The organism is Streptococcus sp. 2018037 (assembly GCF_019754195.1).
Taxonomy (GTDB): Bacteria; Bacillota; Bacilli; order Lactobacillales; family Streptococcaceae; genus Streptococcus; species Streptococcus hashimotonensis.
The window spans coordinates 1-49,136 of the sequence record NZ_JAIJZQ010000016.1 but is presented as its reverse complement, the minus strand read 5'-3'; the positions used below and the strand labels follow the sequence as shown (position 1 = coordinate 49,136).

At 40.5% G+C, this 49,136-nt stretch carries 47 protein-coding genes and 3 pseudogenes; 35 read left to right on the top strand and 15 right to left on the bottom strand.

From position 1 onward, the window contains the following. Positions 1-164: pseudogene (locus K5Q29_RS07050) on the top strand (IS4 family transposase); the annotation flags it as partial. Between the two features lie 157 nt (positions 165-321). Here the strand turns inward: K5Q29_RS07050 and K5Q29_RS07045 are convergent. Further along, a complete protein-coding gene (locus K5Q29_RS07045; RefSeq protein WP_105139318.1) occupies positions 322-2,463 on the bottom strand; it encodes a GH92 family glycosyl hydrolase in 2,142 nt (713 codons plus the stop codon). Positions 2,464-2,974: 511 nt separating this feature from the next. Between K5Q29_RS07045 and K5Q29_RS07040 the strand changes: the two genes are divergently transcribed. The 12 genes from K5Q29_RS07040 to K5Q29_RS06985 all read left to right on the top strand — a co-directional run bounded on the left by K5Q29_RS07040 (position 2,975) and on the right by K5Q29_RS06985 (position 19,191). Next, a complete protein-coding gene (locus K5Q29_RS07040) occupies positions 2,975-4,261 on the top strand; it encodes a glycoside hydrolase family 125 protein (RefSeq protein WP_105139319.1) in 1,287 nt (428 codons plus the stop codon). Position 4,262: 1 nt separating this feature from the next. Continuing rightward, positions 4,263-6,935 carry an alpha-mannosidase gene (locus tag K5Q29_RS07035; protein WP_105139320.1) on the top strand — a complete coding sequence of 891 codons (2,673 nt, stop codon included), beginning with the start codon at positions 4,263-4,265 and terminating at the stop codon, positions 6,933-6,935. Continuing rightward, positions 6,916-7,782 (top strand): ROK family protein, encoded by an 867-nt coding sequence (locus K5Q29_RS07030; protein ID WP_105139321.1) that lies wholly within the window; start codon positions 6,916-6,918, stop codon positions 7,780-7,782. Before K5Q29_RS07035 ends, K5Q29_RS07030 begins: the two co-directional genes overlap by 20 nt. Before the next feature lie 12 nt (positions 7,783-7,794). Next, a complete protein-coding gene (locus tag K5Q29_RS07025; RefSeq protein ID WP_398578111.1) occupies positions 7,795-9,675 on the top strand; it encodes a beta-N-acetylhexosaminidase in 1,881 nt (626 codons plus the stop codon). A gap of 201 nt (positions 9,676-9,876) precedes the next feature. Next, a complete protein-coding gene (locus K5Q29_RS07020) occupies positions 9,877-10,806 on the top strand; it encodes a sugar ABC transporter permease (protein WP_012775341.1) in 930 nt (309 codons plus the stop codon). Positions 10,807-10,815: 9 nt separating this feature from the next. Then, entirely contained in the window at positions 10,816-11,739 is a 924-nt protein-coding gene (locus K5Q29_RS07015) for a carbohydrate ABC transporter permease (RefSeq protein ID WP_012027800.1), read from the top strand. Positions 11,740-11,808: 69 nt separating this feature from the next. Continuing rightward, positions 11,809-13,290, top strand: a complete 1,482-nt coding sequence (locus tag K5Q29_RS07010) for an ABC transporter substrate-binding protein (RefSeq protein ID WP_105139323.1) — start codon at positions 11,809-11,811, stop codon at positions 13,288-13,290. 129 nt (positions 13,291-13,419) lie between these two features. After that, positions 13,420-14,025 (top strand): DUF624 domain-containing protein, encoded by a 606-nt coding sequence (locus tag K5Q29_RS07005; RefSeq protein ID WP_105139324.1) that lies wholly within the window; start codon positions 13,420-13,422, stop codon positions 14,023-14,025. Beyond that, positions 14,022-15,671 carry a sensor histidine kinase gene (locus K5Q29_RS07000; protein ID WP_105139325.1) on the top strand — a complete coding sequence of 550 codons (1,650 nt, stop codon included), beginning with the start codon at positions 14,022-14,024 and terminating at the stop codon, positions 15,669-15,671. The genes K5Q29_RS07005 and K5Q29_RS07000 overlap by 4 nt, the downstream gene beginning before the upstream one ends. Then, entirely contained in the window at positions 15,661-16,953 is a 1,293-nt protein-coding gene (locus tag K5Q29_RS06995; RefSeq protein ID WP_024389169.1) for a response regulator transcription factor, read from the top strand. The genes K5Q29_RS07000 and K5Q29_RS06995 overlap by 11 nt, the downstream gene beginning before the upstream one ends. A gap of 12 nt (positions 16,954-16,965) precedes the next feature. Next, a complete protein-coding gene (locus K5Q29_RS06990) occupies positions 16,966-17,826 on the top strand; it encodes a helix-turn-helix domain-containing protein (protein WP_105139326.1) in 861 nt (286 codons plus the stop codon). A gap of 234 nt (positions 17,827-18,060) precedes the next feature. Next, positions 18,061-19,191 (top strand): ABC transporter ATP-binding protein, encoded by a 1,131-nt coding sequence (locus tag K5Q29_RS06985; protein WP_002938838.1) that lies wholly within the window; start codon positions 18,061-18,063, stop codon positions 19,189-19,191. Between the two features lie 39 nt (positions 19,192-19,230). On the opposite strand, the gene K5Q29_RS06980 is transcribed toward K5Q29_RS06985, so the two are convergent. Continuing rightward, positions 19,231-20,199: an aromatic acid exporter family protein gene (locus K5Q29_RS06980; protein ID WP_105139327.1), complete on the bottom strand. Its 969-nt coding sequence runs from the start codon at positions 20,197-20,199 to the stop codon at positions 19,231-19,233. A gap of 74 nt (positions 20,200-20,273) precedes the next feature. Then, a complete protein-coding gene (locus K5Q29_RS06975) occupies positions 20,274-20,663 on the bottom strand; it encodes a DUF1761 domain-containing protein (RefSeq protein WP_105139328.1) in 390 nt (129 codons plus the stop codon). Between the two features lie 135 nt (positions 20,664-20,798). Between K5Q29_RS06975 and rlmB the strand changes: the two genes are divergently transcribed. The 7 genes from rlmB (at position 20,799) to rpsI (ending at position 24,671) form a co-directional block, all read left to right on the top strand. Continuing rightward, positions 20,799-21,527 carry a 23S rRNA (guanosine(2251)-2'-O)-methyltransferase RlmB gene (rlmB, locus tag K5Q29_RS06970; RefSeq protein WP_105139329.1) on the top strand — a complete coding sequence of 243 codons (729 nt, stop codon included), beginning with the start codon at positions 20,799-20,801 and terminating at the stop codon, positions 21,525-21,527. Then, positions 21,528-22,049, top strand: a complete 522-nt coding sequence (locus K5Q29_RS06965) for an NYN domain-containing protein (protein WP_105139330.1) — start codon at positions 21,528-21,530, stop codon at positions 22,047-22,049. Continuing rightward, the gene (locus K5Q29_RS06960; protein ID WP_105139331.1) at positions 22,046-22,909 is read left to right on the top strand and encodes a DegV family protein; all 864 of its coding nucleotides are present in this window, start codon (positions 22,046-22,048) and stop codon (positions 22,907-22,909) included. Before K5Q29_RS06965 ends, K5Q29_RS06960 begins: the two co-directional genes overlap by 4 nt. A gap of 295 nt (positions 22,910-23,204) precedes the next feature. Next, positions 23,205-23,435 carry a GNAT family N-acetyltransferase gene (locus tag K5Q29_RS10925; RefSeq protein ID WP_172699660.1) on the top strand — a complete coding sequence of 77 codons (231 nt, stop codon included), beginning with the start codon at positions 23,205-23,207 and terminating at the stop codon, positions 23,433-23,435. Next, positions 23,344-23,598 carry a hypothetical protein gene (locus tag K5Q29_RS06950; RefSeq protein ID WP_105139332.1) on the top strand — a complete coding sequence of 85 codons (255 nt, stop codon included), beginning with the start codon at positions 23,344-23,346 and terminating at the stop codon, positions 23,596-23,598. The genes K5Q29_RS10925 and K5Q29_RS06950 overlap by 92 nt, the downstream gene beginning before the upstream one ends. Before the next feature lie 214 nt (positions 23,599-23,812). Continuing rightward, positions 23,813-24,259, top strand: coding sequence for a 50S ribosomal protein L13 (gene rplM, locus K5Q29_RS06945; RefSeq protein WP_002876943.1), 447 nt, complete (start codon positions 23,813-23,815; stop codon positions 24,257-24,259). A 19-nt stretch (positions 24,260-24,278) separates the two neighbouring features. After that, positions 24,279-24,671 (top strand): 30S ribosomal protein S9, encoded by a 393-nt coding sequence (gene rpsI, locus K5Q29_RS06940; protein WP_002942223.1) that lies wholly within the window; start codon positions 24,279-24,281, stop codon positions 24,669-24,671. A gap of 96 nt (positions 24,672-24,767) precedes the next feature. On the opposite strand, the gene xerC is transcribed toward rpsI, so the two are convergent. The 6 genes from xerC to K5Q29_RS06910 form a co-directional block, all read right to left on the bottom strand. Continuing rightward, positions 24,768-25,988 carry a tyrosine recombinase XerC gene (xerC, locus tag K5Q29_RS06935; protein WP_105139942.1) on the bottom strand — a complete coding sequence of 407 codons (1,221 nt, stop codon included), beginning with the start codon at positions 25,986-25,988 and terminating at the stop codon, positions 24,768-24,770. A 68-nt stretch (positions 25,989-26,056) separates the two neighbouring features. Next, entirely contained in the window at positions 26,057-26,317 is a 261-nt protein-coding gene (locus tag K5Q29_RS06930; RefSeq protein ID WP_105139941.1) for an AlpA family transcriptional regulator, read from the bottom strand. Next, the gene (locus tag K5Q29_RS06925; protein ID WP_105139940.1) at positions 26,295-26,897 is read right to left on the bottom strand and encodes a replication protein; all 603 of its coding nucleotides are present in this window, start codon (positions 26,895-26,897) and stop codon (positions 26,295-26,297) included. Before K5Q29_RS06925 ends, K5Q29_RS06930 begins: the two co-directional genes overlap by 23 nt. 114 nt (positions 26,898-27,011) lie before the next feature. After that, entirely contained in the window at positions 27,012-27,284 is a 273-nt protein-coding gene (locus tag K5Q29_RS06920; protein WP_172699902.1) for a hypothetical protein, read from the bottom strand. Between the two features lie 314 nt (positions 27,285-27,598). After that, positions 27,599-28,675, bottom strand: a complete 1,077-nt coding sequence (locus tag K5Q29_RS06915; protein WP_105139945.1) for a cell division protein FtsK — start codon at positions 28,673-28,675, stop codon at positions 27,599-27,601. Beyond that, on the bottom strand, positions 28,675-28,989 hold the full coding sequence (locus tag K5Q29_RS06910) for a hypothetical protein (protein ID WP_105139938.1): 315 nt from the start codon (positions 28,987-28,989) through the stop codon (positions 28,675-28,677). Before K5Q29_RS06910 ends, K5Q29_RS06915 begins: the two co-directional genes overlap by 1 nt. Before the next feature lie 742 nt (positions 28,990-29,731). Here K5Q29_RS06910 and K5Q29_RS06905 point away from each other — a divergent pair. Continuing rightward, a complete protein-coding gene (locus K5Q29_RS06905) occupies positions 29,732-30,244 on the top strand; it encodes a hypothetical protein (protein WP_105139937.1) in 513 nt (170 codons plus the stop codon). Between the two features lie 48 nt (positions 30,245-30,292). On the opposite strand, the gene K5Q29_RS06900 is transcribed toward K5Q29_RS06905, so the two are convergent. After that, entirely contained in the window at positions 30,293-30,634 is a 342-nt protein-coding gene (locus K5Q29_RS06900) for a helix-turn-helix domain-containing protein (RefSeq protein ID WP_105139936.1), read from the bottom strand. Between the two features lie 130 nt (positions 30,635-30,764). Between K5Q29_RS06900 and K5Q29_RS06895 the strand changes: the two genes are divergently transcribed. After that, a complete protein-coding gene (locus K5Q29_RS06895; protein ID WP_105139935.1) occupies positions 30,765-33,305 on the top strand; it encodes an SEC10/PgrA surface exclusion domain-containing protein in 2,541 nt (846 codons plus the stop codon). A gap of 443 nt (positions 33,306-33,748) precedes the next feature. Then, a complete protein-coding gene (locus K5Q29_RS06890) occupies positions 33,749-34,810 on the top strand; it encodes a hypothetical protein (protein WP_105139934.1) in 1,062 nt (353 codons plus the stop codon). A gap of 100 nt (positions 34,811-34,910) precedes the next feature. Here the strand turns inward: K5Q29_RS06890 and K5Q29_RS06885 are convergent, their stop codons facing one another. The 5 genes and pseudogenes from K5Q29_RS06885 to K5Q29_RS10755 all read right to left on the bottom strand — a co-directional run bounded on the left by K5Q29_RS06885 (position 34,911) and on the right by K5Q29_RS10755 (position 37,704). After that, positions 34,911-35,186 carry a helix-turn-helix transcriptional regulator gene (locus K5Q29_RS06885; RefSeq protein ID WP_024393434.1) on the bottom strand — a complete coding sequence of 92 codons (276 nt, stop codon included), beginning with the start codon at positions 35,184-35,186 and terminating at the stop codon, positions 34,911-34,913. Further along, positions 35,173-35,538 carry a type II toxin-antitoxin system RelE/ParE family toxin gene (locus K5Q29_RS06880; protein WP_105139933.1) on the bottom strand — a complete coding sequence of 122 codons (366 nt, stop codon included), beginning with the start codon at positions 35,536-35,538 and terminating at the stop codon, positions 35,173-35,175. The genes K5Q29_RS06885 and K5Q29_RS06880 overlap by 14 nt, the downstream gene beginning before the upstream one ends. A 321-nt stretch (positions 35,539-35,859) precedes the next feature. Continuing rightward, positions 35,860-36,904: pseudogene (locus K5Q29_RS06875) on the bottom strand (site-specific integrase). Between the two features lie 90 nt (positions 36,905-36,994). Further along, positions 36,995-37,183, bottom strand: coding sequence for a helix-turn-helix domain-containing protein (locus tag K5Q29_RS10760; protein ID WP_044759875.1), 189 nt, complete (start codon positions 37,181-37,183; stop codon positions 36,995-36,997). A gap of 170 nt (positions 37,184-37,353) precedes the next feature. After that, entirely contained in the window at positions 37,354-37,704 is a 351-nt protein-coding gene (locus K5Q29_RS10755; RefSeq protein ID WP_260619131.1) for a hypothetical protein, read from the bottom strand. 584 nt (positions 37,705-38,288) lie between these two features. Between K5Q29_RS10755 and K5Q29_RS06865 the strand changes: the two genes are divergently transcribed. From K5Q29_RS06865 to K5Q29_RS06815, 12 genes and pseudogenes are all read left to right on the top strand, one after another. Next, a complete protein-coding gene (locus K5Q29_RS06865; RefSeq protein WP_029186789.1) occupies positions 38,289-39,056 on the top strand; it encodes a DeoR/GlpR family DNA-binding transcription regulator in 768 nt (255 codons plus the stop codon). A 205-nt stretch (positions 39,057-39,261) separates the two neighbouring features. Further along, the gene (lacA, locus tag K5Q29_RS06860; RefSeq protein WP_029180425.1) at positions 39,262-39,684 is read left to right on the top strand and encodes a galactose-6-phosphate isomerase subunit LacA; all 423 of its coding nucleotides are present in this window, start codon (positions 39,262-39,264) and stop codon (positions 39,682-39,684) included. 26 nt (positions 39,685-39,710) lie between these two features. Further along, complete coding sequence (lacB, locus tag K5Q29_RS06855) at positions 39,711-40,226, top strand: galactose-6-phosphate isomerase subunit LacB (RefSeq protein ID WP_018031055.1); 516 nt, start codon at positions 39,711-39,713, stop codon at positions 40,224-40,226. Between the two features lie 9 nt (positions 40,227-40,235). Beyond that, positions 40,236-41,168, top strand: coding sequence for a tagatose-6-phosphate kinase (locus K5Q29_RS06850; protein WP_221877078.1), 933 nt, complete (start codon positions 40,236-40,238; stop codon positions 41,166-41,168). 1 nt (position 41,169) lies between these two features. Next, positions 41,170-42,147, top strand: a complete 978-nt coding sequence (gene lacD / locus K5Q29_RS06845) for a tagatose-bisphosphate aldolase (protein ID WP_221877077.1) — start codon at positions 41,170-41,172, stop codon at positions 42,145-42,147. A gap of 188 nt (positions 42,148-42,335) precedes the next feature. Beyond that, entirely contained in the window at positions 42,336-43,169 is an 834-nt protein-coding gene (locus K5Q29_RS06840) for a PRD domain-containing protein (protein WP_105136641.1), read from the top strand. A 31-nt stretch (positions 43,170-43,200) separates the two neighbouring features. Further along, positions 43,201-43,518, top strand: a complete 318-nt coding sequence (locus K5Q29_RS06835) for a PTS lactose/cellobiose transporter subunit IIA (protein ID WP_003048451.1) — start codon at positions 43,201-43,203, stop codon at positions 43,516-43,518. Continuing rightward, positions 43,518-45,197 (top strand): lactose-specific PTS transporter subunit EIIC, encoded by a 1,680-nt coding sequence (locus tag K5Q29_RS06830; RefSeq protein WP_024413899.1) that lies wholly within the window; start codon positions 43,518-43,520, stop codon positions 45,195-45,197. The genes K5Q29_RS06835 and K5Q29_RS06830 overlap by 1 nt, the downstream gene beginning before the upstream one ends. 234 nt (positions 45,198-45,431) lie before the next feature. After that, on the top strand, positions 45,432-46,838 hold the full coding sequence (gene lacG, locus K5Q29_RS06825) for a 6-phospho-beta-galactosidase (protein ID WP_221877076.1): 1,407 nt from the start codon (positions 45,432-45,434) through the stop codon (positions 46,836-46,838). Between the two features lie 64 nt (positions 46,839-46,902). Then, positions 46,903-47,796: an aldose 1-epimerase family protein gene (locus K5Q29_RS06820; RefSeq protein WP_221877075.1), complete on the top strand. Its 894-nt coding sequence runs from the start codon at positions 46,903-46,905 to the stop codon at positions 47,794-47,796. 674 nt (positions 47,797-48,470) lie between these two features. Then, a pseudogene (locus tag K5Q29_RS10750) lies at positions 48,471-48,551 on the top strand (pyridoxamine 5'-phosphate oxidase family protein); the annotation flags it as partial. A gap of 121 nt (positions 48,552-48,672) precedes the next feature. Next, positions 48,673-49,017, top strand: coding sequence for a metal-sulfur cluster assembly factor (locus K5Q29_RS06815; protein WP_105121302.1), 345 nt, complete (start codon positions 48,673-48,675; stop codon positions 49,015-49,017). The last annotated feature ends 119 nt before the right edge of the window (positions 49,018-49,136 follow it).

Here is a 49,136-nt window from a genome sequence, read left to right as displayed (position 1 = left end):
CAGACGCTGTTTATGCCTGTCGAAAATTTCTTAGAGAAGAACTTACTTCCTTCCAATTAGAAACCTACATTGCTAAGCATTTATCCATTATTCGACCCAATCGAACCTTCCAAAGAAAGATAAAAAGTCAGGCTCCCGTAAGCTTCACTTATAGAGTAACATAATAGTTGAAAAATAGGGTTAAAAAACCTCCTTTTTGTGCGCCCTAAATACAAAAACTATTCCCGTTTTGTCATGAACTGCTCAGACGGGAATAGTTTCTTTAGCTACTTAAATGCTTAACTTAATGACATTGGGGTTGTTCCCTGACTATTTATTGTTCTAAGAGTATGGCTCCTTACTTGGAAGTATAGATAGGTCAAATTCCAGACACTTAGCTGTCACTAACTGATCATGCTTGATGGTTTGGATGACTTGTTTGTCTAATGAAACTTGCTTGACAAACTGGAAATTTGCATCGCTCTTTGGAGTAGAAATGGTCAGCTTGTGTTGATCTGCAAGTAGCAAGTCTACTTCCTTAAAATGCGGTAGTCCGATTTGGTAGTCAGCTTTTCCAGGACAGACAGGATAGAAGCCTAGACAGGAGAAAATGTACCAGGCTGAAAGGCTACCATTATCCTCGTCACCTGGATAGGCTTGAAAACCTGTCTTGAAAGCTGTTTGTCTGATTTTGTGAATGAGTAGACTAGTGTATTCTGGTTTGGTAGACCATTGGAAAAGATAAGGGATATGGAAGCTCGGTTGATTTGAAATAGCAAGCTGACCGAGATTGGCTTGTGCCATTTCCGACATTTCGTGGATTTCGTAGCCGTACTGTTCAGGTGAGAAATAAGCTTCCTGATTGCACAGTTGGATGAGGTAGGTGGTAAAGGCTTCTTTTCCGCCCATCAATTCGATCAGTCCATCGATGTCATGAAAGACAGACAGGGTTGCTTGTAGGGCAGAACATTCGGCATAGTCTCTTCCCCAGCTTAGAGGGGAAAAGTCTGCTCGGAATTGTTTCTGTCTATCCTTGGCACGCATGAGACCTGTTTGGCTATCGAATAACTGTCGGTAGCCCAGGCTCATTTGAGCGTACTGCTTAGCCAGTTGGTCCTGCCCCAGTTTTTCTGCTACTTGGCTGATAGCCCAATCACTGTAGGCATAATCAAGAGAATGGCTCACAGATTCGTTGAAATCAAGAGGGAGATAGTTTAACTGGCGGTAAATCTGACTACCGTGTCGACCGTAACGTTGATTCGCATCGGTCTTTTGACTGGTTTCAATCATGGCTTGGAGAAACTCTTCCATCAAATGAGGAACAAGTCCCTTGCAGGCCGCATCAGCAATGACTCCATCTACAAGAGTTCCTGGCATGATACCGCGTTCGTCTGGTGATAGCCATTTGGGTAAAAATCCAGTATCTCGATAGTGTTGGAGAATGCCGTGGAGAAACTCTTCCAAATAGTCTGGGTAGATAAGTGCCAGCAGGGGATAGGAGGAACGGAAGGTGTCCCAGTAGCCATTGTTGGTGAAAAATTTGCCTAGTTTGGCCTGGTTGCTGATGGGGTCAAAATGAATGGCTTGTCCATCAGGACTAGGTTCATAGAAAGTCTGTGGGTAAAGTAGGCAACGATAGAGGCAGTGGTAGAAGAAATTGATGTCTTCTGTTTTTTTGTCACGAATCTGAACACGGCCCAGTAGTTGGTTCCAGTTGCTTTCCGCCTGTTTTTGGGCTTGGGGGAAGTCAGGAACATCTTTCAATAGAAAGGCGGCCTGCTCAGGGCTGATAAAAGAGGTAGCCAAACGCCCCTTGATAGAAGTGCTTGAGAAGTTGATGCGAAGGTGCAAATCTTCTCCCACCACTTCCGCTTTAGCTATCTTGCGATCCTTGACCAGATGGTAACATTCTGTTATTTCCTCTTCAAATTCTAGGAGAGCATACATGCAGAAATCAGGGGATTGGCAGGCGCTGACCTGAAAAATCTGAATGAGCAATTGATGAGGATTGAGCAGTCGATAAATGGATTTTCCAGATGAATAGAAGACTATTCCGACAGGCTGGTTAGCAAAAGACGCTATCTCAAAACTGGCTCCGTATCGGCTGGGAGCTAAACGGCTTATCAAGCGATAGCGGTTGGATTGTAATTGAAGAAGGTCAGGTCGGAAAACAGCCTGATCCAGTTGGTAGCTAGATTGACGGTGAAAGAGGCTATCTCGGCTTAATTCACCTGTGACAGGCGTCAATAGGAGGGAGGCGAAATCTCCCAACCAAGGACTGGGTTGATGGGTTAAGCGAATGCCCTGATAGACAGGTTCATAGGGATTGAACCACCAGTTTCCAGTCTGGTCGCTGGTCTGGGGAGCAAAATAATTCATGCCGAAAGGGACCCCTGTCAATGGTAGGGTGTTTCCGTTTGAAAAGGCATGTGAGTTATAAGTACCATAGCGGGTGTCAATGGTTGAAACGATGGAGGTATGCATAGGTTATCCTTTTCTTTTTTATTTTATCGTCATTTAGTTTTTCTTTTATTACTTCGTTAACTCGCCTTGCCTGATTGAAACAGTCTGGGGGATACGAATAGTCCGGTGGACTATTCGTACCTGAGCCTGAAAACAAAAAAGCGAAGTACATCAGCTGGTCACCTAGAAACAAGAAAGCATTGAGTTATGTCTGCGGCTTTTGAAGCGAACTTGGTTCGCACTATCTCCAGCCTTCAAAGGTTTCCCAAACCTTTGAAGCGAGTATTAAAAGTAAACTAAAAGACGATATTGATAATAAGTGGTGTCTCCTTATTATATAGAGAAAGCGAGCGAAAAGAAAGCGTTTTCTAAAACTGACAATATTTGTGTAAAAATGCGTTTAATTTGTGTATAGGATTTGCATTTGGAATTGTATAGACTGATACTAGGAACCTTGTGCCCAATGAAAATGATAGGGACTTGCCAGATAGAGGTTGGAAGAAGTCTGAGCAACGGATGAAAAGGAGAAATCATGTTTTACACAAAAGAAATCATAGAGCACTGGCTAACGGACATTCAGAAGAAAACAGCAGACCACCCAAGTTGGGGGAGTGTATTTGAAAGGTGTTATACGGATACGCTTGATAGGACCATTAGTCAGTTGGAAGATGGGACTACTTTTGTCTTAACAGGGGACATTCCAGCCATGTGGTTGAGGGACTCGACAGCCCAGGTCAAACCCTATCTAGCCTTAGCAGGCAAAGATGAGACCTTGCGCCAGATGATTGTAGGTCTGGTAGAGAGGCAAATGGCCTTTATTTTGATGGATCCTTATGCCAATGCCTTTAATCAGGCAGCCAATGGACATGGGCACCAGACTGACCACACTCAGATGGGACCCTGGATTTGGGAGCGGAAATATGAAGTGGATTCCCTCTGCTACCCCCTTCAACTAGCCTATCTACTTTGGAAAGCGACAGGGGAAACCAGTCATTTTAACCAGACCTTCTTTGGGGCAGCTGAAAAAATTGTTCAAGTCTGGAAATTGGAGCAGCACCATGAAGACTCCCCTTATAGCTTTGAGCGGGATACTGACCGGCTAGAGGATACCCTCACGCACCAAGGAAAAGGGGCTCCCTGCGCCTATACAGGGATGACCTGGTCTGGTTTTCGTCCAAGTGATGACGCCTGTATCTACCCTTACCTCATTCCCTCAAATATGTTTGCGGTCGTCGTCTTGGGCTATTTAGGAGAAATAGCAGAGCTGTTTGCCAGTGAGGAATTCTCAGATTTGGCTGAAGGTGCCAAACAGTTGGCGCAGGAAATTGACCAGGGGATTCGGACCTTCGGGCTGACCAAGAATCAGGCGGGAGAAACTATTTTTGCCTATGAAGTGGACGGATTGGGCAATCAGTCGATCATGGATGATCCCAATGTCCCTAGCTTGTTGGCGGCTCCCTATCTAGGATATTGTTCCAAAGATGATCCTATCTATTTGGCAACCCGTCGGACCATTTTAAGTCAAGAAAATCCCTATTACTACGAGGGCGACTATGCTGCGGGTCTTGGTTCCAGTCATACCTTCTATCGCTATATTTGGCCGATTGCCTTGGCTATTCAAGGATTGACGACGGATGACAAGGAAGAAAAAGCGCGCTTATTGGATACCATGGTGGCCTGTGATGGCGGTACAGGACTGATGCATGAGAGTTTCCATGTGGATGATCCGACGCTTTACTCTAGGGAGTGGTTCTCCTGGGCAAATATGATGTTTTGCGAATTGGTTTTAGATTATTATGATATACGACCGGAGGAATAAAATGGGAAAAGAAACGGTTCATATTATTTCACATAGCCACTGGGATAGGGAGTGGTATCTTCCTTTGGAAGAACATCGGATGCGCTTAGTAGAGCTATTTGATGACCTATTTGACTTATTTGAAACAGATCCTGAGTTTAGGAGTTTTCATCTAGATGGTCAGACCATTGTTCTAGATGACTATCTGGAAATTCGTCCGCAGAATCGAGAATTATTGAAGAAATACATTCAAGACGGTCGGCTGATTATTGGACCCTTTTACATCTTGCAGGATGATTACCTCATCACCAGCGAGGCCAATATGCGCAATACCCTTCTGGGCCACTTGGAAAGCAAGAAGTGGGGACGGGCTCCGAAGATTGGCTACTATCCAGATACTTTTGGCAATATGGGGCAGGCTCCTCAGCTACTGCGTCAGGCTGGTATAGATGTGGCCTTGTTTGGTCGTGGGGTCAAACCAGTTGGCTTTGATAATCAGGTTCTGGGAGATGACCAATTCCAGTCCACTTTCTCGGAGATGATTTGGGAGGGGGCAGATGGCAGTCAGGTTCTGGGAATTTTATTTGCTAACTGGTACAGCAATGGCAATGAAATCCCAGTTGATGAGGAGGAAGCGCGTGTTTTCTGGGAGAAAAAATTTGCAGATGTCCGCAAATACGCTTCAACCTCCCACTATCTGCTGATGAATGGCTGTGATCACCAGCCTGTCCAGAAAAATCTCAGCCAAGCCTTGCGACTGGCCCGAACATTGTATCCAGATATAGACTTTGTTCATTCAAGCTTTGAAGAATACATAGCAGCTGTCAAGGAAGAATTGCCTGTAGACCTAAGCCGTGTCAAGGGAGAATTGACTAGCCAGGAAACAGATGGCTGGTACACCTTGGCTAATACGGCCTCTTCGAGAATCTATCTCAAGCAAGCCAATGACCAAGCCAGCCAGCTTTTGGAACAAGTTGTAGAACCCCTGGTGGTGATGACAGGAGATAAGGTGCCCAGAGATGAGTTGCGCTACGCTTGGAAACTCTTGTTGCAGAATGCCCCCCATGATAGCATTTGTGGCTGTAGCGTAGACCAGGTGCATAGTGAGATGGAAACCCGCTTTAAGAAGGTCCAGCAAGTTGCTCATTTCCTGAGCCAGCGCTCCCTAGACAGGTGGGAAAAGCAGGTGGATTCTAGCCAATTAGACGGCTTACTATTTACTGTTTTCAATACTACAGCCTGCCGACAAACCCAGCTAGTAGAGGTCGATTTGGTTGTCGGGCAGGAAGATTTCCGAGATGGGCAGTTAGACCAACACTTCCAATCCATGGCAGCTATTTCTCTGCCAGCCTTGGGTCTCTTTACCAGTCAAGGGCAAGAGCTGGAAGCAACCATTGAAGATCTAGGTGTCAACTTCCGCTACGATTTACCAAAAGATGCTTTTCGCTCCGCCAATTTTGCCCGCCAGATTCGTGTCCGCTTTGTAGTGGAAAATCAGGCACCATTTTCATGGCAGACCTATCAGGTCAAGCCGATTGGAGAAGCTAGAGTGAATAGCAGTTTAAGTGAACAGTTTGAGAATGATTACTACCGTATTGACGTGGTGGATGGTCAGCTCTTACTAGAAGACAAGAGAACGGGTCAAGCCTATAATGACTGGCTACGGTTTGAAGATTGTGGAGATTTGGGCAATGAATACATCTTCATGGCGCCTAAAAATGATCAAGCGATCTATGGTCAGATAGAGGACTTTGAACTTGTCTACCAAACAGAAGCAGTCAGTATTGCCAAGGTCATTCATCGTTTGCATCTGCCTGTGGCTATGGAAACCAGTCTGGAAGATGAACAGAAGCGCCTGGTAGAATTCAAACATCGAACCTCTCAAAGGAGCCAGGAAAAGAAAGACCTGTTCCTTACCACCTATCTGACCCTCTACCGCCATCAACCACAGATTCGCATCCAGACCAATTTTCATAACCAAATCAAGGACCATCGCTTACGAGCAGTCTTCGATATTGGTATAGAAGCGGAGAACCACTTGGCGGACTCCATCTTTGAAGTCGTTGAACGTCCAAATCAGCCTCATCCAGCTTGGGAAAATCCGTCCAATCCTCAACGTCATCGTAGTTTTATTTGTCTATCAGATGGTCGACAAGCCATGACCGTTTCGAGTAAGGGCCTACATGAGTATGAAATCCTAGACAGGGGCAAGATAGCTTTGACACTACTTCGTGCGACTGGAGAGCTGGGAGATTGGGGCTACTTCCCAACGCCAGAAGCCCAGTGTTTGAGGGAATGTCAGTTGGACTATGCCCTTGAAATTTGCCCAGTAGAGGAAGGTTTTGCCAGCTTCCAAAGAGTGCAAGCCTTCCAAGGAAACCTGCTAACCAAACAACTGACCAGCCATAGTGGGCATCTGCCGTGTGATCATCAGTTTTTGAGTCATCCAGCACTGGAAGAGGACCGCTTATGCGTGACTTCTTTGAAGGTGGCAGAAACTTCGGACCGCATCCTGCTCCGTTATTACAATATGAGCCAGGAGCAGTTAGCAGGTTGGTGCGAGTGGACTGAAGGGGTTGACCTCTTGGAAGAACCACTAGAGGCTTTGCCGGCTAGGATTGAACCTCAGGCAATCCGAACAGAGGTCATTGGCTATCTTGAAAAGGAGAAAGAATATGGTAGTAGCTTGTTTTGATATTGGAGGCACGGGCATAAAGGCTGCCCTGATTGGTTCAGATAAGCAGATCAACCATAGACAGGAATGGCCAACACCGGCCAGTTTAGCAGAATTGTTGGCGCTTATGGACAGTCTTATTCAGCCAGTAGACGGCTTGGAGGCCATTTCCCTCAGTATACCTGGAGCGGTAGACCTTGAAACAGGTGTTATCCAGGGGCTGAGTGCCGTTCCTTATATCCATGGTGTATCTTGGTATGAGTTATTAAGTCAGTATGGCTGTCCTGTATATTTGGAAAATGATGCCAATTGTGTCGGTCTGAGTGAATTGGCTGTTGATGACCAGTTATCGACCTTTGCCTGTGTCGTCTGTGGGACAGGTATCGGTGGTGCCTTGATTGTGGATAGAAAACTTATCCGTGGGAAACAAGGTTTCGGTGGCGAATTTGGCTATATGCTGATTGCTACTGGAAAGGAACCTCTCAAAAACTGGTCCCAACTTGCTTCTACTGGAAGTTTGGTCAGACAGGTTGCTAGTCAATATGAGGAAGCTGTGGAAGATTGGAATGGGAAGCGGATTTTTGAACTAGCAGAACAGGGAGATGAGGTATGTCAATTAGCCATTGAAGAAATGACACGCAATCTGGCCTATGGTATTTTAAATATTTCCTATTTCCTGGAACCAGAAGTGCTGGCAATCGGCGGCTCTATCAGCCAGAATCCAGTCTTTATCCAAGCCATTCAGGAGCAATTAGAGGCTATTCAAAAGGAATATCCAGAAGAATTTCCTTATCTACCTGCTATTCGTGCCTGTCACTATCAGCAGGATGCCAATCTCATGGGTGCTTATATGAAGACCCTACAATAAGGAGAAATGATGATGTTACAGATAAACCATTCGTTACAGCAGTCGGAGAGGGTCTTGGAAGAGATTTGTTCTGGGCTGGGTTTGGATTGCCAGTTAGAACTTGAAGTCGATGGCAAGGAGAGTTTGCGGATTGAAGGTTCAGCAGGTTCTTACCGTATCCGTGTGCCTAAAGAATACATGATTTATCGAGGCTTGCTTGTTTTGGCCAGTCAGTTGGCTCAGGGCGAGACTGACATACAGATCCGAGAAAAACCTGCCTACCGTCAACTCGGTTTTATGGAAGATTGTTCTCGAAATGCTGTCCTTACTGTCGAATCCAGTAAGATCTTGATTAGACAACTGGCCTTGATGGGCTACAGCCATTTCCAACTTTATATGGAAGATACCTACCAACTGTGTGAGGAACCCTATTTTGGTTATTTCCGAGGGGCCTATACAAGAGAAGAATTGCAGGCTATTGAGGAGGAGTGCCACCGTTACGGTATGGAATTTATCCCCTGCATCCAGACCTTGGCCCATCTGATTGCCTACCTCAAGTGGAATATATCATCTATTCAGGCCATTCGAGATGTGGACAATATTCTCTTGATTGGGGATGAGAGGACCTATGCCTTGATTGATAAGATGTTTGAGGCCTTGTCCCATCTGAAAACACGGACCATTAACATCGGTATGGATGAGGCTCACTTGGTTGGGCTGGGGCAATACCTCAATCAACATGGCTATCAGAAACGAAGTCTGATTATGTGTCAACACTTGGAACAGGTCTTGGATATTGCTGACAAGTATGGTTTCCATTGTAGTATGTGGAGTGATATGTTCTTCCAGTTGTTGACAGCGAGTAAGGATTATACTGGTCAGTTGGAAATTGATTCGGAAATCCAGGCTTACTTGGATCGCCTCAAGGACAGAGTGACCTTGATTTATTGGGATTACTATCAGACCAGTCGTGAGAGTTATGCCCAAAAACTAGCTAGTCATCAGCAGTTGGGAGAACGGATTGCCTTTGCAAGTGGGGCCTGGAAGTGGATTGGTTTTACTCCTGATAATGATTTCAGTATGCGGATTGCGCCAGAAGCCCATGCTGCCTGCCAAGAGTATGGTGTCCAAGAAGTGACGGTGACCGCTTGGGGAGATAATGGTGGGGAATGTGCCACCTTCTCGATCTTGCCGAGTCTTCATGCTTGGGCAGAACTCCAGTACCGAGGAAATTTGGACTGTCTGGCTGAGCATTTCTATCAACTACACCAAGTTTCCCTAGATGACTTCCTGCAATTGGATTTGCCAAATAAGACACCTAGCCACCCAGGTCCAGGTCATCACGGTTTCAATCCCAGTCGCTACATCTTGTATCAGGATATTCTCTGCCCCTTGTTGCAAGAGCATATTGATGCCGAAAAAGACAGTGCCTTTTATCAGGAATTAGCGCCTAGATTGGCAGAGGTTGGAAGCCGAGCCAAGGGCTATGCCTATCTCTTTGATACTCAGGCTAAGTTGTGTCAGGTTTTGGCGACCAAGGCGGCAATTTCGGCAGATATTCGTCAGGCCTATCAGGAAGGAAATCGTCAGGTCTTGGCAGAGCAAGTTGACGGTTTGCAGCAACTAAGAATAGACCTAGAAAGCTTCTATCAGGCGCTCAGCTACCAATGGATGGTAGAGAAGAAGGTGTTTGGTCTGGATACGGTGGACATTCGCCTAGGGGGCTTGGATGCCCGCATTGGCCGAGCAATCCAGCGGTTGCAAGCCTATCTGAACAATGAAGTACCTAAACTAGATGAACTAGAAGTGGCTATTCTCCCTTACGATGACTTCCATCAGGACAAGGGTTTTTGTGCGACAACTGCCAACCAATGGCAGATTATTGCGACGGCTTCAACCATCTACACAACCTAGTGGTGTTCGAGCTCGAAAGGGCTCGATTTTTTATGCAAATGTTGATTAGCAACCCAGATTTTCTTTGTTTTTTACAGAAGATATATCGGTTGTTATATACACCTATAATTTGTAGAATTTTGCCTATAATGTGGCAATTCACAGTTGGCCCAATCAGGAGTAAACTAATAATGTAAAGGTTCATAATAGAAAGGAGCTATGATGAAAGACCTCATAAAAAATCTAAAACAAAATGCCATTTTTTTCCTAATGGTATTGCCAGGAGTCATCTGGCTCATTCTATTTTTCTATATTCCAGTATTTGGCAATGTGATTGCTTTTAAGGACTATCGCCATACAGGTAACGGTTTTTGGGATAGCCTCATACAAAGTAAGTGGATAGGATTGGATAATTTTAAATTTCTATTTCAGTCATCCGATGCCTATATCATCACAAGAAATACCATCTTATATAATCTTGGTTTTATCGTACTCGGACTGATTTTTGCAGTAGGTATTGCCATTATCTTTAGTGAGATGCGGTCGAAGAAGCTGGTAAAGATCTACCAGACCACAACCTTGTTCCCTTATTTCCTTTCATGGGTCATTATCAGTTTCTTCGTTTACGCATTTTTGAGTCCAGATAAAGGATTGATAAACAATATTCTCAAAGGAATGGGGATGGATCCTATCAACTGGTACAGCACACCGACCTATTGGCCTTTCATCTTGCTTTTCTTAGGAATTTGGAAAGGTTTGGGCTACAACAGTATTATTTATTATGCAACCATTATGGGCATTGATCCAACCTATTATGAAGCTGCGATTGTGGATGGAGCGACCAAGTGGCAACGCATCCGCTATGTTACCCTTCCTCAGTTAATGCCTCTGATGACTATTTTAACGATTCTGGCTGTCGGAAATATCTTCCGAGCAGACTTTGGCCTTTTCTATCAAATTCCGAAAAATTCAGGTCCTCTCTTCAATGTGACTCAAGTCCTTGATACCTACGTTTATCGTGGCATTGCAGGAACAGGGGACATCGGTATGGCTATCGCGGCAGGCCTCTATCAATCTGTTGTCGGCTGTATCTTGGTGGTAGTGACCAACCTGATTGTTCGTCGCTTTGATAAGGAATCAGCCTTATTCTAGGAGGGGAGTATGAAAAAAAAGAAACAAATCACTTCTGTTTCTATTCATTCATTTAGTAAGAAAACAGATCTATTTTTCTCAAGTTTACTAGGGATATTTGCCCTATCCTGTACCCTTCCCTTCATATTTGTTATCATCATTTCTATGACAGATGAGACAAGCTTGGCTATCAACGGCTATTCTTTCTGGCCAGAGCAATGGAGTTTGGCAGGTTATGAATACCTCTTTCAATTGAAAGATCAGATTCTCCAAGCCCTCTTTATCACCTTCTTTGTGACCATTGTAGGGACGAGTTTGAATGTCTTCTTCACCGTTCTTTACGCCTATGCCATTTCGAGAAACAGTTTCAGATACAGACGATTTTTTACCCTGATGGCTCTCTTTACCATGCTGTTTAGCGCAGGGACCATTCCAACCTATATCGTCATGACCTCGTTTTTAAATCTCAAAGATACAGTGGCAGCCTTGATTCTACCCATGCTGCTGTCTCCTTTCAATATCATGGTGATGAGGTCCTTCTTTAGAAAGACTATTTCTGAGTCTATTATCGAATCCGCCAGGATTGACGGGGCCAGTGAATTTCGGATTTTCTTCCAAATCTGCTTGCCACTAACCCTGCCAGGTATCGCAACCATCGCTCTCTTTACAGCCCTCGCTTTTTGGAATGACTGGTACAACGCTCTCCTCTATATCCAGAGCGATAACCTCTTCCCTCTCCAATACCTGCTGATGAAAATTCAAGCAAACATTCAATATCTTTCTGAAAATGCTGCTGCGGCAGCGGCTATGTCCTCAGAAGTTGCAGGGGCACTTCCAAAAGAAGCAACACGTATGGCTATTGTGGTCGTATCGACTCTACCAATTGCCTGTCTCTATCCTTTCTTCCAACGTTACTTTGTCAAAGGTTTGACAATTGGCGGAGTCAAGGAGTAGAGACCTCACTCTATCTTAACAATCGTATTCCATACTTCATTATCTAAAAAAATAGAAAGGAACAGCCAAATGAAAACATGGAAAAAATTTGCCTACTCCTGCGTGACACTTGCGTCCGCAGCTGCCCTTGCCGCTTGTGGTAGTCTGACTGGAAATAAGACCGCATCAAGTAGCGCTACAACAGAAAATGGATTGACAAACATCCTCATGTATCAAATCGGAGACGCACCGAAAAACATTGATGTTCTTTTGGAAAATGCCAATAAGATTATCGAAAAAGAAGCAGGTGCCCATCTAGACATCAAGTATATCTCATGGGGTGACTATAAGGATAAAATGGCCATTATTACCTCATCTGGTGAGGAATATGATATTGCCTTTGCAGACAACTATATTATCAATGCGCAAAAAGGAGCTTACGCTGATTTAACAGAACTTTACAAGAAAGAAGGCAAGGCTCTCTATGACATTATTGACCCTGCCTACATCAAAGGAAATACCATCGACGGAAAAATCTACGCAGTCCCTGTCATCGGTAACGTAGCTAGTCAACAGATGCTTTCCTTCAACCAAGACATGGTTGATAAGTATGGTTTTGACATTTCTAAAGTAGATAGCTACGATGATGTGGAAAGCATGTTGGCAACCATCAAAGAAAAAGAAGCAGATGTGACACCATTTGCCTGGGTGAAATCTAGCAAACCATCAACAGACGGTTTGGAATATCCAGCTGGAAATGAGTTACCATTTGCTATCGACTTGAAAGGCGACACTACAAAAGTGGTAAACCCATTTGAAGTGGACCGCCACATGAATAACCTTCGTACCATTCACAAATACTATAAGGCTGGCTACATTATGGCAGATGCAGCGACTACTGACGCAACCTTCTCACTTGATGTAGCAAACTGGTTTGTTCGTGAAGAAACACAAGGACCAGCTGACTTTGGTGATAGCCTCCTTTCAACAGTTGCAGGCTATAAGATTACTTCTAAACCAATCACATCTGCCTATAAGACAAGCGGATCTACCCAAGTAGCAAACTTTGTCATTTCAAAAACATCTAAGAACAAAGAAAAAGCTATGGAAGTACTGACTCTTATCAATACAAATCCAGAATTGCTGAACGGCTTGGTATTTGGTCCAGAGGGAGTCAACTGGGAAAAAGACCCAAGTGCTGAAAATCGTATTAAGTTGTTAGATGGTTACAAAGGCGATACTCGTATGTCAGCTTGGAACACAGGTAACAGCCAAATTCTCTACATCACTGACAAGGTAACAGATGAAGATGTGAAAAAAGCAGAAGAATTGCTGGCAGGTGCAGAAGAGTCTCCACTTCTTGGCTTCAACTTCAATGCTGATGCAGTTAAGACTGAAATTACAAGTATCCAAAATATCATGAGCCAATATGCAGCAAGTATCAATACTGGTACTGTGAATCCTGATGTTGCTGTTCCAGAAATGCTGAAAAAATTGGAAGCAGAAGAATCCTACAAAAAAGTAAAAGAAGAAATGCAAAAACAATACGATGAGTTTTTAGCAAATAAATAATTCGATACAGGTGATGAAGTGTGAAAAGAGGTTGGGTTCAACATCCAACCTTTTTGTATTTGTTTTATGTTAATATATACAAAAAGTACCGATTTTTTGATAAAATAGATAAAAAAGGAGGAATATACAATGTTAGGGTGGTTAGACAGGCTTTTTACTCTTCTTTTCTTCCTCATGAAATTGAGTGCCATCTATTTGGTTCTTCTATTGCTAGGAGGCGTAGTGCTGGGCATTTCACCAGCAAATGGAACGATACTTTACCTCTACGATAACTATCATATGGATGCATCTAAGTACCATTTTCGAGAGGCGTTTGGCTATTTTAAAGAGCATTTTATTCGGCTTAACCTTGGCCTCGGTCTTATCCTCTTATTGATTGGTCTTTTATTTAGCGGCATTTGGCTCTTGATTCAATTGCCCCAGACCTGGTGGATGCCAGCAGTTCTTATTACAAATGCTTTTGGTCTTTTCTATGTTTTTGCGCTCTATGCTCTCTTTTTAAAACTTCAAGTACATTTTGAATTTAGTCTAAAAACAGGCTTACAGTTGGCGGCTGTCTCGCTTTTTCTTGATTGGAAAGCCCTGGTCAAATTTTTGTTAGGCAGTCTCGTCTGTGGGTTCATGCTATTCAAACTTCCCTTGATTTTATTCTTCTTCCTACCGGTCCTATGGCTCTTATTTCTCTATGATGCCTTTGATCCAGTGTACAAGCAAGTTGACAAGGATTACTTATGAAAAAAGTTTTAATTCATACTCTTTTGAAAAGTTATTCTTTATTAGTGATTGGGATTGTCATTTTCTTTGCCAGTATTCTTTCCTACATCAGCTGGTATCAGTATGACACCAATCGTATCCGCATTCAACAGGAAGTAGCAGATGGTCTAAAAGAGGAGTTGGATTATTATCAAGGACGGGTTGGGAATTATCTAGCAGACTACATTACGGACAGGGATCGTCTAGATAGTCTTTATCACTATTTTCAATTATCTCCTTCTCAGTACCAGGTCTGGTTACTGAGTCACCCTCACCTGATGGTCAAACGGATTTCCTTGCAGGATTCTGTTCGCACTCTTTATCTCTATTATCCCTTCGTAGAAGGAGTCGATATTGCTCCGATGGATGCAAATACTGTCTTTGTCTCTACCTCTGACTTAAAGTCTGGTAAAAAGGTCACGGCCGAAAACTACAAGGCTCCGCAACATAGTATCTCGATGACCTTATTTTCTCCGTCGACAACAGAAGGTATTGCGACCATCTATGTCACCATCGATGCGGATTTACTGAAGCAATATATCCAACGTAAGACGGATCTCCCCATGACCGTTAGAGTTCAAGATTCTCTGGATCGGGAATTTTATAGTCTGCGACCAGATGTTGCCTCGCCTCCGCTCTCCTATCGAATGAGTGGGGATTTGCAAATTGCAGTTGGGGTTGACCAGCAACATGCTATTGAAAAAGTTGGTAGCCTAGTCGGAATCATTTTTCTAGGAAGTAGTTGTCTCGTTGCTCTTTTACTACTGGTCCTGAGAAGGGTGTTTAAACGATATGAAGTCCAAGTACTGGACATTGTTGATACCATGCAACAGATTCGTGGCGAAGACAGGCATCTTCGTCTACAGACGGACAATAAAGAGCAGGAAATGTATCTCATTTCATCAGAAATCAATCAGATGCTGGATGCTATGGACCAGAGTATTCAAGACATCTATCGCTTGCAGTTAGCTCAGAAAGATGCCAATATGCGAGCCTTACAAGCCCAAATTAACCCCCATTTTCTCTACAATACCTTGGAATTTTTCCGTATGTATGCAGTCAGCAAGCAGATGGATGAGCTAGGGGATATGATTTATGAATTTTCAAGCTTGCTTCGCAGTAGTGTGACACAGGCAAAAATGACAACGGTGGCAGAAGAACTTTCGTTTTGCGAAAAACATAGCTACATTTGTCAAATCCGCTATCCTCGTTCCATTGCCTATGCCTATCAAATAGATCCTGGGTGCGAAAGGGTTGAAATTCCTCGTTTTGTAATCCAGCCTCTGGTAGAAAATTATTTTGTCCATGGAGTAGACCTCAAACGAAAAGACAATGCGCTTAGTGTCAAAGCTCTCAAGCATGGACAGGATATGGAAATTCTCATCAGAGATAATGGTAAGGGAATGGACGCAGAAACCCTGGAAGCCAACAAACACCTCTTGGCAAGTCGAGAACTGTCGCAAGAAAATCGGTCACAATCAATCGGATTACGAAACGTTCACGAGCGGTTACTTCTCTATTTTGGAGACCGTTACCAGATAGAATTAGATTCTAAAGAAGGGGAAGGGGTGACCTATTCAATCTTATTTGAAGGTGTCTTCCCCCGAGGAGATGAGCATGATGCATAAGATGTTAGTAGTTGATGACGAATATATGATTTTGGAAGGGATGAAGCATCTTCTCCCTTATCATGAATACAATGTCGAGATTGTTTATACGGCAGAGAACGCCGAAGAAGCGCTGGATTATTTTTCACAGCATACTGTGGACCTTGTCCTAACCGATGTCAGCATGCCAGATATGACAGGCCTAGAAATGGTTCGACGAATGAAAGAACAATCGCCGGATACCCACATTATCATCATGTCTGGTTTTCAAGAATTCGAATATGCCCGTAAGGCCATCTCCCTCGGGGCAATGGATTATCTCCTTAAGCCCATCAATAAACAAGAACTGGCTAAGCTGCTCCAACAGCTACCAACGTTGAAGAAAGAGACAGATAGGGAATATACCAAGGGCTTTTTGGCAGGAACCCTGACAGCGAGTGAGTTATTAAGTCACTCCCAGAAAACATGGTTTGCCGCCAGAGAGACTCCAAACCCAATGGGCTACTGTCGTGAAAAAAATATTTTACATCAAGTCTACTATTTTCAGTTGACAGAAAGTCGACCAGAGGGTAGTCTATATACAGAAGAAGTTACCCCGACGATGACCATACGGCAGTTGATTGATAAGGTAGAGAGGCGCTTATTTTATAGGCAACTATCAGAAGATCTAACGGCTACTACCACAGAACTCTATAAAGATATGGAACCGCTTCTACGTGCAGGAAGATTGGCAAAAATCGTTGATGTTTTACCACATTTGGCTGATAAATTGCGAGAAACCACTCCGGCAGTCTACCTAACAAAACAATTTTTTAATCAGATGATGTCGGATGTGTTTTACTATTTTAATGAAGAAGACCATCAGCGCTTGGAAGATTTCTATGTAAAGGTAGAAGCTAGTCGAGATTTACATCAACTAATGGAGTATTTTTGTCATTATCTGAAAAAATTTTCCGAGAGTTCCACTTACAGTCCTCATGTACAGGAAGTTGTTACGATTGTTCGTGAACGCTTTGCAGAGGAGCTGTCTTTGAAAGATATGAGTGCTCATCTCTACCTAAATACGGTTTACCTAGGTCAACTTATCAAAAAAGAGACTGGGCATACTTTTGCAGAGTTGCTCAATCATCAGCGAATCAAGGTAGCACAGCAGCTTCTCTTGAACAGTCAGTTGGGAATCGAAGAAATTTGTTTTCAAGTTGGTTACACGAATGTGGGCTACTTCTATAAGATTTTTAAACGCATTTGTGGGGAATCTCCCAAAAATTACCGACAGAAAATCGGTCAATTACAGACAGAATGAGATGGAGGCGAGATGAGCAAAAGGGAAGAATTGCAGCACCTATTTCCAAAAGGAAGGCTTGTATTTGAAAAGACAGAAAACGGAGCAAGTATCCAGTTGCCTCTGGCTGATCATACTTGGTTTTCCATCGAACGCAAGGATTTGACAGATCGAGAAATCGAACTGATTGACTTGCTGATGAATGACTCGAGCGCAGAACAAGGTCATCCTTGGGGACGCTATTTCCAAGGGGGAGGTCCTCTTCCACAAACCTTGGAAAAGCTACAGGTTATTCATGCTCATGTAGGCCATGTATCCGATGAAGATGGAAAGGTAGCCTGGCTTGATATGATGGCCAAACTCCTCCCCAATCTCCAAGGCTACTATACAGGCAATGGACAGGATTACCTATTCATTCTACATCAGGCACCTCTTTTTGATGTCAAAGAAATACTGCGTGATACCCTTGCTACCATGGAGTTCGATTTTGGTCTAAGAATCACATTGTTTTTAGGTCAAATCTGGCCGGCTAAATTGGTACACTCTTGGCCACAATTAATCGAAGCTGAACAATCCCTTTTTCACCATTGGCGAAGCAACCACCATCAATCACGGTTGCTTACCTTCGGTCAGCTCTATCTTTGGGCAGGTCAACTCCACCCCGTTTTGAGAGAAGGGCTTGCTAGTTTGATTGCCCACCAGCAGCTAGAAAAGGAAATTGTAGCTCTTTGGCAAGAAGGTGCGGTCATAACCAAGGCAGCCCAGTCTCTCTATATCCATCGAAATACGCTACAGTATCGCTTGGACAAATGGTTTGATTGGACAGGATTACAGCTCAAGGAATTGACGGATTTGGCAGTTTGCTACATGGTTATCATGGATTTAAGTATCTAATAGGGCTAATGATGAGAAAAGCGTTGTAGCCTTTGAGAATGCCGCCCATCGCTTCGTCCCTTTTCTTCTGAAAATCCCAAAGGGCTCATTGAATTTTTGAAAAGTAGACTATTTCAGTAACACAGTCTTTTGTGCAACTTGTACAAAAGATTGTGTTCTTTTTGTTCATCTTGACCTAGAAAAATAAAACGCTTTCATTTACAATAAAACTATCAAAGAAAGTGAGGCTTGAACATGGTTCAACTTAATTTAAAAAATATTTATAAAAAATATCCAAATAGCGAGCATTATTCCGTTGAAAACTTTAATCTAGATATTAAAGATAAAGAGTTTATTGTTTTCGTAGGTCCTTCAGGATGCGGTAAATCAACTACTCTTCGTATGATTGCTGGATTGGAAGATATTACAGAAGGTGAAGCTTACATCGACGGCGTGTTGATGAACGATGTGGCACCAAAAGACCGTGATATTGCCATGGTATTCCAGAACTATGCCCTTTACCCACACATGACTGTATTTGACAACATGGCTTTCGGTTTGAAATTGCGTAAATACAGCAAGGATGAAATCAAAAAACGTGTAGAAGAAGCAGCACAAATTCTAGGTTTGACTGAATTCTTGCAACGTAAACCTGCTGACCTTTCTGGTGGTCAACGCCAACGTGTTGCCATGGGTCGTGCCATTGTCCGTGATGCAAAAGTATTCTTGATGGATGAGCCTTTGTCAAACTTGGATGCCAAATTGCGTGTATCCATGCGTACAGAGATTGCTAAAATCCACCGCCGTATTGGTGCAACAACGATCTACGTAACGCACGACCAAACAGAAGCTATGACCTTGGCTGACCGCATTGTTATCATGTCTGCGACTAAGAATGAAGCAGGTACAGGTACAATCGGTCGTATCGAACAAATTGGTAGCCCAGAAGAGCTTTACAATAAACCTGTAAACAAATTTGTTGCCAGCTTCATCGGTAGTCCTGCAATGAACTTCTTTACAGTGACTCTTCAAGAGGGTGTGCTTGTTGGAGATGGTTTCAAAGTAGATCTTCCAGAAGGTCGTCGTAAGCACTTGGAAGAAAAAGGCTACAACGGCAAATCATTTACATTGGGTATCCGTCCAGAAGACATTAAAGCTTCACAATTGGAGTTGGACACTTATCCATCTTCTATCGTGGAAGCAGAAGTTGTCGTTTCAGAGCTTCTTGGTGCGGAAACCATGCTCTACTCTAAAGTAGGAAATACAGAATTTGTATCTCGTGTAGATGCGCGTGATTACCACAATCCAGGAGACAAGGTTCGCTTGACCTTCAACCTCAACAAAGCTCATTTCTTTGATGATGAAACAGATCAAGCCATTGTTTAATCTTTTATAATTTGTTCATAAAACACCAAAGACCCGCTATTATGACGGGTCTTTTTCATCTTTATAAACCTCATAAAAGTCAACCTTGAGGCGAATAAAGGCTTCCATGTCGTGTAGGAGTTGGAAGAGGGTGGCACGGGTTTCAAATTCTTCTCGGGTTTGTGGCAGAGGTCGCTCGCGGAAGGTGGCATGGAAGAGTTCGATGTCCAGGAGCAGTTCCTTGGCGGAGTTTTCTCGGCTCAGTTGCTGGGCGGCTCGCTCGAATAGGCTGGACAGGATGACATTTTCTCTGCCTTCCAGTAAACACTTGTTGATATTTCCTGCCATGGTTCGCAGGATTTTGTTTTGTGCTGCCCGCATTTCAAAGTAATGGACCTGGTAGTTGGTCTGCTGGAAGAGCTGGTTGTGGCGGTCTAGGTAGACGACTTTCAGGGCCTCATCCAAGGTTTTATCCAGCTGCGTAATCAATTCTGCCTCGTTTCGTCCGTCGCCGTTGAGCAGAAAGGCTTCAAAGCGAAGCAGAATCTGCTTGAGTAGGTCTTCGACTTGGTCGTGGTAGGCCTCGATTTTCTTTTCTTGTGAGGGCATATAGAGGTTGAACAAGAGTGCCAGTCCTGCCCCAATCAGAAAAAGCGTCAGCTCATTTCCCAAAAATATCAGAGAAATATCCTGCTCCAGCAAGAGATGGGTGACGAGGACGGTCGATGGGGCAATGCCTGCCTCCCAGTTGAAACGGTAGGCCAGGGGGACGTAGAGGGCTAGGTAAATGCCGAGGGTCCAGATGCCAAAGCCAAAGAGGGCGAAGGTCAGGACGGCTATGGTCAGGGCCAGGAGGGTAGAGAAGAGGCGGTTGCGAGCCATTTTGAAGCTGGACTTGCGGGTGTCGAGGACGCTGAGAATGGCGATGATGCCGGCAGCTGTCGCATAGGACAAGCCCAGAGCGGTCGCTAGGTAAATAGCCAACACGGTGGCAAATATCAGTTTGATGGTGCGGAGGGAGAGGGACATGGAGGCTCCTTTGGTTTTAGTCTATTTCTATTGTATCATAAAACAAAACCCTCCTAAAGCTAGGAGGGTTGATTTTATGCAAATAGAGCCAGAATACCGACTACTAGGTAGCAGACTAGTTTGTAGCTTTCGTTGATGAGGATGAGGTTGATAGGGCGTTGCTCAAAGACATAGTTTTTCAATGAAGCAAGGACCGCAATCACGCCCATGCCACCAGCTGCATGAAGTGGTGAAACACCGAGGGTTTTGATGAAGAAAATAGCCACAACAGCAGTCAGTACTTCAATGACAAGGGAAATCACCATTTCCTTCTGTCCATTTTTGCCAGCCTGACGATCTGCTTCTACCTTAGCCATGTCAATGCCTGAAGCCTTGATCCAAGCATCGCGGAAAATCAAACCATACCACAAACCACCAATAGCAAAGGCAATCAGCCCTGCCACAATTCCCAAAATAAGTGTCATACATTCTCCTTTTTGCGTCCGTTTGTACGGACAAATGATAGATAACAGAATACCATGGTTTGGTAAGGAGGTCAAGTTTTTCAGCTGTGATATAGTGAGTGCCTATTTTCAGTCAACCTATGCTATAATACTCTTATGGAACAAAATGATATCGTATATGGCGTACATGCTGTAGTGGAGAGTTTGGAGGCCAACACCGGCAACAAACTCTACATTCAGGATGATTTGCGCGGAAAAAATGTAGAAAAAATCAAGGCACTGGCGGCAGAGAAGAAGGTGTCGATTTCTTGGACGCCGAAGAAGACCCTGTCCGACATGACAGAAGGTGCCGTCCACCAAGGCTTTGTCCTGCGGGTCTCCGAGTTCGCCTATGCGGACCTATCGGTGATTTTGGAAAAGGCAGAGCAGGAAGACAGTCCCCTCATTCTCATCTTGGACGGGCTGACAGACCCCCACAACTTCGGCTCGATTTTGCGGACCGCAGATGCCACTCAGGTAGCGGGCATCATCATTCCCAAGCACCGAGCAGTTGGCGTGACGCCCGTTGTGGCTAAGACCTCAACAGGTGCGGTGGCCCATGTCCCAATCGCCCGAGTGACCAATCTCAGCCAAACCCTCGACAAGCTCAAGGAGGCTGGTTTCTGGGTATTTGGTACCGATATGAACGGAACCCCAAGCCACAAGTGGAATACAGCTGGCAAACTAGCACTTATTATTGGCAACGAAGGTAAAGGGATTTCCAGCAATATCAAAAAGCAGGTAGATGAGATGATTACCATTCCCATGAAGGGCCATGTCCAATCTCTCAACGCCAGCGTAGCAGCAGCCGTGCTGATGTACGAAGTATTTCGGAAGAAAATCTAAATGAAAGAAAAAGTTCTCATTGTGGATGGCTACAACATGATCGCCTTTTGGCAGGCCACCAAGCAAGATTTTAAAAAGGGAGACTTGGATGCGGCCAGAACGACCTTGCTTCGCACCTTGTCTCACTACGCAGCCTTTGAACAGATTGAGGTGATTTGTGTCTTTGATGCCCACCATGTGCCAGGTCTTCGCCAGCAGTATGACGAGTACAAGGTATCGGTCATTTTTACAGAGGAGGAAGAGACGGCAGATAGCTACATCGAACGACTCAGTGCCCAGCTCAATAGTGCCCGTCGCAAGCAGGTTTCCGTCGCAACCAGCGACCTCAACGAACAATGGGTGGTCTTTTCACAAGGGGCCTTACGGGTTTCGGCGCGTGAGTTGGAGGAGAGAACCAGGGTCATCAAAAAGGACTTGGACAAGTTTGTGGACCAGGTAGAGCTCTACACCCCACGGCTCAATCCCTGGTCAGATGGGAATTTTCAAGCCTTAAAAGAAATGATGGAGGAAATGAAAGGGTGACATTTACAATCGTAACCGATTCGACATCGGATTTGCCAATCAGCTGGGTCCAAGAAAACGATGTGACCGTGCTTGGTTTGACCATTAACCTAGACGGCGTAACCTATGATACAGTCGGTGAAAACCGTTTGACCTCAGCAGATTTGCTGGAGAAAATGGCTTCTGGCAGCCAACCTACGACCAGTCAGGTCAATGTTGGTCAGTTTGAAGAAGTTTTTGAGGCGGCAGCCAAGGAAGGTCAAGAGGTGCTTTATCTCGCTTTCTCAGCAGCTCTTTCAGGGACCTACCAGAGTGCAGTCATTGCACGAGATATGGTTATGGATCAATATCCAGAAGCAGTTATCACCATCGTTGATACAAAGGCAGCGACCATTGGAGAAGGCTACTTGGTCATGAAGGCCGTTGAGGCGCGTGCTGAGGGTAAGACTTTGGCAGAAACCAAGGCAATCGTAGAAGATTTGGTGCCGCGCTTACGGACCTACCTCTTGGTCGATGACCTTAACCACCTGGTGCGTGGTGGTCGCTTATCGAAAACAGCAGGCCTTATTGGTGGCTTAGTAAATATCAAACCTCTGCTTTCACTAGATGTAGAAGGGAAACTTGTGCCTATTGCTAAAATCCGTGGTCGTAAAAAAGGAATCAAAGAAATGTTGAACCTGACCTTGGACAACTTGGATCATTCTACAGTTATGGTAGCCTATACAGGCGATGTTGAAGCAGCAGAGGGCGTCAAATCTAGTTTATTGGAAGACGACCGTGTTTCTGATGCTCTATTGACAGAATTAGGACCAGTTATTGCCACTCATACAGGGACAGGAGTCCTAGCTATTTTATCAATTGGGACAGAAATGAGAGCCTAGATTCTAAGGGATATTTCTTGCAAAGATGTATCCCTTTTTGTGTGATGACGACTTATGTAGAATAGGATAATCAAAAGGAGATAAGATGTCACTAATCATCAGAAAAGAAGAAAAGGATCATCGGGCGGTTGAAGAGCCAACACGGGAGGCTTTTTGGAATGTCTTTCGTCCTTCAGTTTATCTTTTATTACATCGTTAACTCGTTTTGCCGTACTCCAGTACTATCTGCAACTCGTTGCCTTGTACTAAAAGTAAACTGAAGGACTATTATCTGAGTGCGACGGAGCATCTGATTGTGCATCAATTACGGGAGCAAAAACAAGTTATAAAAGACCTCAATCTTGTCGCGGAAGCTGACGGTCAGCTGGTGGGGCATATCCTCTATGTCGCGTCGGAGATCACAGCAGACGGCGCTCGCCTGCCCAGTCTGACCTTTGGTCCCTTTAGCATCTCGCCGGACCAGCAAGGCCACGGTTACGGTCAGGCACTTTTGGAGCATTCGCTATCAGGCGGACCCAGAAGCTGATTATTTCTTGGTCAAGTTGTTCCAACCAGAAGCTTTAGATGACCGAGACTGGTGGTTTACAAATCCGCCAGGCTACACGGTGGATCAATCAGTCTTGGAAGAATTTGATAAAACCTTCCCTTTTAAGGAAAAGTTGGTCTTGCCTGGACAGCTAGGTCAGTAGGGAAAGTAAACCTGATAAGGCTTTCATTCTCAGCAGCTCTGCTATCTTTCAAAAAATAAAAAAAGTAAAGTAAAATAGCTTGACGGAGACTAGTAGATTTGATAAAATGGTAGACGGTATTGTTTACCCCATTTGAAAGGCCCCGGAACCTTCCAAATACCCGCGGACCGGAACATCCGCCCAGTAAACAAAAACGATTCGTATAGGAGAAATCATGAACAAAACAACATTTATGGCTAAACCAGGCCAAGTTGAACGTAAATGGTATGTAGTAGACGCTACTGATGTACCTCTTGGACGCCTTTCAGCAGTAGTTGCTAGCGTTCTTCGCGGTAAAAACAAACCAACTTTCACACCTCATACTGATACTGGTGACTTCGTTATCGTTATCAACGCTGAGAAAGTGAAATTGACTGGTAAAAAAGCAACTGATAAAATCTACTACACTCACTCAAACCACCCAGGCGGATTGAAATCAATCTCAGCTGGTGAATTGCGTTCTAAAAACGCTGTTCGTTTGATTGAAAAATCAGTTAAAGGTATGCTTCCACACAACACACTTGGTCGTGCACAAGGCATGAAATTGAAAGTTTTTGTAGGTGCTGAGCACACTCACGCTGCACAACAACCAGAAGTACTTGATATTTCAGGTCTTATCTAAGGGAAAGGACGTAATCTAAATGGCACAAGCACAATACACAGGTACTGGTCGTCGTAAAAACGCGGTTGCACGCGTACGTTTGGTCCCAGGTACTGGTAAAATCACAGTAAACAAAAAAGATGTAGAAGAGTACATCCCACACGCTGACCTTCGTTTGGTTATCAACCAACCATTCGCAGTAACTTCAACACAAGGTTCATACGACGTTTTCGTTAACGTGAACGGTGGTGGTTACGGTGGTCAATCAGGTGCGATCCGTCACGGTATCGCGCGTGCATTGCTTCAAGTAGACCCAGACTTCCGCGATTCATTGAAACGCGCAGGCCTTCTTACACGTGACGCTCGTATGGTTGAACGTAAGAAACCAGGTCTTAAGAAAGCACGTAAAGCTAGCCAGTTCTCTAAACGTTAAGAACCAGCTACAATACAGCAGAACACCACTTCATGGTTCACACCATGGGGTGTTTTTTAGTGCAAGTTTTAAAAAATTGCCACCAAATTCCCACCATTATTTTTTGAGGTTTCGATAGGTAATTTCTCCGACAGCTATTGGAACAACATTTGAAGTATTGACATAAGTCTTCGTTGTAATAGTATCACTATGTGTTAGAGCTTCAGAAATAGCCTCTAGTGATGTTCCTGCTAGTTTTGCAAGTGTTGCTCCAGTATGGCGTAATTTATGAGGCGTAGCGTGTGTCAGTTCTTTGTGACGGCGTTTGAATGACTTCATTTTGTTATTGAGATAATCAGCGTGTAATGGACTATTCACATTGCCTTTCATGTCGATATAAGTGAAGACATATTGTTCATCAGATTGGATAATACCAAATTTCGCTAGTTCGGCTTTCTGTTGCTTTTTCCAAGATTGTAGAAGGTCGATAAGTTCAGTTGGAATTCGAAATGTTGTTTTCTTATTCCCTTTAGTAGACTTAGGATTTTTGTATTTATCTAAGGCTTGAACTAATTGAATTTCCTGTTTCTTGATATTGATGTGTTTCCATTGCAATGCGTAGCTTTCGGATTTTCTATCTCCTAAGAAAAAGGTTGTATAGAATAATACGTAATCTTTGAATGAGAGTTTATTGTTTTCTAAATCCTCTTCAAAAGCTGTGAACCATGCTTGGAGTTCTTCTTGTGAGAGATATAAATCTTCATCGTTTTTCGCTTCTTGTAATTTGTTTTTCTTTGTAGACTTGATTCGCTTGATAGTTTTTGAAATCTTGTTGGACTCGATGTATTCTAACTCTTCTGCCCAATCAAAAATAGAATTGACATAGCTACGAATAACTTTAAAGTTTGCATATTCTTCGGATTTTTGTGTCAATAAATGTAAAACGACTTGCTTATTTTGATTGAGGAAATTAAGTGAAAAGTTCCCAAACATCGGTAAGATGTGTTTCCGAAAAACAATCTCGGTTCCGTCAATTGTGGCACGTGATGGTTGTTTTATTGTTGATGTTGTTTGACCAGCTTTGTAAAAATCCCACCAAACATGTTTGTAGAAGTCAGAAAATAATATATCTCCATTTGTTTCAAGAGAAGCTTCTAATTCTCCGCTTAGGATATTTTCTACTTTTGTGAGTATTTCTAATTCGGCTTGTTTTGCCTCCCTTCGAGTTTTGAAGGTCTTTTCATACATCTTACCAGTTATTTGCAGAAATGCTTTAGCTTCATCTGGGATGTACAGTCTAAGACGATAAGTATTATTTTTAGTTTTTGTAATTGACATAGTATTCTCCTTGTGAATTGAGCTAGAAAAATACCGTGGCTTTATTATAACAAACCACGGTAAAAATGCTACTGATTTTGTAACCAGCGATTGATTTCAGTTTTGTCAAATCGAACAGTTTTCTCAATACGAATGACTGGCAAACCCTTCCGAATCCAACTATCAAGTGTGTTGTTGGAGATTCCTAGATACTTGCAGGTTTGATGTTTATTCAGAAAAGGACTTTCGAGATTGCTGTTGTTCAACCTATTTTCGAATTCTTGCTTTATTAAATCAGCAATCAAAAGCTGGATTTGATGGATCTGCTCATCGGGTAGAATGACTTGCATTTTCTTGCCCCTTTCTAGTAATTTCTGAGTGTCGTCTTGAATCTAGATACTTTGCAAAGAAGTATGTTTTATCTACAATCAGTGACAATAACATCGGTCCTTTATCTCTAGCAAAGTTCACCAGAGTCTTAAATTCTGTAAAATTATATTCCTCAATGAGATCGATTATAGTTGCGAGAAACTGATCATTTGTATTGCTAATTAAAAATTTGTCTAACTCAAAACCACAACCTGATTCAATATCTTCAAGTTTGTATGGAGTTTTATCAGGATTTTCAGCATGTACAAAGTAGTCATACATTCCTTTTGGAGATAGTATCACTTCTACGTGTGCTGGGGTATTTAGTTTTTCTGTTAGAAGTTCTGAAACTTGAGAGTAGCTTTTTAAGGAATCAAAGAACAAAGCACCATGTTTGTGCGACTTCTTAAACTCTCCAGTTTGTCTATTGACATCTTTATCATGCCAAGGGCTTAGCACAAATGGGACATGAATTTCTTCAAGGATTTCTAAATAATTATCAGGAGTACTTTCTTGATAAAGTAAGAAGGCCCATTTGTTAGAACGTTTTTCCTTTGACATTATTTTCCTTTCTGATTAATGATTATTGATTCACTGGGGGTCGTAGTAACCCCAGTGAATCAAGTGAAAAAGCAGGGCTTTTGTCAGTCACTTTGTGAGACAAGCCCTGCTTTTTTATCGTTTTGAACCGAAAATCTGCATCCATCTACCAACCCTCATCGGTGAGGAAAAGTAATAGTTAGGATTATTATTTACGATTTCTTCAAAAATAATGGGCTCTGCTTGCTTATATAATTTTACTGAATCAACATTTACAGGTAATCGAAGTGCTACTTTGATGCTTTGATTTTGAACATTTACTGTGCAATGACTGACCGCATTGTTATATATTGTGAACTTATTTTGTTCCAATGTATCATTATTTACTTTATAAATAAACCATCTCATTCTTATAGTTTTATAGATTGAAACTAGCAAATTTATTGGTGAATCTTTGATGATCCTAAGGGTGAGTTCAATAAATAATAATACAATTATCAGTGATACAGAGGTTATAGTAATTGTGTTCAAAATTTCACTGCTCTCATAAAGTAGTCTGATATAACCAAAAAATTTTGTATCTCCTAGAAATAGGATTTTTTCTACGTTTTGAATACTTATTTGTTGCATTATCAGATTGATAATGAAGCTTAATATCGATATTTGAAGTAGAAAAATAATTAGATTGAAAGCTATATGAAAGTAATTGTTCTTTTTAGGCACTAGAGTATTCCTTTCTTTGTAAAATATGTTGGGCATAGTAATGGTAACACTTGATAGGGGTGTTCGCTATCTATAACTTGAATCAATCCAGTCCCTTTTCCAACTGGAATAACGATACCTTCGGGATCCAAATCTGGAAATAAAAACTGTGTAGTTTTTTTGTTGATGTTTCCGATTTGTATAAGTACATTTAGTTGTTCACGAACAGAGATTGGTAGTGTAGTATGGTCAAATCGTTGACTAACAAGTAACAAATGTACTTTAGTTGCACGACCCAATAAGGCTATTTGTGTAATTAATGAGAAAAAAGACTCTCGAATTTGTTTGTTCACCCCTTCTGAAAGTGCCAATACTTCATCTATGACGATGGTAATATGCTTGAATTTCTGGTTTGGATTTTCAAAAAGTAATTTCTGTCGCTCATATATAATATTCAAGCTATTACTGAGTTCTTCATTGACTTGAGATACAAAATCAGATTTAGAACGACTAAAACTTGGAGAGATGAATGGTACATTGTATTGAAATGCCCATCTCGAGGGGGTATCGAACTTTGGATCAACGATTATTAAATCGGAGAAATTTTTTAGTATTGTTAAAAAGTAAGTGAGTGCATAAGATTTTCCAGATCCAGAATTTCCTGCAATTGCAATCGATGTCACATTTTCATAGTTAATTTTGAGGTTCTTCATTATAGGAATGGTACTATTATCCTGTTTTTGAACAAAATCTTCTAAATTTGGGATAATCAGTCGTTCAGAAATTCCAATAACCCAGGGGAAAAAGAGACCTCTTTGTGTATGAATGTCCTCTGTTTCAAGTGCTATGAAATAAGCGGAATTTTGTTTCAATAGAGTGTATCGGGGGAATAGTGTAGCATTTGCTATAAGGTAGATTTTTTGATAAAGACTATCATCTATAATAAAGCTTGCAGGCATCCTTGGAATAAACAGGAAACCTTCCTCCTGAACTCTAATTGAAAAACTATTTGAGTAACTTGTTTCGCCTTGTATCAAGCTCCCCAAAGCCATATTCAGGCTTTGGAGGAGATATTGCTCTAATTGTTTATTCTTCATCATTTAATCTCTTTTAGATTATTTGCTTTGAAATACACATTATTACCAACTTCGCAGGCTTGCAAATCATCAAATTGAATGATAGACATGTAACCTGGTAAGTCAACATCAGTAGTGAACTTGACGGAAAATGGTGGTAGACCTTTTTGTGAAAACCAAGCTCGGTACGCGATAATTTCACCTGTCGGTCTTTTGTTTTCAAATTTTAATACAGGTTCTAGTTTTGTACTAATATTATAAATTGCTTGTTTAAGATCGATATACTCAGATGCAATTGTTGCAGAGTAACCATTTTGTTTATTTTTACGTTTCATATTCGTGTCCTCGTAATTCATATTTTTTGTCTTGGCCTCGACATTGTCATTGTACTACATGAGAGAATTTCTATTTCGATGTATTGAGAAATTTGCAGTGGGACTGCAAAAATTTCTAAAATTCTGTATGATACCGAATTTGCTATTGCTAATTTTTTTTTCACAGCTATAATTATTAGTGTAAATATTATTTATTACAGTATCGCCATTCATGCTACAGCACACGTGTGTTGTGAAAAAACCTGTAGTGGTAGATTGATTAGCTGTTAAAGAGAAGACCGAAGGTGTTCTTGTTGGTTAGTTGATCATGGTTTATGTGCAAGGAAAACAAATGGGTACAAGGCTATGGCTCGTTTTCCGGCTTATGTTCAGCCTGCATGCTATTATGACGATGATTGTGTTATTCATTGGAAGGGTACTTCCAGTGAATAACATGGGAGGAGACATTATTTGCTCTTTAGGAGCGTTTCAGGAGACCTAGAAAATTAGGTCGAAACCATGGCTTTTTTGTCGTGCCCTGAAACGGATTCTAGGGAGCTTTTTTTGTTTTTCTTAATATGATATGAAAGGAGTGAAAAATATGAGACACTTACGATTGATAAGCTCACAAAAACTGAGCGAATGAAATATTTTTTTGAATACTAAACTGCAAATTCTTAAATATTAAATTAATTGTTTTATGACACTTTTCTTAAATGAAAAGTGTTTTTTTATTATTCGAAATCAATAGAAAGGTCTTGTTATGAAAGTGATTCAACAATTATATTTAAAAAAATTAGGTCAACAAATTCGAAATCAAATGAAAGAAAAAAAATTAATGTTAAATACTTTTGAAGATAGAGAAATACGAATTTCTATATCCACGGTTTCAAGAGTTATTCATGCCAAGAATAATATCAAAATTATATACTTGCCTCTCTTTTTAGAGATTCTCGAAATTGATACACTACTTGAATTCTATTTTTTTGATGATCATTTTTGTTTTGAACTAATTGAAAACACTCTTGATTTAATAGTTCATAATCCAAATTCTAAATTGTACAGAAGATTTGCAAAGTTACTGAGAAGAAAGTACCCAGATTTTGACAGATTAACTACTTATGCGCTTGCTAGAATCTATTTTTTAGATAATAAAAATGAACTTAATAAAAAATTGAACTGTTTTGTTGATAAATTGCTTTTAGAGGATAGACATTCTTACGAAGTCGCAGAAGCATATGCAGAGTGGGTTGATGACATTCTTACTGATTTTTAACAATAAAAAATGAGCAGGATCACGCTGCTCGTTTATGTGTATTTGCTACTAATCGTTTTCTCCGGCTTTTAGAATTGCATCGAAAATTAATAAATACTCTTTGCGTTTGTTACTGCTTAGATTTGATAAGTTTGTCTGCAAGGTGTCGAGTAAGGGATCTATCGGTTTGTCGATTGCTTGATAGTCATTGAAGAAAGTTGTTGTTGAAATGTTGAAGGCGCTAATTAATTTATCTAAGGTATTAACCTTGATGTTTGAACGTTCTCCACGTTCAATTTTTGCGATCGAAGACACATCGATATTGGCTGCTTCGGCTAATTGCTCTTGTGTCAGTTGAAATTCTTTTCTTAACTTTTGTACCTGTTTTGCAACATATTGATCAAGGGTCATTTCCTATCCTCCTATCCTCTAAGGATATATGTTTTTAAGGACAGTTAAAAGGTCTCAAGAGGACTATAAAAATAGACTTATAAGGATAGTTTGTGTTATAATAGCTTTAATAAAAATATAGGAGAACAATATGAATAAGAAGATAATCCTTAATAGCTTATTGGTGCCGTTAGTTGCGTCGACTGGAGTGGTAGTTCAGGCAGAACAAGTAGATACTACCAACGTTCCAGAAACAGTTGTTGAGAACTCTGCTCAAAGTACAGATGCTACAACAGTTCCTACAAAGGGAGAAGTAGAACAAGCTAAATCCGAATTAGATGCGGCTAATACTGCGGTCGCAACTCAGGAAGCAGTTGTTGAAAAACAGCAACATGCGGTCAATACAGAAGCGGTTGCCGTAACGACAGCCAAAGAAGAATTAACATCAGCGAAGTCAATTGCAGAAAATGCAACTGATGAAAATATCGCTGCTGCATCACAAGCGGTAACTGAAGCTGAAACCAAAGTGACAGAAACTGAACAAGCTATCGTTAAAGCGCAGAATGTTGTAAGTGAACAAGAATCGGCTATTGCTACACAGGAATCGATTGTTTCTTCTGCACAGGAAAATGTTACTTCTAAACAAGCAGAGGTAACTTCAGCACAAGCAGTTGTTGATTCTGCCCAAGCTAGTCTTGACGGAACAGGTGCAAGCAAAGTGATTGCAGCTCAGGAAACCGCTCAAAACAATGTTACAACCGCTGAAACTGCGGTATCTACTGCACAAGATGAATTGGCTTCTGCCCTTGAAACAGACGCTGCACGTGCAATCTCTATCATTGAAAAAGAGAGAGCTGTAACATCTGCACAAGAAACAGCAACCACAGCAGAGGCAACATTGGAAGCTGCTCAATCAACTGCAGTGAGCACACAAGCGACCTTGGATTCTGCTACAAGTGCTTTGGCAACTGCAAAAGTGGATTATGATTCAATTAATACCATTTTTGTATCAGATGAATATGTACAAGCACTGAAAAACTATGAACTTGGTCTCAAAGGACAATATGACCGTGCGGCTGCTATTGCTGAACTCAAAGCACTGAATGCTTCCCTCCGCGTCGCTAACACTTACAAATCGAATGCAAATGACAAATTGGTGACTATTTCTGATGTAAACAATCTTTCAGAAGCTACGATTACAGAATTGTCTCTATTTGCTTCTGACCTTATGAACCAGGTTCGTGCTAAGTTTGGAACACCTCTTACTGCTGTAACTACAAGTAGTGTAGCTGTTGCTGACATGGTAACAGACATTTATGTTTCAGATAACTATGGATGGACAAGTATTGTTGAAGGAAGTCACAATGACAATGCCCTTGATACAACTGGTGACCGTTTCAATGTTGCAGTTGGGGAAAACTTGAATACCTGGTCTCGTACAACAACATCCACCAATCTGGATTACCTAAAATCATTGATTTACCAATCTATGGTGGAATTCCTTTATAATGGCCGTGAGTGGTTGCATGCCCGCTCAATCGCTGGTGTGGATGATATTGGTGTAACTACTAGCTATATCGGTGTCGATATTTCATCCGTAGCTGGTGCGACAAGCGTACACGTAAATGATGTTGACTCTAATTCGTTATTTACAGGGAATGCCTTCAGTACCACAGCTATCGCTAATCCAAATGATAGCGCGACTATCCGTAGCACTTACGAACAGGCACAATCTGCTTACAATACTGCGTTGACTACCAACCAGAAAGCACAGAATGCTCTTGCTACTGCCAAAGATACAAATACAACAGCTCAGGCAACTCTCGCAACTGCGCAAGCAGAACTTTCTAAAGTTCTTGCAACTGCGGAACAAGCACCTGCTGCTCGTATTAAATTGGCGACAGCTCAGGCAACTCTCGCAACTGCGCAAGAAACTCTTCGACTTGCAAATGAAGCCGTGGCTAACTTGAACGCAAGTATTCAAGAAAAACAAGCAACATTGGCAGCTGCTAAAGCAGTTCTTGCAGAAAAAGAAGCAGCACTCGCAACAGCAAAATCAGAGTTGGCAACAGAAGTAGCTACTTTGGACAATTTGAAAAATCAAGTTGCTTCATCAAAAGCTACGATTACAGCTCTTGAAAATGAACTAGTAACTGCAAAACAATTATTGGCAACAGCAAAAACTACTCTAGCTAATCTGCAAAATGCACCTGCCTTGTTGGCAGCAGCACAGAGCAAGTATGATCAAGCTAACACAAGTTTGACAAGCAAAGTAGAAGTTCTTAATAAAGAATTGGCACTCCTTGCAGATTTGAAAGCGACTCAAACGATTAGTGAAGAAAACTACACTGCCCTTTTGAATGCTTACAATGCTTACCTTGAAGAAGTAGCTGCTAAAGAACTTAAAGAACGTTTGGACGCAGAATACAAGGCTATCATTGACAATAATGGAACACCTGTTCCTGTTGTAGATGAAACTGGAAAAGTAGTAGGTTATACAGATTCTAACAAGTCTGTTGCTCCTAAAGCAGCTGCTATGACTACCCAAGCAAGCACAAAGGCTTTGACGACTCAGAAAACCTCTCAGCCAGCAACTAAGACGTTGCCGTCAACAGGTGATACATTCAGCCTAATGAGTTTAATCGGAGTTGGTTTGTTGAGTCTGGCACCGGTTGCTCGAAAACGGAAGTGATTGATTTCCAGTTGGCTTTAGACTAACTATGTGAAAATAAAAAAAGGTTAACATCTCGTAGTGTTAATCTTTTTTTGATTTTAAGCTATACTAATTATGCTCATTACTATATTTATGCTATTACAATTTAAAAATTCATATGCCTTTTGCTCCAATACAACAGGATGGAATAAAAAATGCTATAATAAGATATAAGAATATGTAGATCTTCTAGGAAGTTGGTTTATATTACTTTGATAGGCTGATATTTGCAAAGGAAGTATCCTCGACAGAAAGGAGTAGATGCTATGTTGGAAAAATTCAGGAATTATTAGCCCAATTTGGGCTTCATAAATGATATGGAATCATTTCTATGCACAGAAATAAATTTTATACACTTTTACAAAAATAATCAAATTTTATAATGGAGTGTAGTAGAATATATATTTTAAAGGATAGTGAATATGGTAAAGAAAAAAGTATTTGTTATTATGCCGTTTCAAAATGAATTTTTTGAAGTTTATGATATGCTTAAGTCAAAGTTTTCCGAAGATTTTGAGTTTACTAATGCAGGTGATGAGGGGAATCAGCAAAATATTTTAATGGATATCATTCAACCAATTTATGAGTCGGACATAGTAATTGCAGATTTAACAGGATTGAATCCGAATGTTATGTATGAGCTCGGTTTGGCTCATTCATTTAACAAGAAGACTATTGTGATAACAAAAGATGATTTGTCTCAGCTTCCTTTTGATTTAAAACAATATAGAGCTAAGGATTATGATACCCATTTTTTACGTTTTGAGGAGTTATTAAATTATTTGAAAACAAACTTATATGGTGCTATTTCAAATGAAGTTGGGTTTAGCAATCCTGTAAGAGATTTTCTTAGGTCAGAAAATATAAATAATGTTCCTTGGTTTGCAGAAAGAAATATTACCGAATTGTCTGAGGAGAGTGACAAGGGCTTCATTGATTTTTTGGCAGATATTGAAGAAACTACTGGCAAATTTACAGAGGTTATGACAGAGTTGACACAAGACATTGGTACTATGGGAGATGAAGTCTCAAAAACTGGAGCTGAGATTGAACGAGTCAACAAAAAAGGAGGATCAGGGACTGCATCCTTCGTTAGAAAAGAGACAAAAAAAGCAGCAACACATGTAAATAATTTTGGTAAAAAATTAGATAAACATATTAATGAACTTTCTATACTTTGGGATATAATCGAATCGAATTCTGCAGGTTTGTTGGATAATGAATTTGCTACCTCAGATAAGAATCTTGATGATTTAAAAGCATTTATTACCTCTTTTTCACCTCTGCAAGGGGCAATATCAGAAAGTAACGAATCCGTAAAAACTATGAAGCAAAGCCTAAACAATAGCATCGGGTTAGAAAGAAGTCTAAACCAAGCTATCAGAGATGTCTGCTCAGGTCTAGATGCTTATCTAACACTTACTGAACGTTTTAATAATTCAATTGATATTTTATTGAAGAAAAGTAGATTTATCATCAAGTAACTTTGCAATTATTTGTCATAAAAATGTCCTTACATAAAAGTAAACAGCACTCTTGAAGTACAATCAGGAGTGCTGTTATTGTGATGTATTGATGATGAAACTAACTAATACTAATAGTTAGTTCTTGATTTAGAGCAAAAGCGATTTTACTCATGGTTTCGATGCTGGTATTGTTTCCTCGCTCAATACGAGCTATGGTTGACTGTGGAACATGTGAGAGCTCTGCTAGTTCACGTTGAGTAAGTCCAGCTTTTTGGCGTGCATTATAGACAGCGAGAGCACTCTCTAAGATAGTTTTTTCTGCCAAATAGCCAGATTTGAAGTCATCGTTTTTCAGTTCTTTATTCAAAAAATCATCAAAATTAATGTTTGCCATTATTATTCTCCTCAAATTCTTTTTTTAATGTCTTAGCGTGCTTGATTTCAGCAGTAGGTGTCTTTTGTGTTTTCTTAGTAAAACCATGCGTGATGATGAAACGATCGTTAACAACATGGAAATAAAGGGCGCGCTGAATATTACTGGACACTTTGGAACGGATTTCAAAGATGTCGCTATCTAACTTTTTAACCCATTCCATGCGTTGTGCAACCAACAAGCCCTGTTCTTGAATCATGCTGATAGTCGCTAGGAGTTTCTGTTTATCTTTTGTTGGAAGGCTTTGTAAGAACTCGATAAATTCAGTTCGACCATTTGGACGTGTGTAAAATTCAAATTTTGGATGTTTCATTGTATCTCCATGATAGCATATATTGTTCATTTGTGCAATTATTAGTGGTGTGAACTTTTCGGTATAAATTAGCTCAATTCGTATATTTTGGGGGTAAAATTCACACCATTCAAATGAAACTAGTTGAAATTGGATGAAATTTTTAGGTTTGAAAACCTGTGAAAATGTTGAGATTAAAAGCTTTTGAAATTTATTCAAACAAAAGTTTTTAAAACCAGGTCTTAAGAAAGCACGTAAAGCTAGCCAGTTCTCAAAACGTTAATCCAAACGTTATGTGGACAACATTTGTGCCGACTTTTTGGTTCAAATTGGTTCAAATGTTTACTCGCTTAATGAGTTCAATAAATTTAAGGCATCAGCATCTTGCTGGTGTCTTTTTTCTGGCATTAATTCTAGATAATACTGTTGTGTTGTTAAGATTGAGTTATGACCTAGACGACGAGAAATATAGTCTAGGCTAATATCTTTTGAAAAGAGAAATGAGGCATGCGTGTCACGAAGTCCATGAAATGTCGTTTCTGTTAATCCCAACTGTTTTAACGGCTTTTGAAGTTGACCAGCTTGCTTGAATCCATTCCAATCAAAGATATAGCCTTCTTTTGTTTGTGCAAGTTTTGTCACAGCTTGATAAACATCTTCGTTGATGGAAATATCACGCTTAGAATGTTTGGTTTTAAGCTGGGTATCGTCATTAGTTGGACTAATTGATCGAAGAATTTTGATACCATATTCAAAAATATCTTCTTTTTTAATTCCTAAAAGTTCTCCACGTCTTGCTCCTGTCTCAAGGGCGAGAACAACAAGAACATTAAATTCATCCTCAGTATGACTTAGGCAGTATTGTCTGAGTTTTTTAAATTCTGTGATAGATAGTGGAATATTTCGTTTAGCTTGTTCTTGCCCTCTTGCTTTTAAAAGATGACCAAAGTCATTGCTAATCAAACCACGAGCATACGCATATTTCAATGAACCACGGATTTTAAGAACAAGTTCTTTTACTGTTTTTTTAGAGTGGGTTTCAGCATATTGGTCGATTTCTTTTGCATGACGAGATCGTCAAGGTGTTTAAGTTGAATACCATCCAAAAGGTCATCAACTACTACGAGAGTTCGTTTATAGTTTATAAAGGTGGCTTCGCGAACGTCATTTTTCTTGACCGTATGGACCCAATTTCTATAAAAATCAGGAAATAGGGTGGATCGTTCGGCAATGTTCTTGCCACGACCTTTTTTAAGTTCCATTTCTAATGTCCAAAGCTCAGCATCTTTCTGTTGCTAAAGGTTTTGGTTTCTCGTTTATATTCTCCTTTCTTATAAAGTGATACAGTTGCACGGTAAGAGTTACCACGTTTTGTTATTGTTGCCATTTTATCAGCCTTTCTATAAAAAATGATTGATAAAATAGACTAGTCACATATAGGATATATGAAAAATCTAATTTTATCAATCATTATCCGTCAATCGCAGTGGCTTTCAATAAATTTAATCAGTTTTGACTTCAAATAGCGCTCTTGTTTTCCCACCATAAAGTATTGAAAGTCTGGGTGGCTTCTGATGTACTTATCAAATGATTTAGGATCTATTCCAAGTAGTTCCGCTGCTTGTTGTCTATTTAACAGAAGAGGAGAATTATTTTGAGGTAACATATAGAATTCCTTTCATTTTCTAGAAGATACAAGTGTTATGCCACATGTGTAATGAATTGAGGATAGATTTTTGAAAAATGTGCAATGTTGCCTAGCGTTTCAATAAAATATAAGCGTAGGAACGAGGAAATTCCTCTGGTCTATTGTGTCCCAGAGCCTTTGTCACAATTTTACAAGCTTTTCTGAACTAACTCTTTACGCAGATGGATAACTTCTTTACGATTTCTAATCTTGGAAATTTCGCGTGCTACACTGCGATAAACACGCTCTGCATACTCAGCACGATACTTATGTGGCTTTAATGCAGTAGGAACTTTCTTTCCATCAAAATCGTCGAGAATTAAATCTTTGGGTACATGAAACACTCTCTTTTCTCCTGCTCGTTGGAAAATAGCGACTAACCACTCTTCCTCCTCTTGACTAGTGGCCATGATTGGAGACCAGCGATCTCTGCGTCCTTTTGTGTGATGTTTACGGCCGTCTAAATTTAAATACCAACGACCATCACGGCCGCGTTGCATAGCATCACCAGTGACGTGGATCAGTTCACTTTTACGTAAGCCTGTTGCGACAACTACTTTATGCCAGTAGTCGTTATTTTTGTTGGATAAACGATAGTCTATATGTAATACACGATTGTTCATGCGATTTGCACGTGTACGTGGTTGTGTAGCGATGAAATTAGTTGAGGAAACTCCGAGAACTTTGGCCAATGCTGCTTTGTAGGTAGCTTGTGTATATGGACTTAAAGTCTGTGGAATAAGTGAAGGGCAGGAGATTTCGATATTTTCTGCCTATTTTTAGTTATTCTACTGATGTTATTATTGAGATAATCTCATTTTTGATGAGATACGTGTTTAGCGTGAGTAAACTATCGTTACTCATCGCTAAACACGTAGGCTTGCAGCCCAAAAAGAAAGCTCGATGCTTTCTTTTTTTCTTGCAGTCGGTTCTAACGAACCGATGTTTTGCGAACCGCGCAAAACCTGCTCGCGAAGATTGCTCGTATAATAAAGGTGTAATTATCATTTAAAATAATGTTCAAATTTCCAACATATTCTTGTTTATTTTTGATATAATGTAAAAAAACAACAAAGGATTAAACATGAATAAACGAGAACGACTAGAAGAAATTACACGATTGGTAAATAAAAAAGGTACGGTTCGAATCTCTGAGATTGTTGAATTGCTAAATGTTACTGATATGACCGTTCGACGTGATTTTATAGAATTGGAAGAGCAAGGAGTTTTAACCAAAATCCATGGCGGTGCTAGAAGTAATAAGGCTTTTCAATATCGGGAATATTCTCATTCTGAGAAACACATTCAAAATAAGGAAGCCAAGCAAGAGATAGCAGAAAGGGCAGCACAACTGATAGAAGATGGCGACACGGTATTTTTAGGTCCAGGAACAACAGTTGCCTTTCTGGCTGAGGCCATTAAAAATCCTCGTCTCACTGTCATCACAAACTGTATGCCAGTTTTTACAATCTTATCTCAAAAGAAGACAGAGGATTTTCAAGTCTTTCTTCTTGGAGGAGAATATCGCCAAGTGACAGAATCGTTTGTAGGAGAAATTACCAATACAAGTTTAGAAAAAATGCGATTCAGCAAGATTTTCTTTTCAGGTAACGGACTTAAGGGAAGTGATGTCATGACTTCCACTCTAGCGGAAGCCTATACGCAAAACATTGCCATCAAACATTCTTTAGAAAAATATCTACTGCTAGATGCCTCGAAAATTGGCAAAGATGATTTTACTTCCTTTTGTGATTTGAATGATGTAACTGCTCTAGTGACAGATATGAATGCAAAGGATGAAAATTACCAATTATTACATAACCACATTGAAATTATTTCTACAAAATCATAAAGTTATCAAAACCAACAGCAAAATGTTGGTTTTTTGTTTGCATACTAAAAAAATAAACAAAAATAAAACAAAATATGTTGACTTTATGTTTGTTTGGTTGTATAATTTAAACATAAAAAGCGAAAACGCTTTTTCTAAGTTTTGCAAAACAACGATTTTCTGCCACATATGGCTACAACTTTCTATTTTTGTTAGGAGATAGGTTATGACAATCATTATCGGTGCTGATCCAGCGGGCTCAAAACTAAAAGACCTTATTAAAGATTATTTACAAGAAAAATCATATGACTTTAAAGATGTCAGTGATGGAAGTGATTTTGTTGACACAACTTTGGCGGTAGTTGCAGCAGTCAATCAAGAGGAAGGAAATCTTGGTATTGTGATTGATGCTTATGGTGTTGGTCCATTTATGACCGCAACTAAAGTCAAAGGCATGATTGCTGCAGAAGTTTCAGACGAACGTTCTGCCTATATGACAAGAGGACACAACAATTCGCGTATTATTACAATCGGTAGTGAGATTGTAGGAGAAGGAATTGCCAAAAATATTGTTAAAGGATTTGTTGAAGGTGAGTATGATGGTGGCCGTCACCAAATTCGTGTCGATATGCTAAATAAAATGTGCTAATTGTTGTAAATAAAGGAGAATAAGAGATGAAAATTGCAATCGGTTGTGACCACATTGTAACGTATGAAAAAATCGCTGTGGTAGATTATTTGAAAAATCAAGGCTATGAAGTATTGGACTTTGGGACTTATGACAATGTCCGTACTCATTACCCAATCTTTGGTAAAAAAGTTGGTGAAGCTGTTGCAAGCGGACAAGCAGATTTGGGAATTTGTATCTGCGGAACAGGTGTTGGCATCAACAATGCGGTGAATAAGGTACCGGGTGTTCGATCAGCCTTGGTTCGTGATATGACCTCAGCACTTTACGCTAAGGAGGAGTTAAATGCCAACGTCATTGGTTTTGGAGGAAAGATTACAGGTGAGTTGCTCATGTGCGACATCATTGAAGCCTTCATTAAAGCAGAATACAAACCAACTGAAGAAAATAAACGTTTGATCGAAAAGATTGCTGCAGTTGAAACGCTCAATCAAGAGCAGGCTAATCCAGAGTTCTTTACTGAATTTCTTGAAAAGTGGGACCGTGGAGAATACCACGACTAGGAGGTTCACATGATTTTGACGATCACTTTAAATCCGTCGGTTGATATTGCCTATCAATTGGATACCTTTCAATTGGATACGGTCAATCGAGTAGAAAAAGTTCAAAAAACAGCTGGTGGTAAGGGGCTCAATGTGACACGGGTTTTGAAACAAATCGATGAAGGTGTTGTGGCAACTGGTTTTATCGGTGGTGAACTTGGAAATTATGTAAAGAAACAACTCACTCGAAATGATATTAAAAATTCCTTTGTGGAAATTGGGAACGAAACACGTAATTGCATTGCGATCCTTCACGATGGCCAACAGACAGAGATTTTAGAACAAGGACCTACTATTCAAGAACATGAAGCCTTGAATTTTATCGAACATCTAGAAATTATTCTGAACAATATAGATGTTGTTGTTATTTCAGGAAGTTTGCCTAAGGGACTTGCTAGCAACTACTATGTTAAGGTAATTGAACTTTGTAAAAAATGCGGTGTAGCTGTTGTTCTGGATTGTTCTGGTGAGGCACTGAAAAAAGTTTTAGAAAGCCAGCAGAAGCCGACAGTTATTAAGCCGAATACAGAAGAGTTATCACAGTTAATTGGCAAAAATGTCACAGATGATATTCAAGAATTAAAAGCAGTTCTATCTGGTCAATTATTCCAAGGAATTGAATGGATAGTCGTATCCTTGGGTGCAAAGGGAGCTTTTGCCAAGCACAATGACAAGTTCTATCGTGTGAAAATTCCAAAAATAAATGTCGTCAATCCAGTAGGTTCGGGTGACTCAACTGTTGCAGGTATAGCAGCTAGTTTGAAACATGCATTACCTGATGTAGAACTACTAAAAAATGCAAATGTTTTGGGTATGTTAAATGCTCAGGAAGAACAGACAGGTTATGTCAACTTAGAACATTCAGAAGTATTGTATTCTCAAATCGAAGTCGAGGAGGTTTAAGATGGTAGTAACAGCAGAAAAAAGAAAATATATGGAAAAAGTCAGCAATGAAGCAGGAGTCATTTCAGCTCTTGCCTTCGACCAACGTGGAGCCTTGAAAAAAATGATGGCAAAACATCAGGCAGAAGAACCTACTGTGGAGCAGATGGAAGAGCTAAAAACTCTAGTTTCTGAAGAATTAACACAGTTTTCTTCCTCAATTCTGTTAGATCCAGAGTTTGGTTTGCCAGCTTCACGCGCCCGCGATGAGCAATGTGGATTACTTTTGGCTTATGAAAAAACTGGCTATGACACCAGCTCTACCAGTCGTTTGCCAGATTGCCTAGTAGAGTGGTCTGTAAAACGACTAAAAGAAGAGGGGGCAGATGCCATTAAGTTTCTACTCTACTATGACGTTGATGGTGATTCATACGTTAATCTTCAAAAACATGCTTATATTGAACGCTTAGGTTCAGAATGTCAGGCAGAAGGTTTGCCATTCTTCTTGGAGATTTTGAGCTATGATGAAACGATTGAAGACAATGCTAGTGTTGAGTTTGCGAAAGTTAAACCTAGAAAAGTAAATGAAGCCATGAAAGTCTTTTCGGATGAGCGTTTTGGAGTAGATGTTCTCAAGGTAGAAGTACCTGTGAACATGAATTTTGTAGAAGGCTTTGGAACAGGGGAAGTCGTTTATACAAAAGACGAAGCAGCCGAATATTTCCGTCAACAAGAAGCATCAACTCATTTGCCATACATTTATCTAAGTGCAGGTGTTTCTGCAAAACTCTTCCAAGATACTCTAGTGTTTGCACATGAAGCAGGTGCTAAATTTAATGGTGTTCTCTGTGGTCGTGCAACATGGGCAGGTGTTGTGCCAGTTTACATCGAACAAGGAGAAGAAGCAGCACGTGAATGGTTACGAACTGTTGGTCGTGAAAATATTGAAGGACTTGATGCGATCTTGTCTCAAACTGCTACTTCTTGGCTAGAAAAATAATATAAAAAATAACCATTTTCTTAAAAGAAAGGGTTTACATTTTCTGAGAATATGCTATAATAATCTCATCAGTAAGAATAGGGTGGATTGTAACTAATTCGATTAGGCAAGACTACAAATGGATTTGAGAGTAGAATATTCTCGGTTTGTTTGTAGTCTTTTTTTGCTTAAAAATATAGGAGGGATTTATGTTTAGGATTATACAGTCACTAAATAATAACGCTGCTCTGGTGAAAAATGAACATGGGGAACAGGCAGTCGTGATGGGATTAGGTATAACCTTTCAAAAGAAAAAGGGAGATCTAATTGTTCAGGATAAGATAGAAAATATCTTTTCGCTAAAAAATGATGAGGCCAAGGAAAACTTTCTAACCTTATTAAAAGATATTCCCTTAGATTTTATTTCAGCAACCTACACGGTTATCAATCATCTCGTAGCAACCTATCATTACCCTGTACAAGAATATCTATATGTGACACTGACAGATCATATCTATTGTGCATATCAGGCGGTTTTAAAGAATACTTATCAAGAAAGTAAGTTACCCAATATTTTAGCCGAATATCCATTGGAATATAAAATGGCGCGTGAAGCCTTAGCTATGTTTCGTGAAAAGTTGCTAAAAGAACTTCCGAATGATGAGATTGGTAGAATTGCACTTCACTTAATTAATGCAAAGGGTGAAACCATTCATCCCACAAGTGAAGAACAGGACATCAGCAAAAAAATTATAACGGATGTTGAACAAATTCTAACGGAGAATGGGATTAAACGCACAAAAGAAAATAGCAATTTTTATGATCGTTTTATGATCCATCTGTCCTATTTTCTGAATTACTTAGATCGATCCCATCAGTCAAATGAATCGATTGCTAGTTTGGAACAGTATATCAAGCTCCAGAATCCAAGAGCTTACCTGATTGGAAGTCAGATTTTTGAGATGATCACATCATTGGTTGATGAACCTGTAAATGACAGTGAAAGGTTCTATATTGTGTTACATATTCAACGGTTATTGTAAATCAATTCAATTTTAAAAGGAGGTCCATATTATGAACAGAGAAGAAATTACGTTATTAGGTTTTGAGATTGTTGCGTTCGCTGGTGATGCTCGTTCTCGTTTGATGGAGGCACTGGCTGCTGCTCAAAAAGGTGATTATGCAAAAGCAGAAGAACTAGTTGAAGCTGCCAATGCTTGTATTGTTGAAGCTCACCATGCTCAGACAAGTTTGTTACAAAAAGAAGCGGCTGGTGAGGATTTAGCCTTTAGTGTGACGCTCATGCATGGTCAAGACCATCTCATGACAACGTTGTTATTGAAAGATATGATGAGTCATATGATTGAACTTTACAAACGAGGTGATAAGTAATGAATAAATTGATTGAATTCATTGAGAAAGGGAAGCCTTTCTTTGAAAAGATTTCGAGAAACCCTTATTTAAGGGCTATCCGTGATGGTTTTATCGCTGCCATGCCGGTTATCTTGTTCTCAACTCTCTTTCTAATGGTAGCATTTGTACCTAATATCTTTGGATTTACTTGGTCTGATGAAGCAGTTGCGGCTATCATGAAACCTTACGGTTATACAATGGGTATTGTAGCTGTCTTAGTTGCAGGAACGACCGCAAAATCTTTGACAGATGCGTTTAACCGTCAAGTGCCAAAAACCAATCAGATTAACTTCATTTCAACCATGATTGCCTCAATTTCAGGTTTCTTATTACTGGCTTCTGATGGTATTGAAGGTGGATTTGCCAATGGTTACATGGGAACTAAGGGACTTTTGACAGCCTTTCTGGCAGCCTTCATTACGGTTAATATCTATAAGGTCTGTGTGAAAAACAATGTTACCATTCGTATGCCAGACGAAGTTCCACCGAACGTATCCCAGGCATTTAAAGATGTGATTCCATATGCATTGTCTATCTTTGTCTTGTATGGAATTGATCTTGTGACACGTCAATTCCTTGGAACAAACGTTGCTGAGGCGATCCTGAAATTATTTGAGCCTCTATTTACAGCCGCAGATGGTTATGTTGGTATTACAATTATCTTTGGTGCCTATGCTTTGTTCTGGTTTGTAGGGATTCATGGTCCATCTATTGTGGAACCAGCAATTGCAGCCATTACTTATGCCAATATTGAAACCAACTTCCAGCTTCTACAGGCGGGTCAACATGCGGACAAAATCCTGACTTCAGGTACTCAAATGTTTATCGTAACAATGGGTGGTACAGGTGCTACCTTGGTTGTGCCATTCATGTTTATGTGGTTGACTAAGTCTAAACGAAATAAAGCAATTGGACGTGCTTCAGTTGTTCCAACTTTCTTTGGTGTAAATGAACCGATCTTGTTCGGTGCACCACTTGTACTCAACCCAGTATTCTTTGTTCCATTCATCTTAGCTCCAATTGCTAACGTATGGATTTTCAAATTCTTTGTTGATACGTTAAAAATGAATAGTTTCAGCGTCAACTTAGCATGGACAACTCCAGGACCGTTGGGGATTGTAATGGGAACAAACTTTGCTCCACTCGCCTTTGCACTAGCTATCTTATTGGTAGTTGTCGATGTACTTATCTATTATCCATTCTTGAAAGTTTACGATGAGCAAATTCTTGCTGAAGAACAATCAGGGAAAGTAGAAAATAGCTTAAAAGAGAAAGTGGCAGCCAACTTTAATACTGCCAAAGCCGATGCTATTCTTGAAAAAGCTGCAGTCGATACCGAAATTTCTGAACAAACCAACGTTCTGGTACTTTGTGCAGGGGGTGGTACAAGTGGATTGCTTGCCAATGCTCTAACTAAAGCTGCAAAAGAATATGGTGTTCCAGTTACAGCTACAGCAGGAAGCTATGGGGCGCACCGTGAGATTTTGCCAGAGTATCAATTAGTCATCCTTGCACCTCAAGTGGCATCAAACTACGATGACATTAAACAAGAAACCGATGCATTGGGTATTAAACTTGCCAAAACTGAAGGGGCTCAATACATTAAACTCACTCGTGATGGTCAAGGTGCTCTTGACTTTGTCAAACAACAGTTTTAGAACCTGTATTCACAGTTCAGCACTTCCATCTAAGGCTAGTTTTTCAGCTACTCATCGTTAGTTTTTTTCAAAATACAGTCAGTATTCCCTCAAAAAAACGCCTTGATTAGCGAAAAACTATCTCTTATATACAAGCACTTCACTTGTGAATACAGGTTCTTAATCAAAAGGGGAGGGAGTTATCATCTCCAACTCCTACCCCTTTATTTATTTTTGATAGAAGAAGGTAGGCATATGGTTAAAACATTACCGAAAGATTTTATATTTGGTGGAGCAACTGCTGCATATCAAGCAGAGGGTGCTACACAGACGGATGGAAAAGGTCGTGTTGCGTGGGACAAGTATCTAGAAGATAATTACTGGTACACTGCGGAACCAGCTTCTGATTTTTATAATCGTTATCCAGTTGATTTAGAACTAAGTGAACAATTTGGGGTAAACGGCATTCGTATTTCAATTGCGTGGTCTCGTATTTTCCCAACAGGCTTTGGAGAAGTGAATCCAAAGGGAATAGAGTATTACCATAAATTATTTGCGGAATGCCGTAAACGTCACGTAGAACCATTTGTAACGCTTCACCATTTTGATACACCAGAAACGCTACATTCTAATGGTGACTTTCTGAATCGAGATAACATTGAACACTTCGTCAATTACGCAGCGTTTTGCTTCAAAGAATTCCCTGAAGTGAATTACTGGACAACCTTTAATGAAATCGGTCCAATTGGTGACGGACAGTATCTTGTAGGTAAGTTCCCGCCAGGGATTCAGTATGACTTAGCTAAGGTATTCCAATCTCACCACAATATGATGGTTTCACATGCTAAGGCGGTTAAGCTCTACAAGGATGCTGGATATAGCGGAGAAATTGGTGTTGTACACGCATTGCCAACGAAATATCCTTATGATCCAACCAACCCTGACGATGTTCGTGCAGCGGAGCTAGAAGATATTATTCATAATAAATTTATCCTCGATGCTACATACTTGGGTTACTATTCTGAAAAAACGCTTGAAGGCGTTCGACATATTCTGAAAGTGAATGGTGGGGAATTAGATCTTCGTGATGAAGATTTCGCTGCCTTAGATGCCGCAAAAGATTTGAACGACTTCTTGGGCATCAATTACTATATGAGTGATTGGATGAGGGCTCATGACGGTGAGACTGAAATTATCCATAATGGTAAGGGGGAAAAGGGAAGTTCTAAGTATCAAATCAAGGGAGTTGGTCGTAGAGAGTCTCCAGTTGATATTCCAAAAACGGACTGGGATTGGATTATCTATCCGCAAGGCCTTTATGATCAAATCATGCGTGTGAAAAATGACTATCCAAACTATAAGAAAATCTACATCACTGAAAACGGCCTAGGCTATAAAGATGAGTTTGTAGATGGTACAGTCTATGACGATGGTCGAATTGATTATGTGAAAAAGCATTTAGAAGTGATTTCAGATGCTATCTCAGATGGTGCCAACGTTAAAGGTTATTTCATCTGGTCCTTGATGGATGTATTTTCTTGGTCAAATGGATACGAGAAACGATATGGCTTGTTCTATGTTGACTTTGAGACCCAAGAACGCTATCCAAAGGAAAGTGCTTATTGGTATAAAAAAGTAGCAGAAACACAGGTTATTGAATAAAAATAATACAAGGATGCTTAGCTCAAGTTAGCATCCTTGTTTTCATATAAGGGAGGCAGCTTTTATGCTCGAATTAAAAAACGAGAACTTAACAGTACAATTTTCTGAATTAGGTGGGCAAATTACTTCGATAAAAGACACTGATGGTGTCGAGTATCTTTGGCAAGGAGATCCGACCTATTGGAGCGGTCAAGCACCAGTTCTATTTCCGATTTGTGGAAGTTTACGAAATGATTGGGCGATTTACGAACCTGCAGAAAGACCGACATTTACAGGCACAATTCCAAGGCATGGACTTGTGAGAAAAATGATGTTCAAAAATGTAAGAAGAACTGAAAATTCTTTGGAATTTTCTATTTCATCAAATGAGGAAACCGTAAAACATTACCCATTTGAATTTGAACTTTCCATTAACTACTCACTATTTGGCAATACAATCCGAACTGAATATCGGGTGAAAAATCTTGAAGGACGTAGAAAGCTACCTTACTTTATTGGGGGGCATCCAGGTTTTAATTGTCCTTTGTTGGATGGTGAGAGTTATGAAGACTATTATTTAGAATTTGAAAAAGTAGAATCTTGTACAGTTCCAAGAAGTTTTCCAGAAACTGGCTTACTTGATCTGCGAGATCGCCGTCCATTCTTGGAAAATCGAAAGACCTTGGACTTGTCCTATCAACTGTTTGAGCATGATGCCATAACATTGGATCAATTAGCATCGCGAAAGGTAACCTTGAAATCCAAAAACCATCAGAAAAAACTTTCGATTGCATTTGATGATTTTCCAAATTTAGTGATTTGGTCAACCACAAATCAGAGTCCCTTTATCGCTTTAGAGCCATGGAGTGGACTCTCTACATCACTGGAAGAATCTGATATATTCAATGCCAAACGAAATATTAGTTATGTGGCTCCAAAAGAAGTTGATAAAAAACATTTTGATATTATTATTGAGTAAATACCATAGTTAAGTAATTTAAATATTCTACGGAAATCACTCAAAAACTCCACTGGCTGAATAATGAACAAGTCCTAGTTTTAAGTTGTTGAACTGAAACAGTCTATCCCCAGACTGTGAATGATGTGAGCTGACTACAGTCAGCTTATGTCTCCTACTTCAAAAGGTCTACCAGACCTTTTGAACTCCAACCCCCGTATAGCTCCAAAGGTTCGGGGAACCTTTGGAGGCTGGAGATAGAGCGAACAGAGTTCGCTACAAAACTGTCTGGGAGACAGTTGGAAGTTGGAAATAGAGCGAACAAGGTTCGTTACAAAAAGGTTCGGGGAACCTTTGGAGGCTGGAAACGGAGCGAACTCTGTTCGTATCAGCAGTATAGGTCAGATTTGGAGTGTGAAATACGAATTGCTGTGATTTGCTTCGCAAATCGTATCTCCAACCTTTAACCTCGCTTTTTTCTTTCTAGGCTCGGGCTGAAACAGTTCCCCGAACTGTTTCACTCCGCTGGACTGTTAAAGCCAATTAACCACTCCCACTGCGCTGAGATGTTGACACGAACTCTGAGAAGTGGCTTTGGACTTTTTGCCCAGCCTCGTTTAAAGTTAAAAAAATTATTCTACGGTCTCGTTTTCTAACAGTATCCGGTTTGCTGTTTTTTGATATAGTACAGAAAACAGGTGTTTCAGATTTATGCAGGTCATGGTTTCTATCATAGTTTGCCTCAAGGGCACAAATATATTTTTTCTATCGGTTAAGGTAAGGATTCAGAAGTCCGTGCTCTATAAAAGCTAAATAAAAACATTTGATAGCATAGGTATATTTCGTTTAATTATGATACAATACTTCTTATAAATATTTTAGGAGTGTTTAAATTTAATGAGAGAAGATATTCAGATTAATGAACGAGCGTTAACTGTATCAGAACAGTTGATAGAGGTTTTGGAATCCATTTACGATCCTGAAATTGAACTAGACATCTACAATTTGGGTTTGATTTATGAGATTCATTTAGATGAAGCTGGTTTTTGTAAGGTTGTCATGACCTTTACAGATTCAGGTTGTTCTTGTGCGGATACTATGCCTGGTGAATTGGTTGCAGCCTTGAAAACGATTGATGGTATAAACGATGCACAGGTAGAGATTGTCTGGTCTCCTGCTTGGAAGATGACCCGTATCAGCCGTCTTGGACGCATTACGCTTGGTATCAGTCCGAAGTCATAACCACCCGTGAAAACGGGTGGCTTGTACACCGGCTATAAGCCGTTTCTCTCCAGCGACGTCTAAAGACGTTCGCTGAACTTCGTTCAGGTTAGTGCTATAATTACTTGACTAATGCCCGT

Coding starts and splice junctions, on each gene's coding strand:
- rpsI (WP_002942223.1), top strand. CDS start 24,279: ATGGCACAAGCACAATACACAGGTACTGGTCGTCGTAAAAACGCGGTT.
- xerC (WP_105139942.1), bottom strand. CDS start 25,988: ATGTCAATTACAAAAACTAAAAATAATACTTATCGTCTTAGACTGTAC.
- K5Q29_RS07005 (WP_105139324.1), top strand. CDS start 13,420: ATGTTAGGGTGGTTAGACAGGCTTTTTACTCTTCTTTTCTTCCTCATG.
- K5Q29_RS06975 (WP_105139328.1), bottom strand. CDS start 20,663: ATGACACTTATTTTGGGAATTGTGGCAGGGCTGATTGCCTTTGCTATT.
- K5Q29_RS10760 (WP_044759875.1), bottom strand. CDS start 37,183: ATGTTACCTCAAAATAATTCTCCTCTTCTGTTAAATAGACAACAAGCA.
- K5Q29_RS06990 (WP_105139326.1), top strand. CDS start 16,966: ATGAGCAAAAGGGAAGAATTGCAGCACCTATTTCCAAAAGGAAGGCTT.
- K5Q29_RS07040 (WP_105139319.1), top strand. CDS start 2,975: ATGTTTTACACAAAAGAAATCATAGAGCACTGGCTAACGGACATTCAG.
- lacB (WP_018031055.1), top strand. CDS start 39,711: ATGAAAATTGCAATCGGTTGTGACCACATTGTAACGTATGAAAAAATC.
- K5Q29_RS06905 (WP_105139937.1), top strand. CDS start 29,732: ATGAAAGTGATTCAACAATTATATTTAAAAAAATTAGGTCAACAAATT.
- K5Q29_RS06885 (WP_024393434.1), bottom strand. CDS start 35,186: ATGGCAAACATTAATTTTGATGATTTTTTGAATAAAGAACTGAAAAAC.
- K5Q29_RS06965 (WP_105139330.1), top strand. CDS start 21,528: ATGAAAGAAAAAGTTCTCATTGTGGATGGCTACAACATGATCGCCTTT.
- K5Q29_RS06865 (WP_029186789.1), top strand. CDS start 38,289: ATGAATAAACGAGAACGACTAGAAGAAATTACACGATTGGTAAATAAA.
- K5Q29_RS06900 (WP_105139936.1), bottom strand. CDS start 30,634: ATGACCCTTGATCAATATGTTGCAAAACAGGTACAAAAGTTAAGAAAA.
- K5Q29_RS06815 (WP_105121302.1), top strand. CDS start 48,673: ATGAGAGAAGATATTCAGATTAATGAACGAGCGTTAACTGTATCAGAA.
- K5Q29_RS06850 (WP_221877078.1), top strand. CDS start 40,236: ATGATTTTGACGATCACTTTAAATCCGTCGGTTGATATTGCCTATCAA.
- K5Q29_RS06980 (WP_105139327.1), bottom strand. CDS start 20,199: ATGTCCCTCTCCCTCCGCACCATCAAACTGATATTTGCCACCGTGTTG.
- K5Q29_RS07045 (WP_105139318.1), bottom strand. CDS start 2,463: ATGCATACCTCCATCGTTTCAACCATTGACACCCGCTATGGTACTTAT.
- K5Q29_RS06915 (WP_105139945.1), bottom strand. CDS start 28,675: ATGAAGAATAAACAATTAGAGCAATATCTCCTCCAAAGCCTGAATATG.
- K5Q29_RS06820 (WP_221877075.1), top strand. CDS start 46,903: ATGCTCGAATTAAAAAACGAGAACTTAACAGTACAATTTTCTGAATTA.
- K5Q29_RS06880 (WP_105139933.1), bottom strand. CDS start 35,538: ATGAAACATCCAAAATTTGAATTTTACACACGTCCAAATGGTCGAACT.
- K5Q29_RS07030 (WP_105139321.1), top strand. CDS start 6,916: ATGGTAGTAGCTTGTTTTGATATTGGAGGCACGGGCATAAAGGCTGCC.
- lacA (WP_029180425.1), top strand. CDS start 39,262: ATGACAATCATTATCGGTGCTGATCCAGCGGGCTCAAAACTAAAAGAC.
- K5Q29_RS06925 (WP_105139940.1), bottom strand. CDS start 26,897: ATGTCAAAGGAAAAACGTTCTAACAAATGGGCCTTCTTACTTTATCAA.
- K5Q29_RS06910 (WP_105139938.1), bottom strand. CDS start 28,989: ATGAAACGTAAAAATAAACAAAATGGTTACTCTGCAACAATTGCATCT.
- K5Q29_RS07010 (WP_105139323.1), top strand. CDS start 11,809: ATGAAAACATGGAAAAAATTTGCCTACTCCTGCGTGACACTTGCGTCC.
- K5Q29_RS06930 (WP_105139941.1), bottom strand. CDS start 26,317: ATGCAAGTCATTCTACCCGATGAGCAGATCCATCAAATCCAGCTTTTG.
- K5Q29_RS06835 (WP_003048451.1), top strand. CDS start 43,201: ATGAACAGAGAAGAAATTACGTTATTAGGTTTTGAGATTGTTGCGTTC.
- rplM (WP_002876943.1), top strand. CDS start 23,813: ATGAACAAAACAACATTTATGGCTAAACCAGGCCAAGTTGAACGTAAA.
- K5Q29_RS06890 (WP_105139934.1), top strand. CDS start 33,749: ATGGTAAAGAAAAAAGTATTTGTTATTATGCCGTTTCAAAATGAATTT.
- K5Q29_RS06995 (WP_024389169.1), top strand. CDS start 15,661: ATGATGCATAAGATGTTAGTAGTTGATGACGAATATATGATTTTGGAA.
- K5Q29_RS07035 (WP_105139320.1), top strand. CDS start 4,263: ATGGGAAAAGAAACGGTTCATATTATTTCACATAGCCACTGGGATAGG.
- K5Q29_RS07000 (WP_105139325.1), top strand. CDS start 14,022: ATGAAAAAAGTTTTAATTCATACTCTTTTGAAAAGTTATTCTTTATTA.
- K5Q29_RS06985 (WP_002938838.1), top strand. CDS start 18,061: ATGGTTCAACTTAATTTAAAAAATATTTATAAAAAATATCCAAATAGC.
- K5Q29_RS06830 (WP_024413899.1), top strand. CDS start 43,518: ATGAATAAATTGATTGAATTCATTGAGAAAGGGAAGCCTTTCTTTGAA.
- K5Q29_RS07025 (WP_398578111.1), top strand. CDS start 7,795: ATGTTACAGATAAACCATTCGTTACAGCAGTCGGAGAGGGTCTTGGAA.
- K5Q29_RS06920 (WP_172699902.1), bottom strand. CDS start 27,284: ATGAGATGGTTTATTTATAAAGTAAATAATGATACATTGGAACAAAAT.
- K5Q29_RS07015 (WP_012027800.1), top strand. CDS start 10,816: ATGAAAAAAAAGAAACAAATCACTTCTGTTTCTATTCATTCATTTAGT.
- K5Q29_RS06840 (WP_105136641.1), top strand. CDS start 42,336: ATGTTTAGGATTATACAGTCACTAAATAATAACGCTGCTCTGGTGAAA.
- rlmB (WP_105139329.1), top strand. CDS start 20,799: ATGGAACAAAATGATATCGTATATGGCGTACATGCTGTAGTGGAGAGT.
- K5Q29_RS07020 (WP_012775341.1), top strand. CDS start 9,877: ATGAAAGACCTCATAAAAAATCTAAAACAAAATGCCATTTTTTTCCTA.
- lacD (WP_221877077.1), top strand. CDS start 41,170: ATGGTAGTAACAGCAGAAAAAAGAAAATATATGGAAAAAGTCAGCAAT.
- K5Q29_RS10755 (WP_260619131.1), bottom strand. CDS start 37,704: ATGCAACGCGGCCGTGATGGTCGTTGGTATTTAAATTTAGACGGCCGT.
- lacG (WP_221877076.1), top strand. CDS start 45,432: ATGGTTAAAACATTACCGAAAGATTTTATATTTGGTGGAGCAACTGCT.
- K5Q29_RS06895 (WP_105139935.1), top strand. CDS start 30,765: ATGAATAAGAAGATAATCCTTAATAGCTTATTGGTGCCGTTAGTTGCG.